This window comes from Paenibacillus harenae, from assembly GCF_030812415.1.
Taxonomy (GTDB): Bacteria; Bacillota; Bacilli; order Paenibacillales; family Paenibacillaceae; genus Pristimantibacillus; species Pristimantibacillus harenae_A.
Map to the genome: position 1 here is coordinate 1,091,389 of NZ_JAUSST010000001.1, position 57,671 is coordinate 1,149,059.

A 57,671-nucleotide genomic window follows, 5' to 3' on the forward strand; every position below is an offset into this window, starting at 1 on the left:
CCGCGCTTCGCTTCGCAATCCGCTTTTGCGCGCTCAGCCTGCTCCTCGTACGGCGTCAGCTTCGCCGCTTTCTCGGCAAGCGCGAGGCGCTTCTCGCGCGCCTCAAATGCCGGCCGCTCCGCTTCGGATTGCCGCTGCCGCTCCTGCAGCTTCGCAAGCGCATCATGACGCTGATTGAGTGCCAGCGCATCGTTCAATGCGCTTTGGCGAAGCTCGATGCGCCCTGACAACTCGCTTCGACGCAACTGCGCATCCGCCGACTGCTCTTCATAATAAGCAGCCTCCAGCTCGAGTGCTTCCGTCATTTGCAGTGCATTGTACGACTCCTGCGCCAGCGTAAGCGCAAGCTGACTGCCTTCGCGCTGCGGGAGAGCTTCTTCCGCTTGCTTCATATAAGCAGCCGCGCCCGCTCTCGCTTCCTTCAGCTGCTCTTGCAGCTCCCTATTCATGGCATGGAACTTGGCTTCCAGCTTCTCATAAAGCTCCGTTTGGAAAATCCGCCGCAATATATCCTCTTTGTTGTCCGTATCCGATGTCAGAAGCTTACGGAATTCGCCCTGCGGCAGCATGACGATCTGGCTGAATTGCTCTTTCGTCAGCCCTACAATGGACAGCAGCTTCGCATTCACTTCAGTAGTGATGAATCGGTCTACGATAGGCGTTGCCCTGCCGTCACCCATCAACTCGTACAGCTCCGTCTTCTCGCCGGTTTCGCTTTTGTTCGCGCCTTTACGATGCTTCATTTGCCTGAATACACGGTAACTTCTACGCCCGATGGCAAAATCAAACTCTACCGCCGTATGCGTCTCCTCATCGGCGAATTGGCTGCGGAGCATGCGTGCCTCGGAGCGATCCTCCCCGCTTGCCGTACCGTATACGGCGAAGCAGATTGCGTCGAATATCGTTGTTTTGCCCGCGCCCGTGTTGCCTGAGATCACGAACAACCGCTGGTCCTGCAGCAGGCTGAAATCGATCGTCTCGAAGTCGCGGTAAGGCCCGAAGGCCGTCATCGTTAGCTTCAGCGGTCTCATACGGCTCCACCTTCCTCTCGAAGCAGCGCCGCGAACGTATCCGCGAACAGCTTCTGTTTCTTCTCCGAAAGCGGTTCGCCCTTGACTTCTTGGTAGAAAGCGGCGAACAGCTCTATCGGATCAGCCTCGCGCTTTCTTCTGCCGTCGTCGTCCGCTTGCTCGCCGCTTCGCAGCAGGGACAAGCTTGCCATGCGGCGCTCCACATGCAGCGCGTTCGGATAGACCGCCCTTACTTTCTCCATCGGGAAGAGTACGGGATTATCGTTAAGCAGCGTCACGAAGACGTAATCTTCATTCACGCTATGCGTCTCTATTTCTTCTATAGAAGCGGCAATTCTGCGCATATCTCGCAGAGGCTTCAATTCTTTCTTCTCCACCGTCACCCTGCCGCTGCCATCCATCTCTACAACCAAATACCCTTTAGCATGGCTTTCCTCGGAAATCGAATACTTAAGCGGCGAGCCCGCATACCGGATCGTATCGTTAAGTACATAATGGGCTTGATGCAAATGGCCAAGCGCCGTATAGTGAAATTTCTCGAAGTGGCCCGCGCTCACATGCTCCGCTCCCCCGATGGCAAGCGGACGCTCCGAATCGCTCGTATTGTTCTCGTGCGCGCCTGTCGGCGTAATGAAAGCATGTCCAACCAGCACATGGCGGGCCGATCCGTCCATCGATTCGGCCAATCGTGCCGTAATCGCCTTCATCGCATCATCGTGCGTGCGGATCGATTCGTCTCCGAGCAGGTGGCGAACTTGCGCCGGATCTGCATAAGGGATGAGATGGAAATGCACCTCTCCGTATTCATCGCTCAAGACAACCGGCTTAAGTTCCGGCTTCATCTGACCAACCAAATAAAGGCCGCGGCTTGCCATCAGCTTCGTTCCGAAGTCGATGCGGTCCGGGCTGTCATGATTGCCGGAAATGGCGATCACCGGCGTATTCAAATCAATGACGATGCGCTCCAGCAGCTCGTCCAGCAGTTCAACGGCTTCCGTCGGGGGCACAGCCCGGTCGTACAGATCGCCTGCGATCACAACCGCATCAGGCCTTTCATCCTCAATGGCTTGCAGCAGCTGCCCCAGAACATGCCGCTGATCCTCCGTCATATATACGCCTTGGACAAGCTTGCCCAAATGCCAATCCGCCGTATGAAAAAATTTCATGCCTAGCAACCTTCCTTTCGACACGGTCCAACGACCATCCGCCTATTCCTATCTGTTATTTTACCATTCTAATCTATGAAAAGCATACCCTGACGCTTGCCAATCCTATCTGTTCGCGATAGAGTGGACAAGGCGATTAATCGCATTCAAACGAGCTTCAGATCGGCATGCTGCTCGCCTGCAGCTTCACCGGATGGCTGCCCCGCAAGGCGGGCATGAAGCTGACGACGATGCTTGCGCTCGGCTCCATGGCGGTGTCGGGCATTTTCATTTATATCGCGTCCAATTACGCCGCCATATCCGTCTCTTATTTTCTCATGTATGCCGGCAACGGGATACTGGAAATTGGTCTTGCCTTGCCGGCCGCGCGCATTTTCGTCAAAAACACCGGTACGATGATGAACCTCGCCCATTTTTTCTATGGACTCAGCTCGATGATCGTGCCGATGCTGGCCGCCTCTCTCATGGGGGTTTCGCTGTTCGGCTCGGAGCTTGGGTGGCTCGGGATGTACGCGCTTATGCTGGCGTTGTCCGTTCTCCCAATACTGCCTGCAATCCTGGCCAAATTCCCGACTGAAGAGCGCAAGCAGGAGGAACGCATTTCACTAAAGCAATACGACGTTAAGGATCCGATTGCCTGGATCATTATTGCCGTTCTTTCACATGGCGTCATTTCTGAGCTGGCCGTCGGCGGTTGGCTCGTCAACTTTCTGGAGAAAGCATATGGCTGGAGCAACGAAGCGTCAGCGCGCATGCTGTCTGCGTTCTACCACTGCTTCATGCTGGCCCGTCTGTTCCTCGGACCGGTTACGGACAAAATCGGCTATACGAAATCGCTTATCTATCTGTCTGCCGCATCCGGCCTTTGCTCGGTTGCAGCCATTATCGTCGGCGATCCGGGCGCCATTCTGTTCACGCTGGCGGGCGTAGGCTTTGCGCCTGTCTATCCAACCGTTATGGCGCTGCTCGTGCGCAGATACAAGAACAACGCCGATACGGCCATTACATTCACCGTCACTTTAATGGGCATTGCCAGCGTCATCGGCAACTTCGCGATCGAGCGATCATTGACCTATTGAACCTCTCATGACTAAAGTCACGAGATTCTTGGGTAGTCCCTTCTAACGAAGAGAAATTTACCAAGCTAACCCTGTCGTTCCGACAGTTCGTGTAAGGATTACACAGCAAGAAGTCTTTTGCCTTCGGCAAGAATGTTCAGGCTTGCGTTAAAGTCTCGGTCGTGGTGCGCTCCACATTCTGGGCAGTCCCATTCACGCAACTTTAAGTCCTTTACCTCTTTGTGCTTATAGCCACAGCACGAGCATAGCTGCGATGATGCGAATGTTTTACCCACAGCCACGACTATGCGACCATACCACTTCGCTTTGTATTCTAGCATGGAGCGAAACATCGACCAGGAAACCTCGCTAATTGCCTTGGCTAACTTATGATTCTTGACCATATTGGCTACCTGTAAATCTTCAATCGCAATGATGTCGTGGTTTTTGACAATATGCGTTGAAATCTTTTGCAAGTAGTCCGTACGAGCATTCGTGATTTTCTCGTGAATAAGCGCTATTTTGATACGTTGCTTGTTCCAATTGCTGCTGCCTTTCATCATGCGCGAAAGTTTACGCTGTGCCCTTGCCAGTTTCTCTTCCAGTCTGCGAAAGAATTTAGGGTTGCGGGCGACTACGCCATTGGATAGAATTGCAAAATCTTTCAAGCCAACATCGATCCCAACTTCTTTGCCTGTTTTGGGCAACTCATGGATGCCCGCTTCTGCAAGCACAGATACAAAGTATTTGCCGCTTGGATTTCGTCTAATCGTAGCGTTCAGGATACGTCCTTCAACTTCACGGCTTTTAGCAAATTTCACAAATCCAAGTTTAGGTAACTTGATCTGATTATCTGCAATTTCTATATTTCCATTCGTGTAGTTGGTTTGGTAAGACTGTACCGAATTCTTTTTACTCTTAAACTTAGGCGCATCGTTTTGTTTTTTGAAAAAGCGATGGTATGCGTCACTCAAATTCCTCAGTGCATTTTGTAAAGAAAATTTGTCCGGCTCTTTCAACCAGTCTACTTCTTTTTTTAGTTTTGTGAGTTCAGCAGAACATGTACCATAAGTTAGGCCTTTTCCTGTCTCTTTGTATGTGTCATTCCATAGGGCTAGAAAACGATTAAACACAAATCGAGCGCATCCAATCGTCTTGTTAATGAGTATTGCTTGTTCTGGCGTGGGGTAAATGCGGAATTGGTAAGCTTTGTGATGAAGCATGGCGAACGCGGCCTCCTTGCATGTTGGAATATACATGAATTATAGCACGTATGTTCGGTATGAAGTATTGCGTATTCCCGTTTCCTAGACATGTATCGGATAGTTAACGCGGCACAGGGCCACGCCCTATCCGAAGTTTTCTAACTCATGACTGTAGTCACGAGTTTGCGAAAACTATTCATCAAGCGGCTGTTCGGTTCCGGACATGACGAAGAGGCCAGTCTGATCGCTGGCCTCCAAGCGGGTTATTTGTTCATTGGCGCGTGCGCGCTGCTGTGCTCGATCGTTTCGTTCATTCTTTACCGCATGTTAACGAAACGCAACGAAATACTCTAGCATTCGGCGTAGATCCGCAGAGAGCTGCTGCGCCTTCAGAAGCTATGCCGATACCGATTCCAGACATTGCTGAAGCGGCGTATACGCTAACCCATGCGCTGCAGCTACCGCTTCATGCGTGATACGGCCAGACATGGCATTCACGCCCAGACCGAGGGCGGCATTGCCTAGCAGAGCCGCCCTTGCCCCTTTCGTTGCAAGCTCCAACGCATAAGGCAATGTCGCATTCGTAAGCGCGGCCGTCGCCGTCTGCGGCACGGCGCCCGGAATGTTGGCCACCGCATAATGGAGCACGCCATGCCGCTCGAACACGGGAGCATCATGCGTCGTTATGCGGTCGATGGTCTCGAAGATGCCGCCTTGGTCAATCGCGACGTCTAAGATGACCGAACCTCTCCCCATCGCGCGCACGGCATCCTCGCCTACGAGTCTCGGCGCGCGCGCCCCCGGAATCAGCACGGCTCCGATAACGAGATCGGCTTCCGCTACTGCCTCCGCGACTTGCCGCGAGCCCGACGCTAACGTCCGCAATCTTCCGCCGAACCGTTCATCCAAGTAGCGAAGCCGGTTCAGATCGGTATCGAGTATCGTCACCTCCGCTCCAAGCCCAAGGGCGATCTGTGCCGCGCCCGTTCCGACAACGCCTCCTCCGATGATCGTTACCTTCCCTTTCTTGACGCCTGGGATACCGCCGAGAAGAAGACCTTTGCCGCCGTGCGGCTTCTCCAGAAACTGCGCGCCAAGCTGTGCGGCCATTCTGCCCGCAATATCGCTCATCGGCGTCAGGAGAGGCAATCCTCCGCTTGCAAGCTGTACGGTCTCATAGGCGATAGCGGTTACCTTTCCCTTTACGAGAGCTTCCGTGAGCGCAGGCTCGGCCGCCAAATGCAAATAAGTGAACAGCTTCAATTTCTCATGAAAAAAAGCATATTCCTCAAGCATCGGTTCCTTTACTTTCAGAACGAGCTCCCTGCACCATGCATCCTCGGAATAAGGCACAATCACCGCGCCAGCTGCGGCAAACTGATCGTCGATGATGCCGGAGCCTTCCCCTGCCCCGCGCTCAATGAAAACTTGATGCCCGAGGCGAATGAACTCGTGGACGCCGCTTGGCGCGATGGCGACCCGATGTTCCCCGTTTTTCACTTCCTTCGGAATGCCGATCTCCATGCCGGAGTCCTCCTCTCGTGCGCTATCTTCTTTAGAAATACCTCGACGTTATCATTTTTTTCTTCGTATAAAATTCAATGCCGTCTCCGCCGTTCGCATGCAAATCGCCATAGAAGGAATCCTTCCATCCCGAGAACGGGAAAAAAGCCATCGGGGCAGGCACTCCGACGTTAACTCCGAGCATCCCAGCCTCCGCCTCTTCGCGGAATTGCCGTACCGCCTTTGCATTTTCGGTATAAATGACAGCCGAATTGCCGAATCGCGAGCTGTTCACAATCGCGATGGCGTCATCGAGGCTCGCCGCTCGCAGAACAGACAGCACCGGGCCGAATATTTCCTCCCTCGCTATCGTCATCTCCGGCTTCACCTCGTCGAATAGGGTCGGACCAAGGAAGAAGCCGTCTTGACCGCGTACCTCCGAGATTCTGCCATCCAGCAGCAGCTTCGCCCCTTCGGCTTCCCCCTGGGCAATATAACCTTCAATCCGCGTTCGGTGTTCCTTGCGTATGACAGGCGTTAGCGTGACATCTTCTCTAAGCCCGCTTCCGATCACCATGCCGGAAGCCGCTGTCTGCAGCGCAGTCATGAATGCTTCTCCTTCGCCGACGACAACGACAGCAGAGCAAGCCATGCATCGCTCGCCTGCGCTGCCGAAGGAGGAGGCGATAATATTTTCGACGGTCTTCGGGATATGGGCGTCCGGCATGACGATATGGATGTTTTTGGCGCCGGCCAGCGCCTGCACCCTCTTGCCGAAGGATGACGAGCGCTCATACACATACTTGGCGACCGGCTGCGAGCCAACGAAGGATACCGCCTTAACGTCCGGATGGCTCGTCAATCCATTAACGACCTCATGAGCGCCGTGTACGACACCCAGTACGCCCTCCGGCAGTCCCGCTTCATGGAACAGCTCGGCAAGCCGGTTCGCCGTAAGCGGCGTGCGCTCCGACGGCTTAAGCACGAACGTATTGCCAAGCGCAATCGCCAGCGGGAACATCCAGCATGGCACCATCATCGGGAAGTTGAACGGCGTGATGCCGGCGACGACGCCGACCGGTACTCGGAACAGCTCCGAATCAAGATCGGTGGCGATATTCGCCAGCGTGCGCCCCATCATATGCGTCGGAGCGCCCGCGGCGAATTCGACGTTCTCGATGCCGCGCTGCACTTCGCCAAGCGCTTCCTTGTAGCTTTTGCCATTTTCCGTCGTTATGATTTCGGCCAATTCCTCCGCATGCTGCTGCAGCAGCTGCCAGTAACGGAACAGGACACGCGCGCGACGCGGCACCGGCGTCCTGCTCCATGCCGGGAACGCCTCTGCCGCCGCTCTCACAGCTCCCTTCACGTCGGATTCGACCGACAGCGGCACGTAAGCGATCGTCTCTCCGGTTGCGGGGTTATACACGCGCTCCGTCAGCCGACTCTCCGATTCGACCCATGCGCCATTCACGAAGTTGCGCAAGCGGTTCTGGCTTGTATGGGTCTGCTGCGATATCGACTCTATGGCCATTGCTCTCATCTCCTAAGCCAAGCTAATAAATATTTTCCAATAAAATAGACATTTAGTATAATGAGAGGAATTTAACTATCAGATTATTCCGATAATAATAGATTGGCGGTGACGGCCGATGGTGAACACGATGCTGCAAATGACGGTGGGGGATATATTGAAGCGGCCTTTATTCGCTAGAGCGGAAGCTATCGCCAGCCCCGAAGCTTTGTTGCGTTCCGTCCGGTGGGTCCACATTATGGAAGTTACGCAGGTCGGCCATCTGCTGAACGGACACGAGCTCATTCTTAGCACGGGCATCGGCTGGCATGACGATGAGGAGCTTAGCGTCTCCTTCCTGCGCCAACTGATCGACAGCGGCGCTTCCGGGTTATGCATCGAGCTTGGCACGTATGCGAAGCAGCCGATCGAGAGAATGAAGCAGCTCGCGGAGAGCGAGCACTTTCCGCTTGTTTTTTTCCACGAAGAAGTCCGTTATATCGATATTACGCAAGACTTGCACGCCTACTTCATCAACCAGCATCATCAGATGGTGTCGCGGCTTGAGTCGCTGTCGACCGAGCTCAACCAACTGCTGCTCTCCGGCAAAGGGATGATGTCTCTCCTCCGTCTTCTTCACCAAACGACAGGCGCTCAGGTAGCCTTCTTTCCGCTCGGAGCGGAAGCCCAGTTCGTTCCGCATATGCCGCGGGCCAAGGCCGGAAGCTTCTACGAGCAATGGATCTATGGCAAAATGTTCGCAACGCCGGAATGGAAGATCACCATTGCGCATCGTCCCATATTAGCGCTCGACCATCTGTTCGCGGACTTGCTGCTGCAGGGTAAAACCGAGCTGAGCGAATTTCAAATTCTAGCGCTCGACCGCTGTGCGACAGCCATTGCCCAGGAAATGATGCGAACCAAATATATGGAGGAGCGCCGCAGGCATAAAGAGGATCTGTGGGCGGTCGACTGGCTCGGCGGGAAGCATTCCGAGCAAGAAGTGCTCGAATATATTCAGGTATTGAAGCCATCTGCCAAGCTGGGAGGCGTTACCGTTTGCCTATTCGATCTCGATGCCGATGCGAAGCGCGAAGCCCAGAAGGACGACGGTTCGCTGCTCATTCAGAAGCATATGGTCGCCCGCGCGATTTTCGAGGGAGAAGGGTATGTGCTTCTGCCGCTGCTCCATAGCGACCATATCGTCTTCATCGCGCTCGATCAGCTTGGCGAGATCAAGCATAAGGAGCGGCTTCTTCGCGCAATCGAGCGGTTGCGCAGAACGGAGCAGCTTCATGAGAAGGCACTCTTCGCGTCAAGCCTGTCAATCGGCTGCTATACGACAAAGCTGAGCCAACTCCACGAAAGCTATGCATCGGCCAAAGAAGTGAACGCTATTCAGAGAGATGTAGGTCCGCTTGCGTCACCTTTCTATCAAGACCTGCACCTGCACAAAATCATGTTCGTCCTGAAGAATGCCGGGACGCTTCATGCGCTGGCCGAGCAATTTATCGGGCCTGTCGCCGCGAGCGACAAGGATCGCAACGGCCAATTGCTGCAGACGCTCTCCGTTTATTTGTCGCTGTCGGGCTCCAAGCAGGATACGGCTAAGGCGCTGCTCATTGCGCGCCAAACGCTTTATCATCGGTTAGAGAAACTCGAAGCGCTGCTTGGAAGCGACTTCGCCGACGATCCGGAGAAGCGGCTTACGATCGAGATTGCACTTCGCGCATATGAATATATTCATGGGCGGATTCGTTAGGAAGCGTTGATTTGCTTAATAATGGCATTGACCAGATACTTTCTTGCATCAGCCGTCAAAATTTGAATAGCAGTCCGCTCGCCGCCTGGATGCTCCATCACTACCGACGCGCCGTTCAGATCTTCCTTTACTTCTGCGATTTTGTAGCGCCGCTCGATGAAATCGTCGATCTTCAGCTTCTCTTCCTTGAATTGTTGGTATGCTGTCATTGCACGTACACCTCCAAGAGCTTCACTTACGACTTTGCGCTAGCTGCGGTACGATCAGGCGCTTCGCCTGAGCTCGCCGTGTAAGGCGAACGCTTTAAGTATCGCCCCGTTCCAAGCTCGCCTGCGAATTGCCGATCGCGAATGACGTATTCGCCTCTGGACAGCACGCTAAGCGGCACGCCGGTTATGCTCATTCCTTCGAACGGGTTATAGTCTACGTTCATATGATGCGACTGCGCCGATAGCGTTCTTTCCGCCGAGGGGTCAAAAATAACAATGTCCGCGTCGCTGCCGACGGCTATTGTCCCCTTCTGCGGGAACAAGCCAAACAGCTTGGCGTTCCGTGTCGCCACCATCTCCACGAATTGATTAAGCGTAATGCGGCCTTTGGCAACGCCCTCCGAGTACAGGATGGAGAAACGGTCCTCGATGACCGGGCCGCCATTCGGTATTTTGCTAAAGTCGCCGAGTCCGAGATCCTTCTGTCCGTCATAGTTGAAGGAGCAATGATCGGAGCCGATCGTCTGCAGTTGCCCGCTTTTCAACGCATTCCATAACACCTCTTGATGCCTCTGCTCGCGCAGCGGCGGCGACCATACGTACTTCGCTCCCTCGAAGCCCGGCCGGGCCAAGTACGTTTCATCGAGCGTCAAGTATTGCGGGCAAGTTTCCCCCCATACGTCGACGCCGCGGCTCCTTGCCTCCGCGATCTGCCTCACCGCTTCTTCGCAAGTGACATGCACGACATACAATCTCGCTCCGGCAAGCTCCGCGAGATTCGCCGCTCGGCCAGTCGCTTCGCCCTCGATAATGGAAGGCCTTGTGCGAGCATGATAGATCGGGTCGGTATGACCGGCCTCTAATGCTTGCCGAATGAGAAAATCAATAACATCGCCATTCTCCGCATGCACCATCACCATCGCGCCGAGGTCTTTGGCAGCCAGCATCGTACGGAACAGCGTGCCGTCATCGGCTTGGAACACATTCTTGTAAGCCATGAATACTTTAAGCGACGTAATGCCTTCGTCGTTCACCACGGCCGGAAGCTCCGCCAGCACCTCATCATTGATCTCGCCGATCATGAGATGGAAGCCGTAATCGATAACCGCTTTGCCGCTAGCTTTGCGATGCCAAGTCGCGATCGATTCAGCCAGCGGTTTGCCTTTGGTCGTTAAGCAGAAGTCGATAACCGTCGTCGTTCCGCCGAAAGCGGCCGCCCTCGTCCCCGTCGCGAAGTCGTCTGCCGTCACCGTTCCGCCGAACGGCATATCGAGATGCGTATGCGGGTCTACCCCGCCCGGGAATACAAGCTTGCCGGCAGCATCGACAGCTTCAGCGCCTTCCGCCTCCGCCTCGGCGGATAGATCGATGCCGATTTTCGCGATGATGCCTTCCTTAATAAGCAGATCGGCACGATAGGTGTCGGCAGCCGTTACGATTGTTCCGCCTTTGATCCATTTGGAAGTCATCTTCTACACCGCCTCCTTCTTATTCGAACCGCCTGCATCATCCTTGCTTCCCCCAAGGGCGCTGATCGCCTTCTGTCGCTGATTCCAGCTCATCGGCATTTCCGACGAAGGCACTTCGACCATCGTAATCGCATCCTCGACCGGGCATACGATGGAGCATAGGTTGCAGCCGACGCAATCCTCCTCGCGCACCTTTAGATAGGCGACGCCGTTCTCATCCGTATGCCGCTCGATGCATTGATGCGAAGCGTCCTCGCAAGCGATATGGCATTTGTTGCATACGATGCAATTGTCTTTCTCAATACGCGCGACAACCGCATAATTCAGGTCAAGGTCGCCCCAATCGGAGAAGCGCTGCACCGACTTGCCGATCAGCTCGGTAACGGAAGCAAGCCCCTTGCCGTCCAAGTAATTGTTCAGTCCGTCGATCATATCCTCGACGATGCTGAAGCCGTGATGCATCGCCGCCGTACATACTTGCACGCCCGTTGCTCCCATCAGCAGAAATTCAACCGCATCGCGCCAATTGGAAACGCCGCCGATGCCCGAGATCGGAATGCCGACCTGCGGATTGCGGGCGCACTCCGCCACCATGTTGAGCGCGATCGGCTTCACCGCAGGACCGCAGTACCCGCCATGCGCCCCTTTGCCGGCGACATGCGGAATCGTATTCCACGTATCGATATCCACACCGGCAAGCGAATTGATCGTATTAATCAGCGATATGGCGTCCGCCCCGCCTCTCGCTGCCGCCTTCGCCGTTGCCGTAATATCCGTAATGTTAGGCGTAAGCTTCACGATAACCGGCGTCTGCGCCGCTTCCTTGGCCCACATCGTCTGCGCTTCGACAAGGTCCGGCTGCTGGCCGGAAGCCGAGCCCATGCCGCGCTCCGCCATCCCATGCGGACAACCGAAGTTCAGCTCCAGCCCATCAACGCCGATCGCTTCGACCTTCTTCACGATTTCATGCCATTTCTCCCGCTTCGGTTCTACCATTAGCGATACAACAAGCGCATGATTCGGAAATCGCTTCTTCGTCTCGTAGATTTCCTTCAGATTGACCTCTAACGGTCTATCCGTGATGAGCTCAATATTGTTGAAGCCCGCAACGCGCTGTCCATTGAAGTGGACGGCCGCGAAACGCGACGACGTATTGATAATCGGATCGCCGAGCGTCTTCCATACCGCGCCGCCCCAACCCGCTTCGAATGCGCGCTGCACCTGATACCCGGTATTCGTCGGCGGGGCGGACGCCAGCCAGAACGGATTCGGAGACTTAATGCCTGCCAGATTGATGCTCAGATCAGCCATATCGTTCCCTCCTCGCACACAGCGAATTGTATATCGAATAGGCGGCCAGCTTCCCTTGCTGCGCCGCGGATACGACCATCGCCTCGCCCTGCTGCCCTTCGCCGACAATCACGTCGCCGGCTGCATAGACGCGCGGATTAGAAGTCTGATAGGTTTCCGGGTCAACGGTTACGACACCTCGTTTATGAGCAAGGCCAAGCTGCCCGATGAGCGGCAAATGCCGAGTCTGCCCGATCGCCTTTATAACGACGTCCACTTCCATGAGGAAAGCCGAGCCTTCAACAGGCACAGGCCTTGCGCGCCCATCGCTTTCATCCGCCTCTAGCCGCATTTCGACGCATTCAAGCGCCTTGACTTCGCCGTTTTGTCCGGCGACGATGCGCGTCGGCGCCGTCAACCATTTGAACGCCACGCCGTCCTGCTTGGCGAACTCGAATTCGAAGTCGTAGGCGGTCATTTCCGCGCTCGTCCGCCGATAAACGATCTTCACGTCGTCCGCGCCGAGCCGGACAGAGCATGTTGCCGCATCGATCGCCGTATTGCCCGCTCCGATAACCGCCACCTTCTTGCCGGCGAATTTCGCCGACAACCCCGTCTTGGTTGCTTCCACGAAATCAATGGCATCGTATACGCCTTTCAGACTTTCGCCCTCGATGCCGAGCATAGGCACTTTAGACATCCCGATAGCGAGCACAACCGCATCGAATTGATCCATCAACTGCTCGGCGCTAATATCGACGCCGACCTTCGTATTCGTCCGAATATCGACGCCAAGCTGCTTTACTTGCTCCGCTTCCCAGAGCGATATGCTTTGCGGCAGGCGGAACGATACGATGCCATACGTATCCAAGCCTCCAGCCTGCTCCTTCGCTTCGAAGATCGTAACCGCGAAGCCGAACCGCGCCAATTCCCGAGCTGCCGACAGTCCAGCAGGCCCGCCGCCGATAATGGCGGCAGTCATGCCGTTGCTGCGACCGGCCGCGAACAACACCTGTTCGTTGCGAATCGCCCAATCGGTGGCGTAACGCTGCAAATCTCCGATCATGATCGGCTTCGACGAGTGATTAAGCACGCAAGCGCCCTCGCATAGCTCTTCCGTCGGACATACCCGCGAACAGGTAGCGCCTACCGGATTCGCATCCATAATGGCGCGCGCCGACCCGAGCATATTGTCGGAAGCGATCTTTTTGATAAAGGAGGGGATATTGATGCCGGTTGGACAAGCCTTGATGCATGGCGCATCGTAACAATACAAACAACGGTTCGATTCCTCGATCGCTTCCTTCGGCCTCATGCCTGCTTTAACCTCGGCAAAATTCCGCTTCAATTGCTCCTCAGATATGAAAGCCGATTGAACTTTCGTGCTCATGCCATCCTCTCCTTTCCTCCGGGCTTGTCAAAGGCTAACGATATTGCCGTACGTCTCCGGTCTGCGATCGCGATAAAACTGCCACGCATTGCGCACCTCGCGAATCAGCTCCCTGTCCATCTCCCCGATCACGACTTCATCGTTGTCGCGACTGCCGATGGCAACGATCGTACCTCGCGGATCAACCAAATAAGATTGGCCGTAAAACTCGCCCATATTCCATGGCGCTTCAACGCCGACTCGATTAATAGCAGCTACATAGTAGCCGTTGGCCACCGCATGAGCCGGCTGCTCCAGCTTCCACAAATATTCGCTCGTCCCCGCCACCGTCGCCGATGGATTGAACACGATCTCCGCGCCGTTAAGACCTAACGCCCGCGCCCCTTCCGGAAAATGCCGATCATAGCAAATATAAACGCCGATCTTGGCATAAGCCGTATCGAATACCGGATACCCCAGATTGCCCGGCTTGAAATAATACTTTTCCCAGAAGCCGCATGAGCCGCCGCCCGCCGCTACATGCGGAATATGATGCTTCCGGTACTTCCCGAGATAGGAGCCGTCCGCATCGATGACCGCTGCCGTATTGTAATAGGTCGCTATCCCTTCCCGTTCATAGATTGGGAGCACGATGACGACACAAAGCTCCTTCGCGAGCTCTTGGAACAATTTCGTTGTCGGTCCCGACGGAATTTCCTCCGCCGCCTCGTACCACTTCGTCTGCTGCTCCGAGCAGAAGTACGGGCCGTAGAATATTTCCTGCAGCGAAATAATCCGGGCTCCACGCGCCGCGGCCTCCCGCACGAGCCTCGTATGTTTACGGATAGCCGCTTCCTTATGGGCGGCAACCGGTTCATCGCCGTGCAGCTCGTTCGATGCTTGGATTAAACCGATCTTTACCTTCGACATGCTTCTATCCCTCCTTCATTGCCGCCAATCCGCCTTGCCGCGAGGTACAGCAGTTCCGCGCCATGCGCTATATCATCCGGCGACGAATACTCCTTCGGATTATGGCTAATGCCCTCCTTGCACCTGACGAAGATCATCCCGTAATCGCATACGTAAGACATCGTAAGCGAATCATGGAACGGCCCGCTCATTAGCTCCGGAGGCGCAATGCCCATGTTATCCGCTTCGGCGCGCAGCGTTTCCTTGATCCAATCCGCGCAATAACGGGGATCGCTCTTCGTATCCTCGCGAATCGAATACGTAAGCCCGTGCTCGGCGGCAACTTCGTCAATCTTCTTAAGAAGCCTGGCCTCCAGTCCGTTCCTCCTGCTTAGGTCGATGTCCCTAAAGTCGACCGTGAACGAAACCTTCTCCGGAATAATGTTGCGCGAGTCGGGGAAGACCGACAACGACCCTACCGTGCCAACGGTCGGCGCGCCCGGCGTCTCCCGCGCAATGGCGTCCAGCGCCGCAATAACTTTGGCCGCCCCAACCAGCGCATCCCGCCGCATCGGCATCGGCACCGAACCCGCATGTCCGGCAAAGCCGTTCATCTCGACCGTCCACCAGACCGGTCCGGATATGCCGCTCACGATGCCGATCGGCTGCTCCAGCGATTCGAGCACCGGCCCTTGCTCGATATGGAGCTCGAGGAAAGCGCCGATGCGATCGGCCGTCACCTCGTAGCCGTCAATCAAAGCAGGGTCGCAGCCGAATTGTCTCAACGCCTCTCCACGCGTTACCCCGTTTTTGTCCATGCGCGCAAGCTCTCCGTCTTCCAGCTTGCCGGTCATTCCCCTTACGCCGAACAAGCCCTTGTTGAATCGGCAGCCTTCCTCGTCGCAGAAGGCGACGACCTCGATGTTCATCATCGGCACGAAGCCGCTTTCTACCATCGTCTGAACCGCTTCGAGCGCGCCGAGCACTCCGATGACGCCATCGAAGCGACCGCCGTACGGCTGCGAATCGATATGAGATCCGAGCATTAATACCGGAGCGACCGGATTCGCTCCTTCCAGGACGCCGATCAAATTGCCGAAAGGATCGATAAACGCTTCAAGCCCCGCTTCTTCCATCCAGCTCTTCACGAGCATGACAGCCTCGCGGTCCTCTTTGGAGAGCGCAAGCCGGCAAACGCCGGTATCGCCAATCTTGCCAATAAGCGACAATTCCTCGATTCGCCGGTGCAGCCTCTCCTTATTGATCGCTCCCGTAAATACGCTGACCGTCATGCAATCACCTTCCCCTCGTCCTCCGCCCTGATCGAGAAAGCCTCCAACAGCGTATCCACGATAAAAGCAACGTCTTCATCAGTCGAGCTAAGCGGCGGGCTAATGGTCAAAACATTGGCGAAGCCGGGTACGGTATCGCCATTTTTGCCAATGATCAGTCCGAGCCGCTTGCATGACGCAATATAAGAGGCGACGAGGGAAGCTTCCGCCGGCCGCTTCGACTGCTTATCCTCGACCAGCTCGATCCCGAGAGCAGAACCGAAATGGCGAATATCGCCGACATGCGGGTGAGCGTCGAGAGGCTGCAGCCTCTCGCGGAACTGCTCGCCGATCCAAGCGGACCGGCTCACCAGCTCTTCGCGCTCCAGAATCGCAAGGTTCGCCAGAGCTACCGCGCAGGAGACGGGATTGCCGCCGAACGTATTGACATGCCGCAGGTGGCTGTCCGCCTTGCTCGTATCCTTGAAGCTGTCGTACAGCCACGCCGACACCGCCGTTGCCGATAGCGGCGAATAGGCGCTCGTCATGCCCTTCGCCATCGTTACGATATCGGGCTTCGCTCCGAAGTTATGATGGCCGAACTTCCTGCCCGATCGGCCGAAGCCGCAGATCACTTCGTCTACGATGAGCAGCACGTCATGCTTGTTGCATATTTCCTGCACCCGCTTCATATAGCCGTCCGGCGGTACAAGCATGCCGCCGCCGGTAATGACAGGCTCCATAATGACGCCCGCAACCGAGTCCGCCCCTTCCCACGTAATCGCGTCCTCGAACGCCTCCGCGCATTGCATGCGGCATGCTCCCTCCTGCTGGCCGAATGGACAGCGGTAGCAATAAGGCGGAGGCACATGCGTGAAGCCCGCCGCAAGCGGCTCGTATTTCAGCTTGCGCTGCGCCTGTCCCGTCGCGGCAAGCGAACCGAGCGAGCTTCCATGATACGCACGATGCCGGGAGATGAACTTATGCTTGCTCGGCTTGCCGTTCTGATGATGGTATTGCCGCGCGATTTTGAAGGCGACCTCATTGGCGTCCGAGCCCGAATTCGAGAAGAAAACGCGATACTCGCCTTCCAGCCATTCATTCAGCTTCTCGGCGAGCTTAATTGCCGGCACATGCGCCTGGATAAGCGTCGAGTAGGCAATCGTCTTCATTTGCTTGGCGGCCGCTTCCGCAATCTCCTCGCGTCCATGCCCGACATTCACGCACCATAAGCCCGACATGCCATCCAAGTACCGATTGCCGTCCACGTCCTTAATCCAACTGCCCTCGCCGGAGACGACAACCATCGGATTGTCGTTATGCGGCGTAATATGGTGCCACACATACTTGCGATCCTTGTCCAGCAAATCCTCCTTGCTTATAGCGTCCATAGCCGGTTCGTTCACGTTTATCCCTCCTCCAGCTTGCCGCCTAGCGGTGGGGAGCGCCGAATCAAACTTCCTATCCGCGCTTCCTAGCGATTAGCGAGCCTATCCTTACTTCAATGCATCTTCCAAAATCGTCTTATCGATCGCCACAGCCAAATCCGGCGCCTTCTTAATCAACTCGTACTTCAGCGAGATGTCGACCGTTCGCTGTACGGCTTCATCGACGAAGCTGCCGACCTGCGCCTCCGTAAACCCTTCCGGCTTCACAAGCTTCGCCATTTCCATCAGCATCGTCGTCTGATGCTCCTTCGTCGTGCTGCCCTCGGTCACCGCCTTCATCACAATATCAACCGATTCCGGCTGGTTCGCGATCGCATAGTTCCAGCCTTTCATCGTAGCTTTGATGGCCTTAACCGCAAGCTCGCGATTATTCTTGAGCCAATCCTCCTTGACGACGAGCGTATCCTCCAGCATGCCGATGCCCGCATCTTCGAAGTCGTATACGTAGAGATCTTCTTCCTTCACGCCGCTCTCGAGCACGACATGATATTCGTTATAGATCGTGGAGATCGCGACATCAAGCTGCTTATTGAAAAACTGGTCCATCGTAAAGCCCTGCTTCACGAGCTCTACATCCTTCTTGGGATCGAGGCCGTTTTTCTCCATGAAGGCGAGCACCTGGAACTGCTGGCTTCCCGTCCACATGCCAACCTTCTTGCCCTTCATCTTGGCAGGTTCGTCGATGCCCGACTCCTTGCCGGCGACGAATCGGTACGAGCTTTGCTGCAGGATTTGCGCGACCGATACAAGCGGCAAGCCATTGTCCCGGTTGACCAGGAGGCTGTCGAAGCTCGTTACGCCGATATCCGCCGCGCCGTTGACGACCTGCTGCTCGATGACGACGTCGGGACCGCCGGGGATGATTTCGACATCGAGCCCCTCCTCCTCATAAAAGCCTTTCTCCTTCGCTACGAAAATACCGGCGAATTGCGCTTGCGGCACCCACTTCAGTTGAATCTTCACTTTGGCCAGCGGTGCGTCGGCGGGCTTATCCGTTGCCTCGGCCGCAGCGCCCTCCGCAGGCTTCGGATCGTCCTCGGCAGGCGGCGTCTCGTTCGAATTGCCGCATGCGGCGGCGAAGAGCAGCATGAATGCGAGTAAAGCGAATGACATGGTTTGCAGCGTACGGTTTCTCTGTTTCATGAAAACCATTCCTCTCCCTATTGTTTTCTATATGAGAAAAACTTCTATCGAAGTACTTCAGGATGAGCGACCTACCAAGTTTGCGCAGCAAACTCTCTTCGGAAGCAAGGAAGCTTTTATCGCCAATTCGAATGATTTACTTTTCACTTTATCGTTGTAAAACACTCAAACATTCTAATGTGGTGAGCGATGCGACACATGCCACGGTATGATGAAGCGCTCAACAAGCTGAACGACATAATAGAGAATAATGCCGAGCGCCGCTGCAATTGCGATGCATGACCAGGCGAGCGGCATATTGCCAAGCTTGATCTGGTCCGATAACAGAAAGCCGAGTCCCTTCGACGATATGAAAAATTCCCCCACGATCGCGCCGATGATGCTCGTGGACATATTGATCTTGAGCGCCGTGAAAATGGCCGGCTGTGCCGCGCGAAAACGCAGCTTGAGAAATACGGTCGACCTTCGAGCCGCGTATGCATGCATAAGGTCGAGATAGGCGGGCTGGATAGAGCGCAGACCCTTGAACGCGCTAATAGCCATTGTGGCCATCGTCATAACGGAGACGATCGCTATTTTGGAAGAAACGCCGTCTCCGAACCAATTGTTCATAACCGGCGCAAGGGCAACGATAGGTACGGCGTTAAGCGACGCAAGCAGCGTAATCGCCCCCTTGCCCGCATTCGGGAACATGGATGTAACCACTGCCGCGGCAAGACCGAGCAATGAGCCGATAAGGCAGCCGCCTAAGATCTCGGTCCCCGTATAGAGTGAGTAACTCCAGAGCAGATCGGCGTTATCCTTGATCGACGCTGCGATCGCTGACGGAATCGGAAGCTGATAGCGCTCCAGCTTGAACAGCCGGTGAAAGCCGTCGAGCTGCCAAACGAGCAGGAAAACAATCGCGAAGCCTGTCGGAAGCAGCATCGGCTGCAAAGTCTTCCATCCCGAATAAATGCGGGACTGACTTCTCATACTTACCTCATTTTTACTTATCTCAAGCACACGTCTAGGATCCACTTCCTGAACGGTGCCCGCGGCAGGCATCGTCGCCATACCCGCCTGCGGTTCTGACTTGACGGCCGCAAGCTCCTTCATGCCTCGTCCCTCCCCTTCGCCCGGAACTCGGGCTGCCAAGGTGTAAGCAGCCGCTCGGCCGCTGCGATAAGCAAATATAATACAATGCCGATCATCATGCTAATGAGCACGGTTGACCAGAACATATATACCTGCGACGTTCCGTAGTAGAGCGAGCTGACCATTAGCACGCCGATGCCGTCTGGCGCGCCCATCAGCTCCACGATAATAGACGCGGTTATAGCGAGCGGCGCGGACAGCTTCAAGCCCGCGAACAAGCCGGGAAGCGCGGCGCGCAGCTTGAGCTTGCCGTAGAGCATCCAAGTTGAGGCTGCGTAAGTCCGCATAAGCTCCACTTGGTCGGGACTTACGCTTCGCAAGCCGCGAAGCATATGAATAGCGACCGGGAAGAACGTCACATATCCGGCCATTAGCACCCTGGACAGCTCGGCATCGCGGACGATACCGTAAATAATAGGCGCAAGCCCGATGATCGGAATCATCTGCGAGGCGATCATGTATGGCGACAGCGTGTGCTCCGCCGCTCTCGATACGCTCATTAGAATCGCGAGCCCCGCGCCGACGGCCGAACCAATGACGAATCCGGTAATCGAATTGCCGAACGTAACCGTCCCTTGCTTCAGTAACGTGGGCAGATGTTCGGCAAGCGTTCCAAACACTTTATGCAAGTAAGGAAGCTTGGAAGCCGGAGCGGTCGTCTTCATCTCTTCGGCAATGAACCATGCCCCCGCTTCCCATACGAGTAGCACAGCAGCTACCCATAATGCAAGGACAAGGCCCTGTCCGCCTCTTCTAAACAATCCGTCCGTCAAAGGAACCACTCTCCTTGTAGAAACAATTCCTCACCGTCTTCGTCATCTCATGGAAATGGGCCGATTCGCGGACAAGGGACAGATCGCCCTCCTCCCTGACAATATCCACGATCGAATGGACGCGTCCGGGATGAGCGGATAATACGATGACGCGATCCGACAGAAACACCGCTTCCGGAATGCTGTGCGTAACGAACACGATTGTTTTGTTCGTCTCCTTCTTTATTTCAAGCAGCTCGAGCTGCAGCTTCTCCTTCGTGAATTCGTCAAGCGCGGAGAACGGTTCATCCATGAACAGAATGGGCGGATCGAGCGAAAGGGCGCGGGCGATCGCGACGCGCTGCTGCATGCCGCCGCTTAGTTGCCAAGGATAGTAGTTGCGGAACGAGGACAGCCCAACCATCTCGATCAGCCTCTCTGTAAAAGGCGTGTATTGCGATTTACGGTGGCCGAGCACCTCGAGCGGCAGCTCGATATTCTCCTTCACCGTCCGCCATTCGAACAGCGTCGGGTTCTGGAACACAATGCCGAATTTACGGCGGAGGCGAACTTCACGGGGGTGTTCATCTTGGATCGTAATCGTGCCGCTCGTAGGTTCCAGCAGGTCGGCCATAAGCCTAAGCAGCGTCGACTTGCCGCAGCCGGAAGGCCCTAGCAGCGATACGAATTCATTGCGATGGATTTCGAAGCTTACGTCTTGAAGCGCGGCGACCTCCTGCCCCTTTTCCCCAAAACGCATACTGACTTGATTGACGATGATCTCTGCCTTCTTGGCAGCTCCGGGTGTGTGCATGCAGTCCCTCCTCATGACAAACGTAGTTTGCGTTAAGTATGCGAAAGACTTCATCACTGTGTATGTCATATTATATAACATATAATTTTGAATACATTATACAAAGTGATCAAAAAAAGTCGTCCGCACTAGACACATTGTCACCCCAGCCGAATAGACCTTCGATAGATTGCTAGAATTGGACGTTTTATTCTTTCACATAACCGCTCGGCAGTTGAATATATTGATTAACAACAGGTGTTTCAACAACAAATAATCGGGGGAGGTGCTCCGAAATGGGTTCATCGGACAACAGCATGTTCAGCGTCTCGCGGGAAGACTGGTCTTTGCATCGCAAAGGGTATCAGGATCAGGCCAGGCATCAGCAAAAGGTAAGGGAAGCGATTAAGCAAAATTTGCCCGATCTCGTGTCCGAGGAAAGCATCGTCATGTCAGACGGCAAACAGGTTATCAAGGTGCCGATTCGGAGCCTTGATGAATATCGGTTCGTCTATAACTACAATAAAAATAAACATGTCGGCCAAGGCGACGGCGACAGCCAGGTAGGCGACGTGCTCGGCGTCGATCCGTCCTCGGCGCAGAAGGGCGGCAAAGGCGAGAAGGCCGGCGATCAGCCCGGCGAAGATATTATCGAGGCCGAGATCAGTCTTGCGGAGCTGGAGACGATGCTGTTCGAGGAGCTGGAGCTTCCGTTCCTGAAGCAGAAAGACAAGGATCAGCTGGAAACGAAGGAAATCCGGTTCAACGATATTCGCAAAAAAGGCATTATGTCCAACATCGACAAAAAACGGACGATCATCGAGAATTTGCGCCGCAATGCCACCTCGGGCCAACCGGGCATTCACGGTATATCGCCCGACGACCTGCGCTATAAGACCTGGGAAGAAATCATTAAGCCGCAATCGAATGCCGTCATACTCGCCATGATGGATACGTCCGGTTCGATGGGCTCTTTCGAGAAATATGTGGCTCGCTCCTTCTTCTTCTGGATGACCCGCTTTCTGCGGCATCAGTACGAGAAGGTCGACATCGTGTTCATCGCGCATCATACCGAGGCGAAGGAAGTGACCGAGGAAGAGTTCTTCACCCGTGGCGAGAGCGGCGGTACCATTTGCTCGTCGGCTTACATGAAAGCGCTGGAAATTATCGACAGTCGGTTTAATCCGAGTCTGTATAATATCTATCCGTTCCACTTCTCCGACGGCGACAACCTGACGAGCGACAACGAACGGTGCGTGAAGCTGATCGGCGAGCTGCTCAAGCGCTCCAACCTGTTCGGCTACGGCGAGGTTAACCAATACAACCGATCCAGCACGCTGATGTCCGCCTACAAGCACATCAATCTTCAACATTTCATGTATTACGTCATCAAGGAGAAGGGCGAGGTCTACAACGCGCTGAAGTCGTTCTTCCGCAAGCGTGAGGGTGTGACGGGGTAAGGTGCGTATATCGTGCATATTTCGGCTCTGTCGTTCGTGTGCATCTGATGCTGAACAAGACTAAGGCGATGAGGGAAATCGTAAATAGTGATAAGAGGGTTGGCATACGCCAACCCTCTTTCTATTTTTATCTATCGTCACTTACTGGCAGCAAGTTGAACACGACAGTGTTGGCAATTTCAATGCCTTTACCTCCAATCACATAGTCGGTTCGCGTTTCAAAGCACCCATGATACAAAGCATGAACCTGAATGATGACGGAAGCAGGCGCCCCATATACCCGAATACGCTTGATCTCTTTCCGATTGGACTCCGGCCTTAGGCTTCTTCAGTCATCCGCATAGTTCTGCCCGTTTCTTTCGAGAAGACCGCGTTTGTATGTTCATTAAAATATAATTGCGATCAGCGTCTTCTTCAGAGGCCATCGAATTTTGACATGATTTTTGGTGCATTTTTAATTGTATTATCTGGAAGTTTATACAGCTAAAATGAAAAATGACACCGCTTACACTAATCTAGGGAGGTGCAAAAAAAACTACATTGGAGCTCAGTCACAAGTTTCGCTGTATTCGGTTTCTCGAAAGAAAGCAAGCTTGTATTTCTTTAAAGCAAGGGAGGAAATTATGCGTAAAACAAAAGCTTTCCTGTCGTTGATGTTGACTATTACTTTGTTGTTTACTGCGTCTTCGTTTTCGTTTCCGGCCTCGACCTCTGCCTCAACTCCTATGCAGACGTATGTGAGCGCGATGCAGCCCGGATGGAATCTGGGGAACACGTTAGAGGCGATCGGAACCGATTTCGAGACTTCCTGGGGCAACCCGCCCGTAACCCAAGAATTCATTCAGGAAATTAAAGCGCAAGGCTTCAAGAGCATTCGTATTCCTGTTTCGTGGAATCAGCGGATGAGTGCCGGCCCTGACTATACGATTGATCCGGCGTTCCTGAATCGCGTTGAAGAAGTGGTCAACATGGCGCTCGCAGAGGGTCTGTACGTTATGCTCAATATTCACGATGTATGGCAGTGGATGAGGCCGTCGATGGCAACGCAGCATGACGCGGTGATGGCACAATTCGAAGCCGCATGGACGCAAATCGCCGACCGCTTCAAGAATCATTCCAACTTGCTGATGTTCGAAAGCGCCAACGAACCGGATTATCTGAACGTTGATGAGGCGACGCAGCACGCGTTTCTTGATGAAGTCAACACGACCTTCTTCAACATTGTAAGAGCGTCCGGCGGCAATAATGCGGTTCGTCCTCTTGTGCTTCCGTCTCTGATGACGAACGCCGGCCAAGCATATCTGGATTCGCTCGCAACCGCGATAGAAAATTTGAACGACCCGAATATAATCGCTACCGTTCATTATTACGGCTTGTGGCATTTCTCTGTAAACATCGCAGGCTACACAACGTTTAATGCCGATGCGAAAAACGATATCGATACAATGGTTAACAATGTCTATAATACGTTCGTATCGAAGGGTATTCCCGTTGTCATAGGCGAATATGGAATACTCGGTCACGATAAGAACAGGGAAACCGTCGAGCGCGGAGAGATGCTCAAGTATTTCGAATACTTCCTCCACGCTACGCAGTCGAAGGGCATTGCGACGATGTGGTGGGATAACGGCTCGTACTTTAATCGTACAACCTATGAGTGGAGAGACCAGGAGCTTTATAACATCACCATGCACAGCTTGACAGGTCGCACTTCGACGACGTCTTTCGATCAGATCTTCATCAAGAGCGGCGTGCCGGTCAGCGACCAATCACTCACCTTGAACCTGAACGGCAACAGCTTTGTCTCGCTTAAAAATGGCGATCAAACGCTGGTATCCGGCACAGACTATACCGTTGACGGGAACGTGTTAACCCTCAAAGCAAGCTATCTTTCTGGTTTCGCTGCAAGCGGGTTCGGCCAAAAAGCGGTATTGTCGGCTCATTTCAGCTCAGGCCCTGATTGGAAAATCCTTGTCCGCTATTATAATACGCCGGTAGTATCAAAAGCATCAGGTACATCCAGCGGCGGCTTAGCGATTCCGACTGCTTTCAACGGGGATGTGCTTGCCACGATGGAAGCGGTGTACACGAACGGCACGAACGCCGGCCCGCATAACTGGACCTCGTATAAGGAGTATGCCTACGCATTTTTGCCAGACTATGCGAACAACACGGTTATGATAACACCGAACTTCTTCTCCGAAACAACAGGCGGAACAATCAACCTGACGTTTCATTTCTGGAGCGGCGCCATCGTCAAATATCAGCTTACGACTAAAGGTAACCGAATCACAGGCACACCGAAGTAATGCCCTGCAAGCAACACATGAACAAAAAGAGCCGCAAATTATGAAACCAAAGGAGAATTTCCATGAAAGCAAAGAAAACGGTTCTATCCGCCCTTTTGGTCGTTATCTTGCTGATGACGATGTTTTCATCCGTCGGCACGGCCGCTGCTTCCCCGAAAGAATCAAAAATGCAGTCTTATGTCAGCGCAATGCAGCCTGGTTGGAACCTGGGCAATACATTTGATTCATTTAATACGGACGCTCCAAATAATGGTGACGAGACGTCTTGGGGCAACCCGATCGTTACCAAAGAATTCATTAAGGAAATTAAGAAGCAGGGCTTCAAAAGCATCCGCATTCCGATTACATGGAGCGGGCGGATGGGCGACGCACCGGATTATACCATCAATCCTGACTGGATGGACCGGGTACAGGAAGTTGTAGACTGGTCGCTGCAAGAGGGACTGTATGTCATGATCAACATTCACCACGACTCCTGGATGTGGATCAACAAGGCGCCGGAGAATCATGATGCCGTATTGGCCCAATATAATGCGATTTGGACGCAAGTCGCCGACCGCTTCAAGAATCATTCCGACAAACTGATGTTCGAAAGCATCAACGAACCGCTATTTGATAACGTTGATGTAGCGACGCAACATACGTTTCTTGATGAGTTCAACAAATCCTTCGTCCATATTGTAAGAGCGTCGGGAGGCGAAAATGACGTTCGTCCGCTCGTGCTGCCGACGTTATTTACGAATAACTCGCAAGAGCATGTGGATTCGCTTGCAAGCACGATTGCCGATCTGAACGATCCGAATTTGATCGCTACCATTCACTTTTATGGCTTTTGGCCGTTCAGTGTAAACATTGCGGGCTTCCCGAAGCTTGAAGAATTAACGATTAACGATATCGATACAATGGCTAACAATGTGTATAATACGTTCGTATCGAAAGGAATTCCCGTTGTCATTGGCGAATTTGGACTCCTCGGCTGGGATGCTACCCCTTTCAAAACGCCGATCAGCGAAGGTGTGCCCCAGCACGGCGAGATGCTGAAGTTTTTAGAGTATTTCACTTACAAATCCATAGAGAACAAGCTGACCCTTATGCTGTGGGACAACGGCGGGCGGTTTGACCGCAGAACGCTTGAATGGAACGATCCGGAGCTTTACAATCTGCTCATGGCAAGCTTGAAGAGCCGCTCTTCCACGGCCGAATCGGATCTGATCTTCGTCAGGAAGGGCTCGCCAAACCAGGACGCCGTAATGCCCTTGAACTTGAATGGCAATGTTCTGACCGGCATCAAACTCGGAAACGTCGAATTGATTGAAGGAACGGACTATGCGTTGAACGGCGAAGAACTGACACTCAAAGCAAGTTATCTCGCCAAGCTGACCGAATCGGCCGAACTCGGCGAGGCAGCCGTATTGAAAGCGGAGTTCAATAAGGGAGCCGATTGGACCTTCTATGTCATGTACAACGACACGCCGGTACTGCAGGACGCGGAAGGCACCACAGCAAATTTTGTGATTCCGACCGCCTTCAACGGCGACCGACTTGCTACGATGGAGGCCGTGTACGCTGAAGGAGGCAACGCCGGTCCGCATAACTGGACTTCATTCAAGGAGTTCGCACGGACATTCAAGCCTTCTTATGCTTCGAATGAAATTACGCTAACGCAAAGCTTCTTCAATGAAGTAAATGACGGAACGGTAATTCTGAAGTTCCACTTCTGGAGCGGCGCCGTCATCGAATACACGATTATGAAGAACGGTACGACCATCACGGGCACAGCTTCGTAAAGCAAAAATCAACCGTTTCGGAAAAAAAGGAGTCCTGCCTTACACCTGCGCGTGCGGCAGGACTCCCCTGCTTTCTAAAGCATATCCAACAATGAAAGGAAAATCGATCATGAATCCAGTAAGGCAAACCATTCTGTTTCAAGGCGATTCCATCACCGATGGCAACCGGAGCCGCAACGAGGATCCGTATCACATTTTGGGAAACGGCTACGCTTTTATCATTGCCGGCAAGCTCGGCTTCGAATTGGCCGGCAACCGGCCGCATTTCATCAACCGGGGAGTCGGCGGCAACCGTGCTGTGCGAGCCGTTTATATTGAAAGTCTGGGAGACAGAGGAAAAATGGGAGGAGTGGCGAGAACGGATCGATGACTGCCGCCGTATCATTCGCCAGTTGGCCGAGGAATACATTGCGGTATTCGTTCCCTTGCAGGAGGCGTTCGACAAAGCCTCGTCCGGCATGGATGCCGCCTATTAGTTATTGGATGGCGTTCACCCTACGGCTGTCGGCCATGAACTCATTGCGCGCGAATGGCTGTCCATCGTCCAGGATAGCCCTTTGGCTATTCGGTGAAATAGGGTCAGCCGTTTTGCCGCAAAGCCTCAGGGAGGATAGATAATAATATACTAAAGGAAGTTAGGATTTTACATACAATAGTTTGCTAGAATAAAGACGTATCCAAGAAATAGGAGGCCAGTCATTCATGGTTAAAGCTCAAATCGCCAAGGGTCCTTTCGAACCCACATTTGAATCCCTCAGGAAATTCGAGTGTCCGGATTGGTTCCGTGACGCGAAGCTAGGAATATGGTCGCACTGGGGCGCACAATCAGTGCCAATGTACGGGGACTGGTACGCCCGGAACATGTATTACGAGGGTTCCGAGCAATACCGGTACCATATTCGCCATTACGGACATCCGTCGAAATTCGGCTACAAAGATATTGTTCAGCTGTGGAAAGCGGAAAACTTCGATCCGGAATCACTGATGGACTTATATGTGGCTGCCGGCGCCAAGTATTTCGTCGCACAGGCGATGCATCACGACAACTTCTTCAACTACGATTCGAAAATCCACCGTTTTAATTCGGTCAACATGGGACCGAAAAAAGATATAGTAGCACTATGGAAAGCCGCCGCTTCCAGCCGAGGATTGCCTTTCGGACTGACCGAGCATATGGGAGCGACGTTCAGCTGGTTTAAATTCAATAAAGGACAGGATAAGGAAGGCCCTTATGCGGGCATCCCTTATGACGGAAACGACCCTGAGTACGAAGATTTGTATTTGCCGAACCGCGAGCATTACGAACCGGATAATCTGCTCTCCGAGCCAAAGCCCTGGTATACAGAAAATCCTTGGTGGCATCAGCGCTGGTTCGACGTTATGAAGGAAGTCATCGATCTGTACCAGCCAGATCTGCTGTATTCCGACGGCGGGCTGCCGTTCGCCAGCGCATGGGATAAAACGAACGCCTCCTTGGATGACCCTCTGTTCGCAGCCGGACTGCAAGCGGTCGCGCATCTGTACAATACCAACGCAGCGGCAAATGGCGGCGTGAATCGCGCGGTTTATAACCAGAAGGACCGCAGACAGGACGTTTACCGCATCGGGATCCATGACATTGAGCGCAGCCAGGAGCATGACATCAAGCCTGACCCGTGGCAGACCGATACTTGTGTCGGGGATTGGTTCTACCATGTAAAAACCGAATACAAAAAACCGGGGCACGTCATCGAAATTCTGGTCGATATCATTGCCAAGAACGGCAACCTGCTCCTCAATATTCCGCAGAAGCCGGACGGTACGATTGATGACGAATGCAAGTATATCCTGCAAGAGATGGCTAAATGGATTCGGGTTTGCGAGGAAGGCGTACACGGCACAAGGCCGTTCCGCGTATCGGGTGAAGGCCTTTCCCGCGTCGTCATCGACCATTTCACGGAGGACAGGGTAGATTGGAACGCCGGCGACTTCCGTTTCACACAAAAGGGAAATACGCTGTACGCATTCCAAATGCGATGGCCTGAAGATCATCGCGCCGTCATCCGTACGTTGACTCCGTCAGACCAAGTGAAGTCCGTCCGATTGCTTGGAGCTGGTGAAGTTCCATTCGAACAGTCGTACGGAGCTCTGATCGTTTCGCTGCCGGACAGACGTCCGACGCCGTACGTCAACTGCCTGGCGATTGAACTAAATTCTTAATCCTTAGCCTAAAAGAAAAGCCGGCTGACGTTATCCGCGCAGCCGGCTTTGTTGTTCAATTGGGCATAGCTATTCGTTAACATGGTAACTGGGAGAAACATATACGGCAACCGCCATTTCCGAATACAGCTTGTACTCATCGTTGCCGCTCGATGTGATTTGCGCTCCAATCTTCATCGGATGCAGACTTGAGCGGGCCGCCTTTAATTTCTCGCGGAACGAAGCGTCGGCTTTAACAGCTCCGACGCTTCGAACAGTTCGTTAGAAGCCCCCATATTGATGAGGTATCCATCGTTGCCGATTTACTAACGGCAAAACGCTCGCCGTTAACGACGAAAAAAATTTTATAGGGTTAGGTAAATATTTCGATTTGTTTAACTACGGCATTTGCCGCCGGGAATACCACCTTTAAGTAACGCAGGCCTTCGCTCGGCAGCTCCGCGATAAGAATTTTGTTTTTTTCCTCATGCTTGCTGGCTTCCAGCGAGAAGAAAGCTTTGCCATCCAACGAATAAAATATGTTTTGAAGAGAGAGAGCAGTAGCTCCTGCAAATGTAATTACTGCTTGTTCCGCCTTCTTGCATCCTTCCAGATCTACCATAATCCACTGCCCTTCCACTTCGTTGGAAGGCTTCCAATACGTATCCTCCAGGCCGTCTGTTACATTCATCGCAGGATGCCCCGCTTCGTAGCTGCTGCAAAATACAGGTCTGCTTCTTGCGATATTATAGCTTGATCCGTGCGCCGGCGCCTTCATCACTGAAGGAGGGGGCGGCTGAAGGCGGAGGGACTGACCGCTCCATATCGTATCGCCAACGGCTTCGATGCTGATTTCCGCAGGCAGCACCCCTTCGGCCCTTGCCCTAACCTTGATTGTCCCCGAGTAATAGGACCTCAATTCAATGGCTCCCATACCGTCAAGGAAGCTATTGCTTTCCGGTGAAAAACGTATCGACTTCCCTGTAGGTAATAATCCGCCCCCGTAGATAATCTCAAGCTCGACGTGCAGCGGATTGCTGATTCGCTTGCCCTCGCGATCAATGACTTCAACGATAAGATGCGTATCGTCGGTACCGTCGGTGGCAATCACATGCTTATCGGCCGTCAGCCTAAGCGAGTATGCTATCCCTTCAGAGGTAGGCTGCGGCGGCGCAATGCCAAGCAGCTCGTTGCGATACCAATACCAGGCATTTAAGGGCAAACGATAATAATCAATCATCCCCATATAACCCATGTTAGATGCGATGCTGCCATGATGAAAGCCGCACCATAACGCCTTGCCGGATCTCCAACGCGGGTTGCTCTCCACTCCGTCCGTATAGCCCGGCGCATATTCTCCCGGCCTCACCGCTATGACACTGCCGTACTCCGACACGAAGCTAGGAAAGCCTGGATCCATATATAATGCGGCCCCGTCTCCGTTATAGCCTGCGATGTCTCCGAGCACATCGAACCCTTGCCGCTGTGCGCCGCCAACAGAGGCAGGGCGCGACGCATCAAGGCGATGCGACTCCTCCACGAGCTTGACGACAAGCGCGCGCGCATCATCCATAACCTCGGCATCGCTGAAGAACGGTTCATTGCTCATGCTCCATGTAATGATACTTGGATGATTGCGATTCGTTCGAATCATCTCTTGCAGCGCCATCATACAGCTGGCTTCGAACTCTTCTTTATCTTCCTCGCGAACCGGATAAGCGCTGCTTGCCCAATAGCCTTCCGTATTGGCGCCTCCAATCCCCCAGAAGCATAGCTCCGACCAGAACAATAATCCTTGCTTGTCGCACTCTGCGGAGAAGTGTGTATGATGCGGGTAGTGAGAGCCTCTTATAAAATTCATGCCGCAGTCCTTGATCAGCTTAACATCGCGCGCAATCCCGGCTCTCGTCACAGCATCGCCCCACCCGGCATGATCCTGATGCACATTCACGCCTATGATGTCATAATGCTCCCCGTTCAAGAAGAAACCTTCCTTGGCATCAAAGGCAATAGAGCGCACCCCGAAATTGGTTTCATATTCGTCTTGCAGCACATCACCCACATACACATAGCTCTTTAATTGGTATAGGCTAGGCGAATCCGGATGCCATAACATTGGCTCAACCAGCAGCTGTTGCTGACTAAATTCAAAGCTTTGTCCCGGTGCAATGGACTGCTGGCTTCTCATCTCACAAATGTCCGTGCCTTGGTATTCCACGACAGATACAAGTAAGCAGTCCGCCGTTTTCACTTCTTCGTTCACGACTTCGGTTTTGACCTTCAAAGCAGCGCTTTCAGCGGAAACCTCGGAAGCTGTAACGAACGTGCCATACCAAGCGACGTGCACGGGCTCCGTAACGATAAGACTTACGTCACGGTAAATTCCTCCGTTAAACACATGCTCTCCCGCTCGCGGAGCAAGGCGCGGATTCCATAGATTATTCAACCGCACAAAGAGCAAATTATCTCCCTCATGTACGAGCTCCGAAATATCGATATGAAATGCCGTATATCCACCCTTATGATTGCCGGCCCATTGTCCGTTGACATAAATGTCGGCATCCTGGAACGCCCCTTGAAAATCAAGCGATATGCTCTTGCCAAGCCACTCCGGCTGAATGGCAAAATGCTTGCGATAGCATCCGTAGCCAACATAAAATTCATTCTCCATGAAATAAGGAATGCCGAACGAATGCGGAATTCCGATATTATACCAGCTCGAATCATCGAATAAAACTTCTTTGCCTTCGGCAATATCCCCATACATGAAGGTCCAATCGTTGTTGATTAACGCCTGATGCCTTTTGATTACGCCTGTTGACATATTTCCGTTACATTCCTTTCAATAATGAAATATATATACGATTTTATGTCCAAAGTATAATCTGAATATGAATAAGATTATATAATACTATTTTCATATTATTAAAACTATATTACGATATTCATAATCAACCTTACCGGAGGCGGTCTCCTTGACTGAACGAGCATTCTACTTGCCTAATTTCTCTGAGTTTCGTTTCTTCTGCTTTCCTCATTCCGTTGGCAACTTCGTACAGCCAACGAATCATAACGTAAATCGCCCCGACGGCGTCAGAGACTACAGCCTGCACTATGTGGCTAGCGGAAGCGGGTTTATAGAGCTCGGCGGCGAAACGTTCCAGCTCCGCGAAGGAGATGTGTTCTGGCATATTCCAGATGACAGAATGCGGTATTACCGTTCGGAAGAGGACCCATGGAACATTTTTTGGATGCAATTGTACGGCAGCACGCTGCCTGCTTTTATTACGGAAAACGGCTATCATCAATCGGGCATTTGGAATCTCAAAGACGGCAGTCTGCTCGAAGGCACTTTCGTAAGCCTTCTCGATGAAATCGAGCATCACAATTTTTTACGTCCTGCGCGCATATCCGCACTCACCTATAGCGTGCTAATTGAATTTCTTAGCAATTCCACACCATTCTCTCCATATCGCGGGGTAGACAATGCCCAGAAAATGAGGGCCTTGCTGCCCGAGATGCAGCGACAAGCCCATCTTCCGTTCATTCTTGAGGACTGGGCTGCCGCAGCAGGCTATACCCCGAATTATTTTTGCAGTTTATTCAAGAAAGTTACGAGGATGACGCCCGTCTCCTATATTACAAAATGCAGAATTCAGATAAGCAAGCACTTATTGGTCAGCCATCCGATCATCCCGATTAAAGAAGTTGCCGAACGAGCCGGCTATCCGGGCTTCAGCTATTTCAACAAGAAATTTATGGAATCCGAGGGAGTGACACCGGGTGAATTCAGAAGAAATCATACGGCCCTCGATCGATAGTCTATAGTGTAAGGACTTTCGCCCAAGGCTTACAGATTGAACCGCTGAACTTGATCAAACACAAAAATCGGCCATGCTCCGATAACGTTCGAAGCTTAGGCCGATTATGAAAGTTTATATACGAATCTCTTGCACATCGCGTATTTCATTCGTTCTAAACAGTCGCAGCAATGGATATTTCTCCAAATTGTTCATCTAACTCGACGATTTCAACCGCATACGGGTCCAAGATTACATCAGGACCGACGCTCATCTCATGCAGAAGGCTCCTATACGTGCCCTTCAGCTCGACCGTTTGCTGCTTTTGCGTCAGATTCAACAGGAACAAATACTTCGAGTTTCCTTTCCGGCGAATCGAAATTTGCACGCCCTCCGGCAAACCGGTAAATCGGGTTAGACCGGCTTCTTCGGCAGCCTTCCCGAATAAATTCAGGTAGAAGCTTTCCTCGGCAACGATACCCATATAGTAAACTTTCCCCTTGCCATATGAATGAACCGTCACAGCCGATTTGCCCGCATAGAAATCGTCCTCATACCAAGCAACCGTCTCTGCGCCCGCAGGTTCCAGAATATCGCACCATTGACTGCACGAATACGTCTTCCCGTCCAACATGCGGATCGTATGAACGTCGTTGCCGACGGGATCGTATTCGCCTACGGTTACCCCTGCCGCCTCGGCCAGCAAGCCTGGCAATGCCTGAATCCAACATACGTTGCTCATGTTTTTCACGCCGGTACGATTCGTCAAAATTAAGGTGGCTCCGTTATTCACACAATTTTTCAGCTGATCCGCCAGTTTTTCATCCATCAAATAGAGCGACGGCGCAACAATAAGGCGATACTTGTCCAGATCGTCCGTAGTATTCACAACATCCGTCAGAATGCCCGATTTGGTTAGAGCCCGATGATAAAGCTTCAGATTGTCGAAATAATCCATTCCTTCTGCCTGAGGCTGAATCTCGAGCGCATTGTACAAATCATGCGAATGGAGAACGGCAGCCTCGCCAAGCACCTCCGATCCCGCCAGTACAGGAGAAAGCCGATTCACTTCATCGCATAACATCCGATATTCCTCGAATCGTCTGCCGGGTACATTGCTATGGTCGATTAATCCGTGCCAAAATTGTTCGGCGCCAAACGGAGCGCTTCGCCAACGGAAATGAACGAGCGTGTCGGCGCCTCGGGCAATGCATTGCCAAGCGAAGGCCCGAATGAAACCGGGCTGCGGGGTCCGCCACATCGGAAACCAGCATCCGGGAGGGCCGCTTATCGTTTCCATGATCCAGAAATTTTGTCTCTTGATACCCCGGGTTAAATCGAGCGTTAACGCGCCGTTGTATCCGCCCGAAACCGATTTCTCGGGGCTCGTGCCGGGGTAATAATCGAGGGAAGCAAAGTCCAAATCCTCGCAAAGCTTGTAATAGTCGAGAGACATCGGATAGCTCCAAATATTATGTGTGACAAAATGGTCCGGACAATATTTTCGTAAGATGCTCAATTGCGATTGTTGAAATTCCACAACGGAATCGGTTTCGAACCGCTTCCAGTCAAGCAAAAAAGACGGATTCCTGAATTTTGTGCCGCCAAACGGTGTTGTGATTTGCTCCCAAGAGCTATATTCACCGCTCCAGACAACCGTACCCCAATCCTGGTTCAACGCTTCCAATGTACCGTACTTCTTCGACAGCCAATCGCGAAACCGGTTGTTGCAATTCTCGCAATGACACTCGTTCAGGCTGAACTCATTATCGATCTGCCAACCGATCACTGCCGGGTGGATGGCATAGTGAGAAGCCAGTTTCTCAACTATTTTCGTCGAAAAAAAACGCATGGATGGACTGTTGTAACAGCGATGCCCGCGAATGCCCGGATAACGCGGATTCAGCATAGCGTCGCGGGGAAGCACATCCGGAAAGCGGTCCACGAGCCAATTAGGAGGCGTGCAGGACGGCGTGCCGATGACGACCTGGATACCGTATTTATAGAAGACATCGATTGCATCATCAAGCCAGCCGAACTCATACCGGCCTTCCTCCGGCTCCAGGCGCGACCAAGCGAATTCGGCCACACGAATTAAGCTGACTCCCGTCTCCCGCATCAGATTTGCATCTTGCTCCCACATGGAGCGATCCCAATGCTCTGGGTAATAGTCAACACCCATTTTCATTTCATATCCACCCCTATATCCTGATACTTTCACATCAAATTATAGAGCACTGGATAGTAATGAACCATCATTTTCAGGTCATGGAATAGCATTATTTAGTCTCATGGAATCGTATTTGTGTTGGCTTAATCCAAAACTCAAACTTAAAATCTCTTTCTTTTAATTGATATTGCTCCAATAAGAAAGGCCCGCAGCTGGCTGAACCTATGCCGGATTGTTTGTAATCCATGCACACAACAGAGTATCCGCTCTTTTCGAGCTCGTAATGATGTCTTTTGGCCGATAATTCCTCTTGCGTGTATTCGGAAGCGTTAAAGGAAAATGGCGTTTCTGCCTCGAAGGCGACCAGGATATCGCCCGTGCTAATGTTCACATATTCGCAACCGTAATGGGAGGAATTTTCTTGCGGTTTGATATAATCCTCATGCATTTCGGAAATATGCTGTGAGAATACGCCCATATAGGAAGCTTGATGCTTATCGATATAGCTTTCATACGGTCCGTACCCGTAATATTCCACCTGATCGAATTGTTTGTTCATAAACATTCTCACGCCAAAGCGCGGCAAGTAAGGACGTTGATCTGCGACTTGAACCTTATATTTTATTTTTATTTCACCGCTATTGAAGATAGCGGTTTCGGTCTGCAGTCGAAACGTATTAAGGTAGGAGTGCCCCCCAAGAGCGATTTGGGAGCGGATCAGAACGTCGGAATCCGATTTCTCCACTGAAATATGGTAAACCTTGGTCGTAAGGTTCTCGAAGCTGAACATATTCCACTTCGATTTAATCCATTCGTTATCCGTTGGTGCTCGATAAGCGTTGAATGCCATAGGTTTTTCGATTAACTCTTTATGGTGGAAAGTCAATTGATCAAAAAGTGCAATCGATTTATTGAACCGATAATCGAAGTCTTCGCCAGAAATATGGATGTATTTCTTATCCTCCGAATAATTAACAGATGCGGCCGCTTGTGAAGGTGAAGGCTCGATCACTTTGGGTTCCTTGTAAATCAACCATTGATCGAAGCCGATCTCGTAGCCCTTCTCCGACCACGGAGTGCCAAGCTTCTGCGTAAAAATAAATCGTACGTATACACTTGCGCCAGTCAAACCTGCAAGACTTGGGATGGTCACAATAGTAGAGGTCTTTGCCGGCACTTGAATATCCAATTCCTCTTGTAAAATCACTTTACCTGCGTCCGTAACCTGAGCGGTGCATGCCAGCTTCTCGGACACATCAGAAAAGTCATAGGTATTGATGAACTCATATACTCCATTCGAGGCGTCAACGGGCTTGACTCTAATCGGACGATAAACATTCTTTGCTTCTTTCAACCCCGTATGAGGCGTACGATCCGGATAAACCAGTCCGTCAATACAGAAGTTTCCGTCATGACGCGGCTCATTGAAATCCCCGCCATAGGCATACTTTGTTTTGCCATTGCCGTCTTCCCCGATTTTAATCCCGTGGTCGCACCATTCCCAAATAAATCCGCCGCTAAATCTGTCATTTGAATAGATGACTTGCCAATAGTCTTCTAAATCTCCAGGCCCATTGCCCATGGCATGGCTGTATTCACATAATACCAACGGACGTTTTTCGTCTTCTTTCTTCAGAAAATCGTTTTTCATCCATTCCGATGAAGGATACATGGTAGAAACAACGTCTAATACCGCTTCGCTGTCGTCCGCTTTTTCTTCGCCTTCCAATTCGTGCATGCTTTGATAATGGACTAATCTTGTTGGATCGTATTTTTTAACGTATTTCGCAGCTTTTTCCATGTTTTTGCTGTAGCCGGCTTCATTGCCCAGAGACCATAACAATACACAAGGGCGATTCAAATCTCTGGTAATCATGAGGTCGATTCGATCCAAGATCGCTTTCTCATAGTCGTCTCGAACGACAAGCAAAGCAATCCCGGAATAGTCCCCGCTGTTATCTTGTGTGTGCGCCGCCTCTACGGAACCGTGAGATTCAAGGTCCGCTTCGTCAATGACATAGAAGCCAAGTTCATCACAGAGCTGGAGGAAAATCGGGCTGTTCGGGTAGTGTGCTGTTCGGATGCTGTTGATATTGTGCTGCTTCATTAAATAGAGGTCAACTAACATCTGTTCCCTGCTAATAACGGAGCCAGTCACAGGGTCGCTGTCATGACGGTTGACTCCTTTGAATTTAATCGCCGCCCCATTCAACAGGATGACTCCGTTCTTAACGGCAACCTCCCGAATACCAACCTTCTCGGCAATCATTTCCTCATCGGTCTGCAACGTGATTCTATACAGATTAGGATGCTCCGCATTCCATAGGCTTGGTCGATCACAACTGAAGACCGCCGTAGTTACACCCGCTTGCTGATAACTTTCGCCAAGCAATTCGCCCATCGGACTATAGAGCTTCACTGCAACGCCTGTATTTGCATGAACTTCGACAGCTATGTCCGCCTTCGTGTATGAATCATAAAGCTTGGAGGTGATACGGTAACTGGCGATTCGATTCCGAGGTCTGGAAAGGATATATACGTCTCTGAAGATGCCCGACATCCGCCATTTATCCTGATCCTCCAGATAGGTCCCGTCACACCACTTAAGCACGACAACCGTCATCGTATTCCTGCCGCTGACGAGATATCTGGTAATATTAAATTCACTTGTCATATGTGATACCTGACTGTATCCGACGAACTGATCATTTATATATAGATAAAAGCAGCTATCCACCCCTTCAAAGTTTATAAATCGTTCAAAGCCATCGGATACATCCATCTTAAATTCCTGGTTGTATACGCCTGTCGGATTCTGATCAGGGACATACGGCGGATCATACGGAATGGGGTAATGAATATTTGTATATTGAGGCACATCATATCCGTGCAGCTGCCAATTGGAAGGCACGGGGATTTCATTATATTGGTTTATCTCCAGGAAGTTGTTTTCCAAGTCTTGAAAGCTTTCATAATACCGAAAGTTCCAGCTTCCATTTAATAGAACAAAACGATGGGATGTTTCTCGCTCTGCGAATGCATCTTGTTCTGGAGAAAACGGGATATAATAATTGCGATTTTTTTCCGTATTTATATGCAGCTGCTGTGGATCCTCATGGTAGTTGGTCTGGATCAAATTCATTCCTCCTCAATAACGGGCCGTAGATGATTAGAATGACTGGTATTTCCTCCCCCCGCTTGCAGAAACGGGAGTATCCTGTGCGAATAATGATGAAGAAAAAGTTCTCTTATTATAAAAGGAAGCGCCCGCAGAGGCGCTTCCGCTTTCATATGAACGGCCTATTGATTGCCCATCTTGCCTTTCAATGCCTCAAGTTCCGGCTTGAGCGCCCGAAGGGTGTCATCCTGGATTTGTTGCAAAGCCGACTTCGAGTCAGAATTCAATTCAAGGGCTTTGTCGATTCCAGCATTAAAAATGTCATTCGCTTGCGTATCTACCGGAGTAGCGAATTTGAATCCTTCAATCCGTTTAACCAATTCATAATAAACCTGGTTCATCTTCTGATCGCCTGTCAAAGGCTGCGTTTTGTTCAAATAAGAATCCAGCTCATAGGCTGGGAGGAAACCTGGAGTCTGATTGCCAGCGATCCACGTTTCGTTGCCTTCAGTGGTCGCCAGAGACCATTTGACGAACTCATAAGCCAGTTCCTTCTGCTTGCCTTGCGCAGGTAAAACAAGCGTTGAACCGGCGCCGCCGGCATTTACGCCGAGAGGAAGCCCTGTCACTTTCCATTTGCCGAGCTGGTCTTCGCCCAAATCTGCAAGACCCCCTTGATACCATGGACCATAGAACAGCATCGCGACCTTGCCCGTGCTCGTCAGCGCCTTGCCGTCATCGCTCCAGATGGCGCTCTTGTTCATTGCCAGACCAAGCTGCTTCACTTTTTTCGAAAGATCGAGGGCTTGGGCGAAAGCGTCGTTATTGCGCACATAGTTTAAATCCCGATCAAAGAAAGCGTAGGCGGCCGTTTGATTATCGACCGGAGTTTTGTCAAATTCGAAGAGATAGACGCCCTGCGCTTTCAACGCCTCGCCCATCTCGATCACATTGTTAGGATCTTTCATAAACTCGTACAATTCAGCCGGGTCGCTTGGGTAGCCTGCATTTTCCAGCAAGTCGTGACGGTAAAAGGTTACCGTAGGCGTATAGTCGAATGGCATGCCGAGCATTTTTTTGCCATCTAACGACTTCCAGTATTCCCAGTTGCCCTTCGGAAAGTCGGCTTCGTAATCGCCCAGTCCGAACTCCAGCAAGTCAGTAAGACCTTCGCCGTCTCTCAGCTCGGCAAATGTACCGCCGGCAATATAAGCCACGTCCGGCGCGCCTGAACCTGCTGCGATCGTGTTCTTCAGATTGGCAGGCAGCTCGTTCCAGCCAGGATTCGTCACGTTGATTTTCACCTTCGGATGAAGTGCCATAAATCCGTCGGCGAACCGCTGAGCTCCTTCTCCGTCGAACGTCCAAAACTCCAGCGTGCCTTCCAGTTCCTTTGCGACCGGTTGATCTGTAGCGTCAGGATTGCTGGTGTCCGAATTGTTTGGCGCCGACGTTGGATCAGTCTTGCTGCCGCTGCCGCTTCCGCTGCAGGCAGCAAGCAATGACGTTAAAACGAGAACGGCGACCAGCAGAAATGCCATTTTCTTTTTCATGTAAATTCCTCCTGTAATAGTGTTTTTTTCTCGTACCCCGCTTACATTTGTGATGCCTTTATGAACTCGCCCTCTGGCAGCCTCACCTCCTTTTCTGCCGACAAATCCGTTAATCTCCCGCGATTCCTGCGCGCTCCACGCTTTCGACGAAATATCGCTGCGTAAACAAATACAGAATAAGCATCGGCAAAATCGTCAATAAGGCGCCAGCCATAATCCGGTTCCCCTGCGATGGAACGACGCCGATCATGCCGGCGGTGCTTCCGCCCATCCCAAGCGTTAGCTCTTGCTCCCCTAGTCCGTAAATGACCGAGAGCTGCTGGGTCAGATTGAATTTGGTCGTGTCAAGGATAAACAAGCCAGGCTGAAACATATCGTTCCAATGCCATACCAGGGAGAACAGAAACACGACCAGCATAGCGGGTCTGGCTAGCGGGAACATGATCCTGCTGAACGTACGAAATGCGTTCGCCCCGTCAATTCTTGCAGCCTCCTCCAATTGTCCCGGAAGTCCGCGAAAAAACTGAATATAAATAAGCACAAACAGCGATCCTCTCAACCCTTGACAAAGAATAGCCGGAATCCAGAACGCCAGGTAAGAGTTGATCCAATCAAATTGGTTGAATAAGATGAAAAGCGGTACAACGATTGTCTGAGGCGGAACCAGAAACGTAAACAACACCAGCGCCAACAAGATTCCTCTTCCTGGGAACGTATATCTGGCAAACCCGTATCCGACGATCGCGCACGTAAACGTCTGAATCATTGCAGGCACCAGCGAGTTCATGACGCTTCGAGTGAACGTTTCCGTATATTTAAGTTCAGCGAAGACATTTATGAAATTAGAAAACGACAGTTCCTTCGGAATCCATACGACCGTGGCATCGGCCAAATCCGCCGGTTGCATCATCGATCTGCTGATTAAATACAAGATAGGATACATGAATACGAACGAAAGACTGATCAAGAGAACATAGTGAAAAATTTTGTTCGCATATTCGGAAGTTCGTTTCCTTAACGTTTGCCCCGCCGGCCGATAATGAAGCCTCGATTCGCTCTTATCCACTTTCGTCACCCCCTCTCCGACATTTTGTTTCTGAAGATGTAGAACACGGCGCCAATAATCGCGAAGATGATGATGAAATAAATCCAGCCGAGCGCGGAAGCGTAACCGAACTTCGATAATTTGAAGACGGACTGAATGTACTCCATCACCAGATTGTCCCGTTTCGTAAACGAATTTACGATTGAAAACAGTGTGTTGACGAGTATCATTGGCATGAGCAACGGAAACGTAATTTTCCAGAAGCTTTCCCAGGGCGTTGCGCCATCGCACTTGGCCGCCTCATACAATTGAACGGAGATCGCTTGCAAGCCCGCCAGGAAAATAAGAATTTGCACCCCGGAATCCCACATGACAACGGTGAGTGAATCCAGGACGTCCAGCAATGGACGCAAAATCTCTGGAGGAATAACGTTTCTTAGCACATCGAACAAATTGTATTGCGAAAATATAGGTAAACTATCCCCGCCATCGCTTTGCAGTCTCTGCAGGACCGCTCCAGAAGAGACGATCACCGGCAGAAAGAATATTCCGCGGAAAATCCCTCTTCCGATAAATTGTCGGTTCAGCAGCATTGCGATGAAAATGGCAAAAATCAGAATCAAGGGAACTTCCAGGAATAATGAAGTAATCGTCGATATCAATCTGGAAGGAAACTTCACATCAATGGTGAACGCTTCCTGGAAATGCTTCCAACCTACATAGGTCGCTTTCAATCCATCCGAAGTAACATTCAATTCGTGAAACGCATAATAAAGCGATCTTCCCAGCGGGATGGCCATAAACGCCGAAAATCCGATGACCCACAAGGATATGAAGATGTAGCCTTCCAAAAAATGTCTGATTCTCATCGATAGACGGAACTTCATGACGATTCGTTCCCTCCCTTCAAGACTTTGTAACCGAAGCCTGCAATCGCCTTGCCTTCCACGCGTACTTCGCCCGGATTATAGTTCACAATGATGGACGTTCCGTCTTCATAAGTTGTGCGCTTTACACCGTTTGCCAGCAACTCATGGTCAACGATGCGCAGGCCGGCGAGAGGCTCCTGGATAGACGATATTTCCACGTATTCCGCCGTCGCCGATTCGATCCAGTTCTGATAGGCTCCGTTAAACAAAGCGTCAATGCGCGACCGCCGCAAATCGGACGTCGGCGAATGCGTCAGCTTGTAGCTCGGCATCGCCCCGTATTCCAACAGCCTGAGCTTGTATACACGCGGATCGTCTGCCAGATTGGCTGGAGTTGCCGAATACGGGATCAGCCCATGAATTGCGATTTGGTAAAAAGGAACGGCTTCGTCCAAATAAGTATAGTGGCTGAAATCTACAGGGATATCATTTATCCGGTCAACATGCCCCAAAACATAGGAAAAACCGTAATTGACAGCGGAACGACCGGTCGATTCTCGCATGTGATCCATGGAACGGCGCCACGCTTCTATCGTTTGAGCGCGGTTGAACACGGGCTCGGTCAAATCGGAGTAGATCAAATCCCCCATGTAATCAAGCTGCACGCCTGTAAACCCGACATCGCTAAACTTACCGGCTTCTTTGACAATGTACCGATCATACACCCGCCAAGGCTTAAGCAAATAGTATAGCTCGCGCGACATCTGCATATTGGTCACCCAAGGCTTATACACATTCATTACTTCTTTATTCAAGCCTCGAATCGCATCTCTTCCGGGTTTCACAGCCGAGCTTTCAGAAAACGGCTTCACGTAATTGGCTGCGCCGTAAAGCGGAATGTCCTTCTCCTTCAAATAAGCGGCAAGCTTCTTCAGTTCCTTATTTCCGCCCAGTCCGGCGGCTGCTGGGAAATGTGCCGGCTGATCGCCCAATAACCCGTCGGCCGACCAGCCTTCGTACGTCACTTCCAGGTTGGGAACGCCTGCCGCGATAAACCGATCGATGATGGTCCTTGCTTGCTCAAACGTCGTCATCTTCACGAACGAGTTACCAATGACCTCACTTTGCTCCACGCCGCCGAATAATCGGATTTGCAATCGCGGCTGTAAATCCGATGACGGCGCGACCCCTTCCTCATTCAGCAAATATTCGCGATAGCTTTCGGCCATTCCCACATAATTCGCTTTGTCATCCTCCAAAAAGACGTACCGGATGGAACGGTCTCCGGGAATCATGTCCCGCTGCATAAGCGGAACTTCCGAGTTAGCCCCGACGAATATGGAATCGCCTTGCCGATAAATAAACTGCGTGGAAATCCTAAACAGCGGTATGTTCTGAACCCCCGCCGGATAAGCGTTAATTTTGGCGTCGGCCGCCCCTTGCGTCACAATGCCAAGAAACGCCCGATTTCCTTTGTATAACCCGAATACCGGCAGCGCGATCTTCTCTCGCGGGCTCTTGGCGATCGTTTCGAATCGCAATGCGCTGACTTGCTCATAGACGGCCTTCTGAAAAGCGTGATCTCCGCCATAAATATATTCGCTGTAAAAATCAATGCTCGAGCGTTTCTTCTCGTCAAAGGTCATGATTGCGCCGGATCCGTCCGGCACAAACAGCGCGCCTGGATCGCCGGGAGCTCCCGCGTCAAGGAACGGGAACAATTCCACACCGGTCAATCTTTTGTTTGACGATTCCTCAATCAAGGAGAACGGCATAGTCACGTCAAGCCCTTGATCAGTAAGACGATACATCACAGCAAGCTTCAAGCCTAGCGTTTCGAAATCATAGTCGATACGTACCCCGTCATCGATCGAACTTGCGTTTACGACAGCCTTTTCCTTCGCGGGGTTCGTCGATACGATCTCTTTCCCTTCGGTATAATAAATCACTAAAGAATTAGAGATTAATTTGACTTGGTTTGGCGGCAAAGCTTTCTCTGTCTTGGGAACGCCTGACCATTCCTTGCCTGTCGTTTTATTCCTGATGCGAACTTGCCCGTTCGTATCGATCCAATATAATTGAAACTTTCCGTTCTCCGCGGCGAGCGCACCTTCTTTGACGGTGATCGGTTCGCCGACCTCGGGAACGGAAGCCGAAGATGACGGCGCTTCAAACGTTTTCAACGCTGCTGTGTCACTGCGATCAGCTACTTGTGCAACGACCAACACGATGACCGCGAGCACAACAATTGCGGCAGCTGTTGCCATCAGCTTGCCTTTGCCCCTGATTTTCACGTCTTTCCCCCCTTAACTCCGGAAGCCGATCTCTTTGATGATATTTGTCACAAAATAAGCCGACTGATTCACGAGACCGACAATCATTACAGCAACAAACCAGACAAGGAGCATCCCAAAGACGCTTACGAGCGTCGTCCAAATCGTCTTGCCCCATGCAAAATCGTGCAGCACTTTAACCTGTAGCAGCAGCAAGAACAGCATCCATACCAGCATGAAGCTGTTGATGAATCCGTAAATCGAGCCTTCCCCTTGCGACAGCACGTTTGACACCAGCGTCAACGGTACCGTGATGACGATATAGGGCAAATATACGTACGCGCTGACAACTGCAATATCCTTGAATTTGCCTTCCCCGTCGTTAATCGTGCTCACCGCCCAATTGGATACGGACCATGTAAACCAAGGAAGCACAATCCATAATACTTCGAGAAATACGGAAACCGAATACGGCTTCACGTTTACGAAAGAAAACCCCGACGCCATCAGGAAGAAAATCCGGGTACAAACCGTCAGCAGAAGAATGACGGCAATGTCTCGCACATAGGCGCCGCCTTCGTCCCGAATGTCTTCCATAAATTGAAGCGGATGGAACAATACTTTTCTCATTCGCCTGAACATGCTCACAAAGTCCTCACTCCTTCCTGCCGCTTCTTTCTCGCTGACATGTTCCGAACGATCAAGCGGATCGCGATAGAGGCGATCATTAGCGCCAGAAGAACCGACATAAAGCTACCGAATTGTTCTCGAATGACAATCTTCCGGTATTCCTTAAACGCATTGGAATAATCAGCCTGATCGCCTACGATCTTGAAGTAACTCATCGCTTCTTTGTACCGCTGTTGTCGGTAAAGCGCCTTGCCAATCGAATAGTACGCAAGATCGTAATTGCTGTTCAGCTCCAATACTTGCTGCCAAGGCCTGAACGCTTCCTCGTATTTGCCGTCGACGTACAGCTCCGATGCTTTATGCACAAGCTGTGCGAACGGCGTCGGATAGAAAACATCTATCCGGTTGCGGGTTTGATCCGCCACATAGATCATGCCGTCCGGCGATTCGGCAACGCTTGTCGGTGTCTTGAACAATCCATCCTGATTGCCGAATCCGCCGAAAGCGAACAGCATGTCGCCTAGTTTGTTGTATTGAAACAGCCTGCCTGTCGTCCGATCCAGCGCGGTAATGATGCCATTCGCGTTAACGCTGACGTCGACGATTGCCGTTTGCAGTTCTTGATTGTTGCGGATCGGAAGATACAAATCGCCGTAAGTTTGGCTGCCGTTCATATTCAACGTATCCACGCCAACCGCGCTCAAGCGCTTCACCTGGTTTTCCTCGACACCGAGCGTTGTCGTATAAATGAAGCCTTCCGCATCCTGGAATATACTGGAAAATTCTGGCGGTCGAACCGTGGAGAGCTGTTCCCGCTGTTGTTCCGACGCCATCAGTCTGACCGCGATGCGGGTCCAGTCATAAGGTACATGATTTGCACCAAAAAATCCCGCAAAGGTGCCGTCCGGCTTCAGCTGCAGCAAACCCTGGGAAGTGCCCTCGCTGACTACGAACATATACCCCCGTTTGTCAACGATCAGCTTGGACGGCGAATAGACGAAGCCTCCTGGCAAAAGCGGACTTTCCGGCACTCCGAAATCTTGAATAAATTGTCCCGATTTGTCGAACTTGGCGATTCGTCGATTTAATGTATCCGATACATATACATCGCCGTTTTCAGTGACAAAGACGCCTTTGGGACCGTTAAGCGCGCCGTCTCCCTCCAAATCGCCATATATTCCGAGAACTTGCTTTTGCGCATTGATATGCAACACCCGATTGTTCCCGCTCTCAACCACATAAATCGTACTGTCGCGCGCAATGAACAAATCCTCCGGACCCTTAAGCGGTCCCGACTCCATGTCCGTACCGTCAATGGATGTCAGAAACAAGTACGGATTAATCGAATAAATATCATTGCCTTCAAAATCATATACATATCCCTGATAGGAACTGACAGCCCCAGCCGTCATGGGAACTGCCATGAGCAACGCCAGTGCGGCTGCTATGATGCGAATCGCTTTCGTAAAGATCGCCATGGTCGGCATCACTCCTTAATTCCCGAATGGGCCATCGTTTCAAGCACCATCTTCTGCGAAATAACAAAAACAAGAATCGTTGGAATCGTCATGAGAAGGCTTGCCGCCGCTACTGTTCCGACCCTAGCGACGACGCCGGCTCCGCCCTGTATCGTCTGCAAGGCGTTCGGCAACGTTTTCATATTCTCGGTTGTCGTATAGATCGTCGCGCTGAACGGATCGTTCCATGCCGCTATGAAGCTGATCAGCGCGAACGTCGCGAGCGCAGGCTTCAGCATCGGGATAACGATAATCCAGAACGTCTTCCACTCGCCGGCGCCGTCGATTTTGACCGCTTCCAGAAGCACATCGGGAATCTGATCCGCAAACTGCTTCATAAGAAACATTCCGACCGGCGCGGCTACAAACGGTAAAATAAGCGCAAAGTACGTATTGATTATGCCGAGCTTATTGATTACAAGAAACTGCGGAATTTGCGTCACCTGCGGAGCAAACATGAGCGCGAAAATAATCATGCTGAAAATCATCTTACGAAAAGGCATGTTATGTTTGCTAAGCGGGTAAGCCGCCATCGCCGCAATTAACGCCCCCAGGACGACAATAGCTCCAGATACAATAAAGCTGTTGAAGATATACCTTGAGAACGGCACAATGGACGTTCCTGTCGCCAACACCAAGTCGTTGAAATTTCTTATCGTCGGCTCCATCACGAAAAATCGCGGCGGGAACAAAAACAGTTCCGACGTAGGTTTGAATGCCGTCGACACCATATAAATGAGCGGCGCGAGCATGAGTAAACCGAACAAGGTGAGCAGGACGTACAGAATCGTCCCCCCGAAGTCAAATCGCTTGCCTTTCACCGCCAAAGAATGTTCCATCGTTTTCTCAATCCCCGCTTCCAAGCCATTTAAATAGCAATCTGTTCAATCCGACCATAAACATAAAGAGTACAACTGCGATCGCCGCCGCATATCCCATTTCGAACCGGATGAACGCGTAGTCGAACAAATGCGTCATCATTGTGTGGCCGGCATACAACGGACTCGGCATGCCTACCAGCGCCATACTGATGTCGGCCACCTGCAACGCGCCGACTACTTGCAGAACGGCGCCGAACAATAGCTGGGGTTTGACAGAGGGTATCGTAATGTACCACAGCTGTTGCCAACGGTATTTGACGCCATCGATTGCGCCCGCTTCATACAGATCGCGCGACACGTTTTGCAGCCCCGCGAGGAAGGCAAGAAAGCCAATCCCCATATTCATCCAGAGCGATACGATAATCAGTACCGGCATAATCGTATCGATATTTTGCAGCCACAGATACGGCTCCCTCAGAAATCCCATATTCATGAGCCAGTAGTTGATAAGCCCGTATCGGTCGCCGGAAAAGAGATACAGCCACACGACCGATATCGCGACCGAGCTGGTTATCGCTGGCGTATAAAAACAGAGCGTATAGAAAAACCGGTATTTTTGCGGAATCTGGCTAATAAACCACGCTAGCAGAAACGACATGATATAGCCGACAGGGCCGGTTACAAATGCGAATTTCAGCGTATTGGCCACTGCGGTCAGAAACACATTGTCGTCGACAAACAGCAGCCTGTAGTTTGACCAGCCTATCCAGCGCGGCGCTTCCACGATGTTGTAATACGTAAAGCTCAGAAACACGGATATCCCTACCGGAATGATCGTAAACACGGCAAAGAGCAAAAGGAAGGGAGCGAGAAAATAATACGATTTCCGATATTTGATGACTTCCGTTAACATCCGGCTCATTTCGCCGCTCCTCCTTCCGGTTCTTCAAGTCCGAATTCTTCCCGCTTCTTACGAAGCTCCTTGTTGATTTCAATTACTGCGTCCTCAATCGCTTCACGTTGGTTTTTGCCGTTCAGGACAATTTCGTTCCAAGTGTTGCCGATATGCCGGCTCGTATAATAGCCGCCAAGAACAACCTGTCTTTCCTTGAACCACTTCCACTGCTCCAGCACGGCTTCAATGTCATCTTGCGGCCATGGCAGTCGGGTCAACGCTTCGACGTTGGCCGTGTTCCAACGCGCCTCGACTCCCAGCAGCGATTCCAGCTCGATGCCGAATCTCTCCTGCACGTCCGCGCTGGTCCACCATTTGATGAATTCCCAGCCCTGTTGTTTTCGGTCTGAATTGTTGAACAGAACGGCCGTTTGCGCAAGACCGCCAGTCGAACGATTGACTGTACCATCTTGCTGCCGTATGCCGGGCATTGGCTTCATCCCCCACCACCCTGTCAATTCGGGTGCTGCAGTGGACAACATCACATAGGTGGAATAGTCAGCGATCCCGATCGGCATTTCGCCAGTGCGGAACCGGTTGTAAAAATTCGCGTCCTTGCTGATTTTGTAATTCGTGAACAGCCCCGTCCACATGCGGAACGCATTCATTGCTTCTTCTGAATCAAGTGCCGATTTTTTGCCGTCCGCATGGTAGAAATCTCCTCCGTTCTGGAACAGGAACGGCGCGAACTCATTAATTGCATTATCCGTGCCGCTCACCGCATGCGGGTAATAGAAATCCATCCCTTCCTGCTGCAGGAGCGGTATGAGGTCCATCACCTCTTCCCATGTGTCGGGAATCTTGGTAATGCCCATTCCTTCCAATATGTCCTTGCGGTAAAACAGCATGTTGAAATTTTGATTTTCCGGCAGAGCGTAGTCGCCGCCGTTGTATTTGTACGGAATAAGAGCGCCTGGCCGGAAACGTGAGGCCACTTCCTCGTAATCGTCAAAATCATTCAAATTGACGAGTGCGCCGCGTACCGCGAAATCGATCGGCACATCCGCTTCGATGCCGAGCGCTACATCCGGCTGAATGCCCGTCGTCGTCGCGAGCAGCAGCTTCGTCTTATCGCCTGCCGGAACGACGTTGACGTTGACCCGAATGCCGGTTTCCGCCGTAAATTCTTCATCCGCCAACTGCTTGATGATCGTTGCCCAGTCGCGTCCGCGCGAAATCCATACTTCAATCGTCGGCATACTGTCGTCATTTTCTTCGAACACATCCCCTACTCCCCGATAATCCTTACGGAAGGACAAGAAGAAGTCGTGTACCGATGTCGTACTCTTGCTGAACCAGCTTGCGCCAGGCCTCGGCCACGGACGGTCTTCCGATTTGATGACGAAATAGTCGAGCTGCAAGCTCTGTTGGCTAAGTCCGCTGATCCACGTGCCAAGCTGCGACTGCGAATCCGAAAGCTGGCCCAGGCGGCTCGGAATCGAATCAGGCGCTTCGGCCATGTTGAGCAGTTGATTGCGAGCCATGGCGAGCGTCGCGATCTGCGAGCTCCCCTTTGACACCCCAAGCTCATACAAGAGGTTTATCGAGTCATCCAGATCTCTTGCCATGATGTGGAGACGCGGAATCAGGTTCGGAATCACTTTGTCGAGTTCCCACTCGCGGTTCGGATCCGGGTTGGTTCCGGTATACAACAGCGTTTCCCTGCTGATGAACGACATTTTCCGCGAAACATCCTGCACCCTCTCGAACACTTCGCCAAGCGCGCCGACCATCACTTCCATCCGTATCGTGTGGCGGCCCTCCTCCAGATAGAACCAGTACGGCTTCTCGTCTCCGAGCGGAGTCATTTGCCAATTGGCTTCATACTTGAAATTAATCGCTTTCATTTCATCAAAAGGAATTTCTCCGTCAAGATATAACGTACGCTGGACAGGAAGCCCGTCCAAAAACCAGTTGGCCGCTTTCAGACCAATCTGATACAAGCCAGTTTTCGGAACATCGAATTCCCACTCGATCCACTGCCCGCCAACGCGCCAGCCAGCGCCGCCCATCGTGTTCAGTCCGGTTCCCTCTTTGTTGAAAGGCTCTGTAGCCGGATCGCGCACTTCAACTCTGCGGAGCGTCGGGCTCGATTTCCGTACGGCGTCTTCCGCTTGCATCTTGATCAACGTATCGCGAACCGGTTCTACGCCCAGTTCGTTGTTATCGCTCGCATATTCCTCGTACGTCTTCAGGTGAACCGGAGAAAAGACATCAATAGTCGCAATTGCCGCCGGCTCCCTGATCGCGTTCAGCCGGATCGTGTGCCGCCCCTTCGTCAGATGAAACCGAAACGGCTCGAGCACCTTGGCGTCGGCATCCTTGATCTTGCTGTACTGCCACCCGAATACCTCCTGCTGGCTCGGGTTGTACTCATTGCCTTGACGATCCTTCCACACCGGACCGGCCTCTTCCCACATGCGCATAAACTCCAGCTTCTTCAATTGAATAAAAGGAAACTGTCCGTCGATTTGTATATTCCGAAGCACGGATGAGCGCTGGCCGTCCAAAGCATAGTAGCTCATCCCCATTTGATAGAAGCCTTCCTGCGGAACCTCTATTTCATACTCGACCCAGCTGTCTTCTTCCGATAAAACAACGACCTCCTCGTTTCTTCCGCCGATGCCCGATTCCTTGCGGACGCCGAAGCTGCTGGATGCGGCAAATTCCGCGCCATTTAACGTTATTTGAACCCCTTCCGTATCCTCGATGCCTGCCTTCCGCTTTGATTCCAAATAAATCAGATAGGATGGCTCCAATTTTGAGAATACGCTCTCGGACGCAAGAATGGATGTGTCGTCGAAGTTTTCATACTCAGGAATTCCGACCATCGTTTGATCCTCTTGGCCGCGAATGCTCTGCCACCAGATCACTCCGAAGATGAATACAACTGCCAAAATGATGGTCCCGGTATATTTTCGAATAAATACGAGCATATTTGCCTCCCCTTTTTTTCATAAACTGCCAATGACAACTTTTCCTTGTAGCGGAAAGCGCTTTCCACCGGAAAGAAAGCCATGCGCTAATTTCTTGATGCTTTCTTTTTTTTCAATTGTATAGCGTGGTTGCACTTCAAACCTTGATTTTTAAGCCATTGACTAGCACGATATAGACACCGCCCTTGCCAGCTCATAGATTCCATTCTTTACAGTTCCGCCGGTCAACGAAAGGCATGCCAAATAGCCCTCGCTTACTATGAAGAGAAGGCTGGATTGCCTTGCATTGTCACCTTTTGCGGTTACGGATATAACGTCCTGGGGGCATGCCTGCCGATTTCGTAAATTGCTTGGTAAACGAATAAATATCTCCATAACCAAGACTAGAGGCTACGTGTTTGATGGGGAGTCCAGAGAGGAGCATCATTTTGGCCTGTTCCATTAAATGTTCAATGTGATACCGCTGAGGAGAAACCCCGGTAACGGCTTTAAAATGCTTCCTGAAATTCTCATATCCCATATTGAGGGCTGCCGCAATTTCCTTCATATCATAATGGATATCATTTGAGCCGCCGATAAGTTGGCATGCCTTCGATATTTTATGATTATTGTGTACTCTCTGCGAATAATGAACGCTGCCGTGCAATCGAATCATGAGTTCTTGCACTCTCATCAGCAGGTAGGGGAGGCCTTCATCAACAGCGCCTTTAAGATGGTTTAACAAAGCCGCAAAATCAAAAATATAATCGCTCGCAATCGGCGTTGCTTGCACCTCTTTATCGGAATTGATAATTCCTAGCGTTTTCAGGTAGTGATAAACAGGATAACCTACACTAATATAAAACTCTATCCATTCCCCGTCCGGCTCGATTTCAGTGGAGTGCAAGCGTCCGGGTAAACGCTGAACCAGGTCACCAGCTTTCATAGGCATAACGGTGCCGTCCTGCGAGATAAATCGTCCTTTGCCTTGCAGAATCAAAAAACAGCTGTAATATTCAATCTTAAAGTCATATTGGGAACGGTCCGCCGTTCTTTTTCTCATGAAGCCGCATGACAAAATGCCTTGGTCGAAATCATCGCCGATACACCGGTATACGACATCATTTTCCTTTATATCATCGTAATTCATAGGGTCGATACACCTGCCAAAATAAAGGATTTAGGTTGCTGCCATTTAAAATTTTCATATGATTTTTAGGTCATTTTTGATTGTATGATTACAACCATAGCACATTTAAAATAATAATGACGGCGCTTACATTTATCTTCAATATAGGTGGTGCATGAAAAACAACATAGGATACTACTGTCAATGGCATAAGCTGCGTTCAACACGGAGAGAGCGGAAGCCTGGCATATGATGAAGCCGCAGATCTCATTCATATGAAAAGGGTGGGTTTATGAAAATCGTACGATTGGAATGGTTTACGAAGGATGAGCAGTTCCCGTTCTTTATCCAATATGGCGGACACAACGAGAACACAGACCTGCATAAGCACGATGAGTTCACCGAGCTCGTCATTGTATTGAATGGAAACGCTACGCATATCGTCAATAACGAAAGCTCCTTTATCAAGAAAGGAGATGTATTTGTTATCAACGATTCAACCTGCCATGGATACAAAGACCCTCATGATTTTAAAATATGCAATATCATGTACAAACCGGATATCCTTCAGTCGGCCGATCCAGCTCTAAGGATTTCCAACGGGTTTCAGGCTCTTTTTGTTTCGGAACCGTCTTACCTCAATATTCATCCCTATCCAAGCAAGCTCAGTTTATCGATTCCTAACCTAGAATATGTCTCTACTCTCATTTCCGTCATGATGGATGAATACCGCAACAAACTTCAGGGATATGAGACAATGCTGACTTCCCGGTTTATGGAGCTTGTCGTCTATTTGTCAAGGCAGTTTGACACGAAGGAGAAGGGCCCGTCCAGTAATCTGCTGCATTTGGCGAATGCGATTTCCTATATGGAAGATCATTATATCGAGCCGCTCACGCTGGAGGAGATCGCCGAGCAATCCGATATTTCAGTCAGGCACCTGAACCGAATCTTCCAATCCTATTATCAAACGACCCCTGTTTCCTACCTGAAGCGGCTCCGTTTAGAGCGAGCATGCTCTTTGTTGAAACAGACGAAGCTCTCCATTACCGACATTTCCCATAAATGCGGGTTTAATGACAGCAATTATTTCACTCGTCTGTTTACCAAGGCTAATGGGTGTTCCCCCAAGGCCTACAGACGGGTTCAGTAGATAACCTGAGATAGCAAGACGGTCTTCGTTGAAGGCCGACGGAAGCGCAAAATTTGCCGTCGCGCCTTCCGCGTATGGAATAGCTCCATACACCTAGCCTTTTCTAAACTTCTTATGAGAAAAACTCCTATCGGAGTATTTCAAGGATGATCGACCGCGTTTAAGCGGAAGTTTTTATCGCCAATCGGAATGATTTTCTTTACGCTTTATCGCTTTAAAGAACTTAAACATTCCGATGTGGTAAAATAAGCCGCCTGCAATAAAAAGCAATGCAATGCCCGCTGCCCAGTAGTAAATCAGCCTATTCGTCTTGTCCTGAAGCGCTGGTTCACCATCCGAAACTGACGTCCCCTTTGTCTGAGCTGGATCGTCAGCCCCCTCCGTTTGCTCCTGGGCATCCGCCTTATTCGATGGAGACGTGCCGATCACCTTGCTTCCGCTCACCGACAACCTGTAGTCGAGCACGGCTCCACTTCGGAAATGCAGCTTCAGAAGCACCTCTCCGTCATTCACTTCGTTAAAGAATTCATTGGTCAGCTTCAAAATATTCAAATTATAATCAGGCTCGAACGAATGGGCGTATTCCTGAAACGGCGTCCAACTGGCGGGCCCTGCATTGCCTCCTGCCTCGTAGACGGCCTCCATCGTTGCCAATTTGTCACCGTTATAATTAACGGGAATGACGAACATGGATCTCGTTCCTTCGATGCTTCGGACAACGGGATGATCGTAGCGGATGACGTGAAGCTTCCAGTCGGCGCCGGCCGAGAAGGTGCATGTTAGCGTTACGCTCTCGCCGGTCGTATTCGGGACATGTCCGCGGAGAAAGTCCGCCTTAAGCGTCAGTTGGTCTCCACTGATCGCATAGTCGGCGCCTGCTTCAAGCTGCCGGTCTTCAACTCGAATTCCGGTCAAGGTGTTGCCGTTTAAATTCAGGTTTACCAGCACATCTTTCGACTCTTCGCCAGGAAGAAGATAAATCGAGTCGGAAGCCGCATGCGATGATCGGCCGTTCAAGCTTGCCATCATAACTTCATAGAATGCGGGATTGCTCCATGAATACGAGCGACGGTCAAAGTGCTGGCCGTTGTCCCAAAGCATATGGGTCATTCGCTTCTCGCGCGCATAATAGGTGAAGTACTCGAGATATTTCAGGATCTCGCCATGCTGAACCGCCTCTACATCCTTGTCGAAGCCCAGAAGACCGAACTCGCCAATAATGACGGGAACTCCCCGCGCGACAAAGATGTCGTAAGCGCCGTCAAACGCTCGGACGATGTCCTTTCTCGAGGCATCATCAAATGTGGTAACTCCAAGATTTACGCTGAACGGATAATAGCCATAATAATGAATCGTTGCGATCAGATTCGGATCATCCAGTCTTTCAATTGTCTTGTAAAGCTCCCGCATGCGAGCTTCTGACGGGCTTGCCGTTACTGTCGGGAGTACGAGCGGGCGTGTTGCATTAAACCCGCCGCTGCTTCGCACGATTTGGTGAAAGGCAACGTTTAACTCGTCCAGCATCTCGAAATAGACCGGCTCATCCTTGTTCCAATCTTCCGAGAAGCGCGGTTCATTAATGCTCTCAAACATAAGCTTGCTCGGATAATCTTTAAAAAGGTGCGCGATCTGGCGCCACACGGCCTTGTACTTCTCCATCGCCGCCTCGCGATCGTTCTCCATGTTCAGCATCCAGTGCGAATCATGATGAAGGTTAATCATGACATAAAGTCCCGCATCCAGCGACCAATCGACGACCTCCCGAATTCGGTCAGTAAATAATTCTTGAATGATATATTCTGGGCCGCTCCCTAACCGGTGATTCCATGTAATTGGAATTCGTATGCTGCGGTAGCCTTGTTTCACGAGCTCTTGAATGAACTCTTCCGTCACATAGGGGTTGCCCCACGACGTTTCTCCTCCGCTCGCATCGAACGTATTGCCCAGATTCCAGCCAGGCTGCATGTCCTCAACATACTGCTGCAGGTTTCCCTCAATCGGTTCTGCATGGATGCGGACATGTGTGTAAAAAAATCCCATTATCAAGACCATGATCATAAGTATGCCGACGTACTTTCTCTGTGTAATACCGCTCACTAAATGTAACCTCCCTCATCTAATGGCCAATTGCATGAAACCGCCGCATCTACCATTCCATCACCTCTTTTATTTTAGCAATCAGCTTGTGTGCAGCTTTGGAATGGGTGGCCTCCGTCGGATGCCAATCTGCAGCGAAGCCGTCCGTCGCCGATTGAACGTCAAACTTCATAACCGAAATATTGTCATCCCCTGTTTCATTTGTATAAGCTGCGGCTGCTTGCTCCACCATCGGGTAAAGACTATCTCCCATCATGCCGAAGGCGCACAGCAAATGAGCATCCGCGTTATGTGATCGAACCTGCTTCAGAAACTCGACATAGGCATCCCTGTACTCCATTTGCTTCTCCGCATCATCCTTTGTAAACGAATAGTCGTTCGTCCCAAGATTAATGACAATGAGATCAGGTTTGAATTTATCGAAGTCCCACGGTAAGGCGATGACATCTATAGTCCCGTCTATTTTGCCGTCAGACCTTCCAATTTTGTCATAATAATTCGGAACAAGCTGTGAGACGACCTTCTGATCCGTACCGGTATAGCCGGAGATGATGCCGTAACCGCTATAGGCTACCATGCTGTAGTCGGCCTGGAGCGCAGCTGCCGTTTTGAATGCATAAGTTTTGGTCGCGTCTTCTGTCGCGGTGGAAAATCCGTGCTCCTTCACCTCATCGTCAACCCCGTAGCCGGCCGTGATCGAATCGCCGATGAACTCGATTTTCCGAGCCGAACTCGACGTCGGTTGAATCCCATCTACAGCATTAACGCGAATCTCGTGGATTCCAGCCGTAGACATGGCCGCCTCCGACAGCTTGACGATCCGAATAACTACATCCTGATCGGAAACGCTTTCAAATACGGTGTACGTCTTCAGAGGCTCATTTAACAAATCGTCTACGACTCGTTCTCCATTGACATAAATGCCTATCCTTGCATGATTGGTCTGGCCAAGCGCAATCTGGTCGCCTTTCAGCGTAACTTCCGCTCTCTTGCCGCTAAACCTGAACACCGCCCCGCTGCCGGACAACGCCATCCAAAGCGTGTCGTTTATGAAATACGTCCTGCCGATCGGCCTTACGAAGTTCTCCTCCGCTCTAAATAATTGATCTGTTTCTTTTGCTGCCATTGCGACTTCCCCCTCTTGCAATTTATTGCCCGGCTCGGCCGGCTCCCCGCATGCTGTCAGTCCGGCGCATAGGATGGCCAACAGCATCACTGTGCCTATTCGTTTCATCGCATCCCCTTCTTCAAATACGGCTGGCTTCCTCAAATTTTCTTAAGGTTCAAGCGATAATATCTTAATTTCGATTATATAGTCCCCATAAGCATCACACCTTGATTATTGAGTCAGTAACTAGCATGATATAGTCATTCTCCAGAATGATCGATCTCCTTCTTTTGCTGTCATAGCGGCTTCACCTCATCATTTTTATGGGTGTTCCATCTAATTAAAATACCTCCGAACCATTCCGGTCGGAGGTATCCAGTTCCTGAACAAGCTTATTTATTTCCAGACTGATCATGGGGAACCGTAACGGTGTCAGATGCTTCCGTAACATTCCCTGCTTGATCTATCGCTCTATAAGTGATCGTATAAACTAGAGGCTCTTTACCCTTTGCTTTTTTGGCCAGCAGCTTGAATTCCGTATCGAATGTGCCGAAATCGGCTTCTTGTACCATGGATTCGTAGCGGTCGACGGCTATGCTCGGCGTGATAGACAGCAATTCCACCTGAGACAGCTCAACATCCGTTTCAATAGTTACCTTTACTTTAACCAGCTTGTTGTTGGCCGGCCACAAGGTTTCCTTATCCAGGACAACATTCAGGGTTGGAGGAGCCGTATGAATACTCAAGCTTCTGTATGCCCACTCCGACCAGGCGCCTTGGTTATCTTGCACACGAACCCTGATCGACCAGTTGCCGTCTGCCAATTCGTCCAAAGTGTAAGAATTCGTTGCGCCATCCTGTTCGCCGCTATCAACTGCGACCGTCTCCCAAACATCATCGGACGCTTGTACCTGATAAGCGGCTTGAACATCCGAAGCATCTTCGTCATGGAACATCCAGTCAATCTGCGGACTATTCTGATTGATCGCTTGGCCATCCTCATACGAGACGATCGATACGGTTGGATCCGAATTGCCGGGACCTGGGCTTTGCTTGACAGCCATAAGCTGCTCAAGCAGCACCTTATCAATCATTTCGTTTGTATTTCGGTTGTAAAATACATTTGTAATATCCCATAAAACCGGGGTAATTCCTCGGGAATAGGCGGCACTCGCCACCGACGTAAGATAGAACCGTATCATTTCCGGTGTCTTATTTCTTGTAGCTACACCAAACTCCCCCATGATAACGGGGATGCCTTTGTCGATGAAACGTGTTTTCACCATATCCATGAGCCTGTTTAGATCAGCGAAGTCTTCATCCGTTCCCCACTCCGAACGCGCTTCTCCCCAACTCACATCCTCATCGATAATGGCGAATGTTGGAGGATTGTAATAATGGACCGATACTGCACAGCGATTTTGAGGATCGTTTGGCATCTTATAGAGTTCATCAACGGTTTTCTCAAAATCGGTTCCATAACCGCCAATCAACAGATGTCGTCGTTCATTGTTGCCACCGGAACCACGCACAATATCTACAAATGTCTGATTGATCTCATTCAGCAACGCATAGGCTTCTTCTTTGCCGCCGGGTTTAGTTTCTTGACCGCTGTAATAGTTCCATAAATCAAACCATATGCCTTCTTCATTGAAAGACTCGAACATCAGATGATCGTCATAGTCTCTGAAAGCGTCTGTCAGCTGCGTCCATATGCGTGTATATTTGTACATAGATTCTTCTTTTTCTGACGGAA

41 protein-coding genes and 1 pseudogene (2 of these 42 only partly in view) are annotated in these 57,671 nt (G+C 51.3%); 10 read left to right on the forward strand and 32 right to left on the reverse strand.

Translation table 11 applies throughout. The features are described 5' to 3' along the window. Nucleotides 1-1,031, reverse strand: the beginning of a protein-coding gene (locus J2T14_RS05105) for an AAA family ATPase (protein ID WP_307468469.1). 2,065 nt of this gene lie to the left of the window's left edge; the window shows 1,031 of its 3,096 coding nt (coding positions 1-1,031); its start codon is at nt 1,029-1,031; the stop codon falls past the left edge of the window. Beyond that, nucleotides 1,028-2,197, reverse strand: a complete 1,170-nt coding sequence (locus J2T14_RS05110; RefSeq protein WP_307468471.1) for an exonuclease SbcCD subunit D — start codon at nt 2,195-2,197, stop codon at nt 1,028-1,030. The genes J2T14_RS05105 and J2T14_RS05110 overlap by 4 nt, the downstream gene beginning before the upstream one ends. A 167-nt stretch (nt 2,198-2,364) precedes the next feature. On the opposite strand from J2T14_RS05110, the gene J2T14_RS05115 reads away from it, so the two are divergent. Beyond that, entirely contained in the window at nt 2,365-3,276 is a 912-nt protein-coding gene (locus J2T14_RS05115) for an MFS transporter (RefSeq protein WP_307468472.1), read from the forward strand. Nucleotides 3,277-3,374: 98 nt separating this feature from the next. On the opposite strand, the gene tnpB is transcribed toward J2T14_RS05115, so the two are convergent. Next, nucleotides 3,375-4,478: an IS200/IS605 family element RNA-guided endonuclease TnpB gene (gene tnpB, locus J2T14_RS05120; RefSeq protein WP_307468473.1), complete on the reverse strand. Its 1,104-nt coding sequence runs from the start codon at nt 4,476-4,478 to the stop codon at nt 3,375-3,377. A gap of 147 nt (nt 4,479-4,625) precedes the next feature. On the opposite strand from tnpB, the gene J2T14_RS05125 reads away from it, so the two are divergent. Then, entirely contained in the window at nt 4,626-4,814 is a 189-nt protein-coding gene (locus tag J2T14_RS05125; RefSeq protein WP_307468475.1) for a hypothetical protein, read from the forward strand. A 42-nt stretch (nt 4,815-4,856) separates the two neighbouring features. On the opposite strand, the gene ald is transcribed toward J2T14_RS05125, so the two are convergent. Further along, nucleotides 4,857-5,984, reverse strand: coding sequence for an alanine dehydrogenase (gene ald, locus J2T14_RS05130; protein ID WP_307205774.1), 1,128 nt, complete (start codon nt 5,982-5,984; stop codon nt 4,857-4,859). Nucleotides 5,985-6,015: 31 nt separating this feature from the next. Beyond that, nucleotides 6,016-7,497, reverse strand: a complete 1,482-nt coding sequence (locus J2T14_RS05135; protein ID WP_307468477.1) for a CoA-acylating methylmalonate-semialdehyde dehydrogenase — start codon at nt 7,495-7,497, stop codon at nt 6,016-6,018. A 118-nt stretch (nt 7,498-7,615) separates the two neighbouring features. On the opposite strand from J2T14_RS05135, the gene J2T14_RS05140 reads away from it, so the two are divergent. Then, entirely contained in the window at nt 7,616-9,238 is a 1,623-nt protein-coding gene (locus tag J2T14_RS05140; RefSeq protein WP_307468479.1) for a PucR family transcriptional regulator, read from the forward strand. Here the strand turns inward: J2T14_RS05140 and J2T14_RS05145 are convergent. The 11 genes from J2T14_RS05145 to J2T14_RS05195 all read right to left on the reverse strand — a co-directional run bounded on the left by J2T14_RS05145 (nt 9,235) and on the right by J2T14_RS05195 (nt 21,049). Then, a complete protein-coding gene (locus J2T14_RS05145; RefSeq protein ID WP_307205778.1) occupies nt 9,235-9,447 on the reverse strand; it encodes a hypothetical protein in 213 nt (70 codons plus the stop codon). The two genes, J2T14_RS05140 and J2T14_RS05145, sit on opposite strands and share 4 nt — an antisense overlap. A gap of 26 nt (nt 9,448-9,473) precedes the next feature. Beyond that, nucleotides 9,474-10,916 (reverse strand): dihydropyrimidinase, encoded by a 1,443-nt coding sequence (hydA, locus tag J2T14_RS05150; RefSeq protein ID WP_307205779.1) that lies wholly within the window; start codon nt 10,914-10,916, stop codon nt 9,474-9,476. 3 nt (nt 10,917-10,919) lie between these two features. Then, nucleotides 10,920-12,227 carry an NAD-dependent dihydropyrimidine dehydrogenase subunit PreA gene (gene preA, locus J2T14_RS05155; protein WP_307468482.1) on the reverse strand — a complete coding sequence of 436 codons (1,308 nt, stop codon included), beginning with the start codon at nt 12,225-12,227 and terminating at the stop codon, nt 10,920-10,922. Next, the gene (locus tag J2T14_RS05160) at nt 12,220-13,596 is read right to left on the reverse strand and encodes an NAD(P)-dependent oxidoreductase (protein WP_307468484.1); all 1,377 of its coding nucleotides are present in this window, start codon (nt 13,594-13,596) and stop codon (nt 12,220-12,222) included. The genes preA and J2T14_RS05160 overlap by 8 nt, the downstream gene beginning before the upstream one ends. A 27-nt stretch (nt 13,597-13,623) precedes the next feature. Continuing rightward, nucleotides 13,624-14,505: a nitrilase-related carbon-nitrogen hydrolase gene (locus J2T14_RS05165; protein WP_307468486.1), complete on the reverse strand. Its 882-nt coding sequence runs from the start codon at nt 14,503-14,505 to the stop codon at nt 13,624-13,626. Then, nucleotides 14,493-15,776, reverse strand: a complete 1,284-nt coding sequence (locus tag J2T14_RS05170) for a M20 family metallo-hydrolase (RefSeq protein WP_307468488.1) — start codon at nt 15,774-15,776, stop codon at nt 14,493-14,495. Before J2T14_RS05170 ends, J2T14_RS05165 begins: the two co-directional genes overlap by 13 nt. Beyond that, nucleotides 15,773-17,146: an aspartate aminotransferase family protein gene (locus tag J2T14_RS05175; RefSeq protein ID WP_307468601.1), complete on the reverse strand. Its 1,374-nt coding sequence runs from the start codon at nt 17,144-17,146 to the stop codon at nt 15,773-15,775. Before J2T14_RS05175 ends, J2T14_RS05170 begins: the two co-directional genes overlap by 4 nt. A gap of 105 nt (nt 17,147-17,251) precedes the next feature. Next, the gene (locus J2T14_RS05180; protein ID WP_307468490.1) at nt 17,252-18,346 is read right to left on the reverse strand and encodes an ABC transporter substrate-binding protein; all 1,095 of its coding nucleotides are present in this window, start codon (nt 18,344-18,346) and stop codon (nt 17,252-17,254) included. Between the two features lie 174 nt (nt 18,347-18,520). After that, on the reverse strand, nt 18,521-19,444 hold the full coding sequence (locus J2T14_RS05185) for an ABC transporter permease (protein WP_307468492.1): 924 nt from the start codon (nt 19,442-19,444) through the stop codon (nt 18,521-18,523). Continuing rightward, nucleotides 19,441-20,256: an ABC transporter permease gene (locus J2T14_RS05190; RefSeq protein WP_307468497.1), complete on the reverse strand. Its 816-nt coding sequence runs from the start codon at nt 20,254-20,256 to the stop codon at nt 19,441-19,443. The genes J2T14_RS05185 and J2T14_RS05190 overlap by 4 nt, the downstream gene beginning before the upstream one ends. Beyond that, complete coding sequence (locus J2T14_RS05195) at nt 20,237-21,049, reverse strand: ABC transporter ATP-binding protein (protein WP_307468499.1); 813 nt, start codon at nt 21,047-21,049, stop codon at nt 20,237-20,239. The genes J2T14_RS05190 and J2T14_RS05195 overlap by 20 nt, the downstream gene beginning before the upstream one ends. 275 nt (nt 21,050-21,324) lie before the next feature. Between J2T14_RS05195 and yhbH the strand changes: the two genes are divergently transcribed. The 5 genes and pseudogenes from yhbH (at nt 21,325) to J2T14_RS05220 (ending at nt 28,783) form a co-directional block, all read left to right on the forward strand. Then, complete coding sequence (yhbH, locus tag J2T14_RS05200) at nt 21,325-22,488, forward strand: sporulation protein YhbH (protein ID WP_307205796.1); 1,164 nt, start codon at nt 21,325-21,327, stop codon at nt 22,486-22,488. Between the two features lie 623 nt (nt 22,489-23,111). Continuing rightward, the gene (locus J2T14_RS05205) at nt 23,112-24,797 is read left to right on the forward strand and encodes a cellulase family glycosylhydrolase (protein WP_307468500.1); all 1,686 of its coding nucleotides are present in this window, start codon (nt 23,112-23,114) and stop codon (nt 24,795-24,797) included. Nucleotides 24,798-24,859: 62 nt separating this feature from the next. Continuing rightward, nucleotides 24,860-26,584, forward strand: coding sequence for a cellulase family glycosylhydrolase (locus J2T14_RS05210; RefSeq protein ID WP_307468503.1), 1,725 nt, complete (start codon nt 24,860-24,862; stop codon nt 26,582-26,584). A gap of 109 nt (nt 26,585-26,693) precedes the next feature. Beyond that, nucleotides 26,694-27,156, forward strand: a pseudogene (locus tag J2T14_RS05215) (SGNH/GDSL hydrolase family protein). Nucleotides 27,157-27,286: 130 nt separating this feature from the next. After that, nucleotides 27,287-28,783, forward strand: a complete 1,497-nt coding sequence (locus tag J2T14_RS05220; RefSeq protein WP_307468504.1) for an alpha-L-fucosidase — start codon at nt 27,287-27,289, stop codon at nt 28,781-28,783. A 352-nt stretch (nt 28,784-29,135) separates the two neighbouring features. Here the strand turns inward: J2T14_RS05220 and J2T14_RS05225 are convergent, their stop codons facing one another. Further along, entirely contained in the window at nt 29,136-31,586 is a 2,451-nt protein-coding gene (locus tag J2T14_RS05225; RefSeq protein WP_307468508.1) for a glycoside hydrolase family 2 protein, read from the reverse strand. A 151-nt stretch (nt 31,587-31,737) separates the two neighbouring features. Here J2T14_RS05225 and J2T14_RS05230 point away from each other — a divergent pair, with 151 nt between their 5' ends. Beyond that, a complete protein-coding gene (locus J2T14_RS05230) occupies nt 31,738-32,583 on the forward strand; it encodes a helix-turn-helix transcriptional regulator (RefSeq protein ID WP_307468510.1) in 846 nt (281 codons plus the stop codon). A gap of 154 nt (nt 32,584-32,737) precedes the next feature. On the opposite strand, the gene J2T14_RS05235 is transcribed toward J2T14_RS05230, so the two are convergent. The 12 genes from J2T14_RS05235 to J2T14_RS05290 all read right to left on the reverse strand — a co-directional run bounded on the left by J2T14_RS05235 (nt 32,738) and on the right by J2T14_RS05290 (nt 51,578). Further along, nucleotides 32,738-34,750, reverse strand: coding sequence for a beta-galactosidase (locus J2T14_RS05235; protein WP_307468514.1), 2,013 nt, complete (start codon nt 34,748-34,750; stop codon nt 32,738-32,740). 91 nt (nt 34,751-34,841) lie between these two features. Beyond that, entirely contained in the window at nt 34,842-37,874 is a 3,033-nt protein-coding gene (locus J2T14_RS05240) for a glycoside hydrolase family 2 TIM barrel-domain containing protein (RefSeq protein WP_307468517.1), read from the reverse strand. Between the two features lie 158 nt (nt 37,875-38,032). Next, nucleotides 38,033-39,403 (reverse strand): ABC transporter substrate-binding protein, encoded by a 1,371-nt coding sequence (locus tag J2T14_RS05245; RefSeq protein ID WP_307468519.1) that lies wholly within the window; start codon nt 39,401-39,403, stop codon nt 38,033-38,035. Nucleotides 39,404-39,512: 109 nt separating this feature from the next. Then, on the reverse strand, nt 39,513-40,469 hold the full coding sequence (locus J2T14_RS05250) for a carbohydrate ABC transporter permease (protein ID WP_307468520.1): 957 nt from the start codon (nt 40,467-40,469) through the stop codon (nt 39,513-39,515). A gap of 5 nt (nt 40,470-40,474) precedes the next feature. Next, on the reverse strand, nt 40,475-41,335 hold the full coding sequence (locus J2T14_RS05255) for a carbohydrate ABC transporter permease (RefSeq protein WP_307468521.1): 861 nt from the start codon (nt 41,333-41,335) through the stop codon (nt 40,475-40,477). After that, entirely contained in the window at nt 41,332-43,611 is a 2,280-nt protein-coding gene (locus J2T14_RS05260) for a DUF5696 domain-containing protein (RefSeq protein WP_307468523.1), read from the reverse strand. Before J2T14_RS05260 ends, J2T14_RS05255 begins: the two co-directional genes overlap by 4 nt. 12 nt (nt 43,612-43,623) lie before the next feature. Further along, nucleotides 43,624-44,232, reverse strand: coding sequence for a YIP1 family protein (locus tag J2T14_RS05265; protein ID WP_307468603.1), 609 nt, complete (start codon nt 44,230-44,232; stop codon nt 43,624-43,626). 2 nt (nt 44,233-44,234) lie between these two features. Further along, a complete protein-coding gene (locus tag J2T14_RS05270; RefSeq protein WP_307468525.1) occupies nt 44,235-45,698 on the reverse strand; it encodes a tetratricopeptide repeat protein in 1,464 nt (487 codons plus the stop codon). Nucleotides 45,699-45,706: 8 nt separating this feature from the next. After that, on the reverse strand, nt 45,707-46,576 hold the full coding sequence (locus J2T14_RS05275) for a carbohydrate ABC transporter permease (protein WP_307468527.1): 870 nt from the start codon (nt 46,574-46,576) through the stop codon (nt 45,707-45,709). Nucleotides 46,577-46,583: 7 nt separating this feature from the next. Next, nucleotides 46,584-47,480, reverse strand: a complete 897-nt coding sequence (locus tag J2T14_RS05280) for a carbohydrate ABC transporter permease (protein ID WP_307468528.1) — start codon at nt 47,478-47,480, stop codon at nt 46,584-46,586. Next, entirely contained in the window at nt 47,477-50,449 is a 2,973-nt protein-coding gene (locus tag J2T14_RS05285; RefSeq protein WP_307468529.1) for an extracellular solute-binding protein, read from the reverse strand. Before J2T14_RS05285 ends, J2T14_RS05280 begins: the two co-directional genes overlap by 4 nt. Before the next feature lie 289 nt (nt 50,450-50,738). Continuing rightward, entirely contained in the window at nt 50,739-51,578 is an 840-nt protein-coding gene (locus J2T14_RS05290; protein ID WP_307468531.1) for a helix-turn-helix domain-containing protein, read from the reverse strand. Between the two features lie 271 nt (nt 51,579-51,849). Here J2T14_RS05290 and J2T14_RS05295 point away from each other — a divergent pair, with 271 nt between their 5' ends. Beyond that, nucleotides 51,850-52,710 (forward strand): helix-turn-helix domain-containing protein, encoded by an 861-nt coding sequence (locus J2T14_RS05295; RefSeq protein ID WP_307468533.1) that lies wholly within the window; start codon nt 51,850-51,852, stop codon nt 52,708-52,710. Nucleotides 52,711-52,884: 174 nt separating this feature from the next. Here the strand turns inward: J2T14_RS05295 and J2T14_RS05300 are convergent, their stop codons facing one another. The 3 genes from J2T14_RS05300 to J2T14_RS05310 all read right to left on the reverse strand — a co-directional run. After that, on the reverse strand, nt 52,885-54,807 hold the full coding sequence (locus J2T14_RS05300; protein ID WP_307468535.1) for a cellulase family glycosylhydrolase: 1,923 nt from the start codon (nt 54,805-54,807) through the stop codon (nt 52,885-52,887). A 49-nt stretch (nt 54,808-54,856) separates the two neighbouring features. Continuing rightward, nucleotides 54,857-56,041 carry an SGNH/GDSL hydrolase family protein gene (locus J2T14_RS05305; protein ID WP_307468538.1) on the reverse strand — a complete coding sequence of 395 codons (1,185 nt, stop codon included), beginning with the start codon at nt 56,039-56,041 and terminating at the stop codon, nt 54,857-54,859. Nucleotides 56,042-56,307: 266 nt separating this feature from the next. Beyond that, on the reverse strand, nt 56,308-57,671 hold part of the coding region annotated (locus J2T14_RS05310) for a cellulase family glycosylhydrolase (RefSeq protein WP_307468540.1) (this coding region is incomplete at its 5' end). Its footprint extends 910 nt past the window's final position; 1,364 of 2,274 annotated nt are visible.

Coding starts and splice junctions, on each gene's coding strand:
- J2T14_RS05110 (WP_307468471.1), bottom strand. CDS start 2,197: ATGAAATTTTTTCATACGGCGGATTGGCATTTGGGCAAGCTTGTCCAA.
- J2T14_RS05115 (WP_307468472.1), top strand. CDS start 2,365: ATGCTGCTCGCCTGCAGCTTCACCGGATGGCTGCCCCGCAAGGCGGGC.
- tnpB (WP_307468473.1), bottom strand. CDS start 4,478: ATGCTTCATCACAAAGCTTACCAATTCCGCATTTACCCCACGCCAGAA.
- J2T14_RS05125 (WP_307468475.1), top strand. CDS start 4,626: ATGACTGTAGTCACGAGTTTGCGAAAACTATTCATCAAGCGGCTGTTC.
- ald (WP_307205774.1), bottom strand. CDS start 5,984: ATGGAGATCGGCATTCCGAAGGAAGTGAAAAACGGGGAACATCGGGTC.
- J2T14_RS05135 (WP_307468477.1), bottom strand. CDS start 7,497: ATGGCCATAGAGTCGATATCGCAGCAGACCCATACAAGCCAGAACCGC.
- J2T14_RS05140 (WP_307468479.1), top strand. CDS start 7,616: ATGGTGAACACGATGCTGCAAATGACGGTGGGGGATATATTGAAGCGG.
- J2T14_RS05145 (WP_307205778.1), bottom strand. CDS start 9,447: ATGACAGCATACCAACAATTCAAGGAAGAGAAGCTGAAGATCGACGAT.
- hydA (WP_307205779.1), bottom strand. CDS start 10,916: ATGACTTCCAAATGGATCAAAGGCGGAACAATCGTAACGGCTGCCGAC.
- preA (WP_307468482.1), bottom strand. CDS start 12,227: ATGGCTGATCTGAGCATCAATCTGGCAGGCATTAAGTCTCCGAATCCG.
- J2T14_RS05160 (WP_307468484.1), bottom strand. CDS start 13,596: ATGAGCACGAAAGTTCAATCGGCTTTCATATCTGAGGAGCAATTGAAG.
- J2T14_RS05165 (WP_307468486.1), bottom strand. CDS start 14,505: ATGTCGAAGGTAAAGATCGGTTTAATCCAAGCATCGAACGAGCTGCAC.
- J2T14_RS05170 (WP_307468488.1), bottom strand. CDS start 15,776: ATGACGGTCAGCGTATTTACGGGAGCGATCAATAAGGAGAGGCTGCAC.
- J2T14_RS05175 (WP_307468601.1), bottom strand. CDS start 17,146: ATGGACGCTATAAGCAAGGAGGATTTGCTGGACAAGGATCGCAAGTAT.
- J2T14_RS05180 (WP_307468490.1), bottom strand. CDS start 18,346: ATGAAACAGAGAAACCGTACGCTGCAAACCATGTCATTCGCTTTACTC.
- J2T14_RS05185 (WP_307468492.1), bottom strand. CDS start 19,444: ATGAAGGAGCTTGCGGCCGTCAAGTCAGAACCGCAGGCGGGTATGGCG.
- J2T14_RS05195 (WP_307468499.1), bottom strand. CDS start 21,049: ATGCACACACCCGGAGCTGCCAAGAAGGCAGAGATCATCGTCAATCAA.
- yhbH (WP_307205796.1), top strand. CDS start 21,325: ATGGGTTCATCGGACAACAGCATGTTCAGCGTCTCGCGGGAAGACTGG.
- J2T14_RS05205 (WP_307468500.1), top strand. CDS start 23,112: ATGCGTAAAACAAAAGCTTTCCTGTCGTTGATGTTGACTATTACTTTG.
- J2T14_RS05210 (WP_307468503.1), top strand. CDS start 24,860: ATGAAAGCAAAGAAAACGGTTCTATCCGCCCTTTTGGTCGTTATCTTG.
- J2T14_RS05220 (WP_307468504.1), top strand. CDS start 27,287: ATGGTTAAAGCTCAAATCGCCAAGGGTCCTTTCGAACCCACATTTGAA.
- J2T14_RS05225 (WP_307468508.1), bottom strand. CDS start 31,586: ATGTCAACAGGCGTAATCAAAAGGCATCAGGCGTTAATCAACAACGAT.
- J2T14_RS05235 (WP_307468514.1), bottom strand. CDS start 34,750: ATGAAAATGGGTGTTGACTATTACCCAGAGCATTGGGATCGCTCCATG.
- J2T14_RS05240 (WP_307468517.1), bottom strand. CDS start 37,874: ATGAATTTGATCCAGACCAACTACCATGAGGATCCACAGCAGCTGCAT.
- J2T14_RS05245 (WP_307468519.1), bottom strand. CDS start 39,403: ATGAAAAAGAAAATGGCATTTCTGCTGGTCGCCGTTCTCGTTTTAACG.
- J2T14_RS05255 (WP_307468521.1), bottom strand. CDS start 41,335: ATGAAGTTCCGTCTATCGATGAGAATCAGACATTTTTTGGAAGGCTAC.
- J2T14_RS05265 (WP_307468603.1), bottom strand. CDS start 44,232: ATGTTCAGGCGAATGAGAAAAGTATTGTTCCATCCGCTTCAATTTATG.
- J2T14_RS05270 (WP_307468525.1), bottom strand. CDS start 45,698: ATGGCGATCTTTACGAAAGCGATTCGCATCATAGCAGCCGCACTGGCG.
- J2T14_RS05275 (WP_307468527.1), bottom strand. CDS start 46,576: ATGGAACATTCTTTGGCGGTGAAAGGCAAGCGATTTGACTTCGGGGGG.
- J2T14_RS05280 (WP_307468528.1), bottom strand. CDS start 47,480: ATGAGCCGGATGTTAACGGAAGTCATCAAATATCGGAAATCGTATTAT.
- J2T14_RS05285 (WP_307468529.1), bottom strand. CDS start 50,449: ATGCTCGTATTTATTCGAAAATATACCGGGACCATCATTTTGGCAGTT.
- J2T14_RS05290 (WP_307468531.1), bottom strand. CDS start 51,578: ATGAATTACGATGATATAAAGGAAAATGATGTCGTATACCGGTGTATC.
- J2T14_RS05295 (WP_307468533.1), top strand. CDS start 51,850: ATGAAAATCGTACGATTGGAATGGTTTACGAAGGATGAGCAGTTCCCG.
- J2T14_RS05305 (WP_307468538.1), bottom strand. CDS start 56,041: ATGAAACGAATAGGCACAGTGATGCTGTTGGCCATCCTATGCGCCGGA.